Source organism: Bacillus sp. 123MFChir2, from assembly GCF_000383235.1.
Classification (GTDB): domain Bacteria; phylum Bacillota; class Bacilli; order Bacillales; family Bacillaceae_G; genus Bacillus_A.
Genome location: NZ_KB910929.1, coordinates 73,963 through 126,779 on the forward strand (window position 1 = coordinate 73,963; position 52,817 = coordinate 126,779).

At 35.4% G+C, this 52,817-nt stretch carries 42 protein-coding genes, 4 pseudogenes, 1 riboswitch and 1 other annotated feature; of the genes and pseudogenes, 19 read left to right on the forward strand and 27 right to left on the reverse strand.

The window, feature by feature from the left end; genetic code table 11:
- Nucleotides 1-281: 281 nt before the first annotated feature.
- The gene (gene mprF / locus H280_RS0105720; RefSeq protein ID WP_020060161.1) at nt 282-2,855 is read left to right on the forward strand and encodes a bifunctional lysylphosphatidylglycerol flippase/synthetase MprF; all 2,574 of its coding nucleotides are present in this window, start codon (nt 282-284) and stop codon (nt 2,853-2,855) included.
- A gap of 3 nt (nt 2,856-2,858) precedes the next feature.
- On the opposite strand, the gene H280_RS0105725 is transcribed toward mprF, so the two are convergent.
- Complete coding sequence (locus H280_RS0105725; RefSeq protein WP_020060162.1) at nt 2,859-3,632, reverse strand: hypothetical protein; 774 nt, start codon at nt 3,630-3,632, stop codon at nt 2,859-2,861.
- A 388-nt stretch (nt 3,633-4,020) separates the two neighbouring features.
- Here H280_RS0105725 and deoD point away from each other — a divergent pair, with 388 nt between their 5' ends.
- From deoD to H280_RS0105750, 4 genes are all read left to right on the forward strand, one after another.
- Nucleotides 4,021-4,728: a purine-nucleoside phosphorylase gene (gene deoD, locus H280_RS0105735; RefSeq protein WP_020060164.1), complete on the forward strand. Its 708-nt coding sequence runs from the start codon at nt 4,021-4,023 to the stop codon at nt 4,726-4,728.
- Nucleotides 4,729-5,086: 358 nt separating this feature from the next.
- On the forward strand, nt 5,087-6,904 hold the full coding sequence (locus H280_RS0105740; protein WP_020060165.1) for a sensor histidine kinase: 1,818 nt from the start codon (nt 5,087-5,089) through the stop codon (nt 6,902-6,904).
- A 105-nt stretch (nt 6,905-7,009) separates the two neighbouring features.
- Nucleotides 7,010-7,540: a tyrosine-type recombinase/integrase gene (locus H280_RS0105745; protein WP_020060166.1), complete on the forward strand. Its 531-nt coding sequence runs from the start codon at nt 7,010-7,012 to the stop codon at nt 7,538-7,540.
- A gap of 349 nt (nt 7,541-7,889) precedes the next feature.
- Nucleotides 7,890-8,084, forward strand: a complete 195-nt coding sequence (locus H280_RS0105750; protein ID WP_020060167.1) for a DUF3924 family protein — start codon at nt 7,890-7,892, stop codon at nt 8,082-8,084.
- A gap of 125 nt (nt 8,085-8,209) precedes the next feature.
- Here the strand turns inward: H280_RS0105750 and H280_RS0105755 are convergent, their stop codons facing one another.
- The 3 genes from H280_RS0105755 to H280_RS0105765 all read right to left on the reverse strand — a co-directional run bounded on the left by H280_RS0105755 (nt 8,210) and on the right by H280_RS0105765 (nt 13,506).
- A complete protein-coding gene (locus H280_RS0105755) occupies nt 8,210-10,168 on the reverse strand; it encodes a beta-propeller fold lactonase family protein (protein ID WP_020060168.1) in 1,959 nt (652 codons plus the stop codon).
- 141 nt (nt 10,169-10,309) lie between these two features.
- The gene (locus H280_RS0105760) at nt 10,310-12,370 is read right to left on the reverse strand and encodes a hypothetical protein (RefSeq protein WP_020060169.1); all 2,061 of its coding nucleotides are present in this window, start codon (nt 12,368-12,370) and stop codon (nt 10,310-10,312) included.
- Between the two features lie 290 nt (nt 12,371-12,660).
- Nucleotides 12,661-13,506, reverse strand: coding sequence for a DUF72 domain-containing protein (locus H280_RS0105765; protein ID WP_020060170.1), 846 nt, complete (start codon nt 13,504-13,506; stop codon nt 12,661-12,663).
- 524 nt (nt 13,507-14,030) lie between these two features.
- Between H280_RS0105765 and H280_RS0105770 the strand changes: the two genes are divergently transcribed.
- Together H280_RS0105770 and H280_RS0105775 are read left to right on the forward strand one after the other, a co-directional pair.
- The gene (locus H280_RS0105770) at nt 14,031-14,483 is read left to right on the forward strand and encodes a hypothetical protein (protein ID WP_020060171.1); all 453 of its coding nucleotides are present in this window, start codon (nt 14,031-14,033) and stop codon (nt 14,481-14,483) included.
- A 142-nt stretch (nt 14,484-14,625) separates the two neighbouring features.
- Nucleotides 14,626-15,255 carry a hypothetical protein gene (locus H280_RS0105775; protein ID WP_020060172.1) on the forward strand — a complete coding sequence of 210 codons (630 nt, stop codon included), beginning with the start codon at nt 14,626-14,628 and terminating at the stop codon, nt 15,253-15,255.
- 67 nt (nt 15,256-15,322) lie between these two features.
- Here H280_RS0105775 and H280_RS0105780 read toward each other — a convergent pair whose 3' ends face one another.
- Nucleotides 15,323-17,356, reverse strand: coding sequence for a transglycosylase domain-containing protein (locus tag H280_RS0105780; RefSeq protein WP_020060173.1), 2,034 nt, complete (start codon nt 17,354-17,356; stop codon nt 15,323-15,325).
- 304 nt (nt 17,357-17,660) lie between these two features.
- Here H280_RS0105780 and H280_RS0105785 point away from each other — a divergent pair, with 304 nt between their 5' ends.
- From H280_RS0105785 to H280_RS0105795, 3 genes are all read left to right on the forward strand, one after another.
- A complete protein-coding gene (locus tag H280_RS0105785; RefSeq protein ID WP_020060174.1) occupies nt 17,661-18,281 on the forward strand; it encodes a DUF47 domain-containing protein in 621 nt (206 codons plus the stop codon).
- A gap of 11 nt (nt 18,282-18,292) precedes the next feature.
- Nucleotides 18,293-19,291 (forward strand): inorganic phosphate transporter, encoded by a 999-nt coding sequence (locus H280_RS0105790; RefSeq protein WP_020060175.1) that lies wholly within the window; start codon nt 18,293-18,295, stop codon nt 19,289-19,291.
- A gap of 111 nt (nt 19,292-19,402) precedes the next feature.
- Nucleotides 19,403-20,203, forward strand: coding sequence for a sulfite exporter TauE/SafE family protein (locus H280_RS0105795; RefSeq protein ID WP_020060176.1), 801 nt, complete (start codon nt 19,403-19,405; stop codon nt 20,201-20,203).
- An 837-nt stretch (nt 20,204-21,040) separates the two neighbouring features.
- On the opposite strand, the gene H280_RS0105800 is transcribed toward H280_RS0105795, so the two are convergent.
- Nucleotides 21,041-21,265: a hypothetical protein gene (locus H280_RS0105800; protein WP_020060177.1), complete on the reverse strand. Its 225-nt coding sequence runs from the start codon at nt 21,263-21,265 to the stop codon at nt 21,041-21,043.
- Nucleotides 21,266-21,421: 156 nt separating this feature from the next.
- Between H280_RS0105800 and H280_RS0105805 the strand changes: the two genes are divergently transcribed.
- A complete protein-coding gene (locus H280_RS0105805; RefSeq protein ID WP_020060178.1) occupies nt 21,422-21,934 on the forward strand; it encodes a Crp/Fnr family transcriptional regulator in 513 nt (170 codons plus the stop codon).
- 17 nt (nt 21,935-21,951) lie between these two features.
- On the opposite strand, the gene hmpA is transcribed toward H280_RS0105805, so the two are convergent.
- From hmpA to H280_RS0105820, 3 genes are all read right to left on the reverse strand, one after another.
- Complete coding sequence (gene hmpA / locus H280_RS0105810) at nt 21,952-23,160, reverse strand: NO-inducible flavohemoprotein (RefSeq protein WP_020060179.1); 1,209 nt, start codon at nt 23,158-23,160, stop codon at nt 21,952-21,954.
- Between the two features lie 119 nt (nt 23,161-23,279).
- The gene (locus H280_RS0105815) at nt 23,280-23,795 is read right to left on the reverse strand and encodes a hypothetical protein (RefSeq protein WP_020060180.1); all 516 of its coding nucleotides are present in this window, start codon (nt 23,793-23,795) and stop codon (nt 23,280-23,282) included.
- Between the two features lie 124 nt (nt 23,796-23,919).
- Nucleotides 23,920-25,017, reverse strand: coding sequence for a site-2 protease family protein (locus H280_RS0105820; RefSeq protein ID WP_020060181.1), 1,098 nt, complete (start codon nt 25,015-25,017; stop codon nt 23,920-23,922).
- Between the two features lie 121 nt (nt 25,018-25,138).
- Between H280_RS0105820 and H280_RS0105825 the strand changes: the two genes are divergently transcribed.
- A complete protein-coding gene (locus tag H280_RS0105825; protein ID WP_020060182.1) occupies nt 25,139-25,336 on the forward strand; it encodes a hypothetical protein in 198 nt (65 codons plus the stop codon).
- 49 nt (nt 25,337-25,385) lie between these two features.
- Here the strand turns inward: H280_RS0105825 and H280_RS0105830 are convergent, their stop codons facing one another.
- Nucleotides 25,386-26,252 carry a hypothetical protein gene (locus H280_RS0105830; protein ID WP_020060183.1) on the reverse strand — a complete coding sequence of 289 codons (867 nt, stop codon included), beginning with the start codon at nt 26,250-26,252 and terminating at the stop codon, nt 25,386-25,388.
- A 111-nt stretch (nt 26,253-26,363) separates the two neighbouring features.
- Between H280_RS0105830 and H280_RS0105835 the strand changes: the two genes are divergently transcribed.
- Complete coding sequence (locus H280_RS0105835; RefSeq protein ID WP_020060184.1) at nt 26,364-27,137, forward strand: class I SAM-dependent methyltransferase; 774 nt, start codon at nt 26,364-26,366, stop codon at nt 27,135-27,137.
- Between the two features lie 33 nt (nt 27,138-27,170).
- Here H280_RS0105835 and H280_RS24750 read toward each other — a convergent pair whose 3' ends face one another.
- Nucleotides 27,171-27,380 (reverse strand): hypothetical protein, encoded by a 210-nt coding sequence (locus H280_RS24750; protein WP_081625617.1) that lies wholly within the window; start codon nt 27,378-27,380, stop codon nt 27,171-27,173.
- A 244-nt stretch (nt 27,381-27,624) separates the two neighbouring features.
- On the opposite strand from H280_RS24750, the gene H280_RS0105840 reads away from it, so the two are divergent.
- A complete protein-coding gene (locus H280_RS0105840; RefSeq protein WP_020060185.1) occupies nt 27,625-29,166 on the forward strand; it encodes a bifunctional metallophosphatase/5'-nucleotidase in 1,542 nt (513 codons plus the stop codon).
- A gap of 84 nt (nt 29,167-29,250) precedes the next feature.
- Here the strand turns inward: H280_RS0105840 and H280_RS0105845 are convergent, their stop codons facing one another.
- From H280_RS0105845 to gltP, 7 genes are all read right to left on the reverse strand, one after another.
- Nucleotides 29,251-29,883 (reverse strand): response regulator, encoded by a 633-nt coding sequence (locus H280_RS0105845; protein ID WP_020060186.1) that lies wholly within the window; start codon nt 29,881-29,883, stop codon nt 29,251-29,253.
- Entirely contained in the window at nt 29,876-30,937 is a 1,062-nt protein-coding gene (locus tag H280_RS0105850; RefSeq protein ID WP_020060187.1) for a sensor histidine kinase, read from the reverse strand. The genes H280_RS0105845 and H280_RS0105850 overlap by 8 nt, the downstream gene beginning before the upstream one ends.
- A complete protein-coding gene (gene liaF, locus H280_RS0105855) occupies nt 30,937-31,677 on the reverse strand; it encodes a cell wall-active antibiotics response protein LiaF (RefSeq protein ID WP_020060188.1) in 741 nt (246 codons plus the stop codon). Before liaF ends, H280_RS0105850 begins: the two co-directional genes overlap by 1 nt.
- A 321-nt stretch (nt 31,678-31,998) precedes the next feature.
- Nucleotides 31,999-32,649, reverse strand: a complete 651-nt coding sequence (locus H280_RS0105860; RefSeq protein ID WP_020060189.1) for a PspA/IM30 family protein — start codon at nt 32,647-32,649, stop codon at nt 31,999-32,001.
- Nucleotides 32,650-32,694: 45 nt separating this feature from the next.
- Entirely contained in the window at nt 32,695-33,051 is a 357-nt protein-coding gene (locus H280_RS0105865) for a lmo0954 family membrane protein (protein ID WP_020060190.1), read from the reverse strand.
- A gap of 320 nt (nt 33,052-33,371) precedes the next feature.
- Complete coding sequence (locus H280_RS0105870) at nt 33,372-34,688, reverse strand: Na+/H+ antiporter NhaC family protein (RefSeq protein WP_020060191.1); 1,317 nt, start codon at nt 34,686-34,688, stop codon at nt 33,372-33,374.
- A 100-nt stretch (nt 34,689-34,788) separates the two neighbouring features.
- Nucleotides 34,789-34,894, reverse strand: a riboswitch (SAM riboswitch).
- A gap of 175 nt (nt 34,895-35,069) precedes the next feature.
- The gene (gene gltP / locus H280_RS0105875; RefSeq protein ID WP_020060192.1) at nt 35,070-36,341 is read right to left on the reverse strand and encodes a glutamate/aspartate:proton symporter GltP; all 1,272 of its coding nucleotides are present in this window, start codon (nt 36,339-36,341) and stop codon (nt 35,070-35,072) included.
- A 431-nt stretch (nt 36,342-36,772) separates the two neighbouring features.
- Here gltP and H280_RS0105885 point away from each other — a divergent pair, with 431 nt between their 5' ends.
- Nucleotides 36,773-38,029, forward strand: coding sequence for a murein hydrolase activator EnvC family protein (locus tag H280_RS0105885; protein WP_020060194.1), 1,257 nt, complete (start codon nt 36,773-36,775; stop codon nt 38,027-38,029).
- A 57-nt stretch (nt 38,030-38,086) separates the two neighbouring features.
- On the opposite strand, the gene H280_RS24360 is transcribed toward H280_RS0105885, so the two are convergent.
- Both H280_RS24360 and H280_RS26805 read right to left on the reverse strand, forming a co-directional pair.
- Nucleotides 38,087-39,390 (reverse strand): IS1182 family transposase gene (locus tag H280_RS24360; protein WP_231401764.1). Its coding sequence is split into 2 segments (ribosomal slippage): nt 38,087-38,832 and nt 38,832-39,390, totalling 1,305 coding nucleotides; the frame shifts between segments, so codons are not numbered across the junction.
- A gap of 270 nt (nt 39,391-39,660) precedes the next feature.
- Nucleotides 39,661-39,774, reverse strand: a pseudogene (locus tag H280_RS26805) (transposase); the annotation flags it as partial.
- A gap of 489 nt (nt 39,775-40,263) precedes the next feature.
- Here H280_RS26805 and H280_RS26340 point away from each other — a divergent pair.
- Both H280_RS26340 and H280_RS24365 read left to right on the forward strand, forming a co-directional pair.
- Nucleotides 40,264-40,741: pseudogene (locus H280_RS26340) on the forward strand (transposase); the annotation flags it as partial.
- 154 nt (nt 40,742-40,895) lie between these two features.
- Nucleotides 40,896-43,850, forward strand: a complete 2,955-nt coding sequence (locus H280_RS24365; protein ID WP_020060197.1) for a PA14 domain-containing protein — start codon at nt 40,896-40,898, stop codon at nt 43,848-43,850.
- A gap of 223 nt (nt 43,851-44,073) precedes the next feature.
- Here H280_RS24365 and H280_RS26810 read toward each other — a convergent pair.
- The 4 genes and pseudogenes from H280_RS26810 to H280_RS24380 form a co-directional block, all read right to left on the reverse strand.
- Nucleotides 44,074-44,250: pseudogene (locus H280_RS26810) on the reverse strand (IS3 family transposase); the annotation flags it as partial.
- 660 nt (nt 44,251-44,910) lie between these two features.
- Entirely contained in the window at nt 44,911-47,382 is a 2,472-nt protein-coding gene (locus H280_RS0105910; RefSeq protein WP_020060199.1) for a M4 family metallopeptidase, read from the reverse strand.
- Between the two features lie 93 nt (nt 47,383-47,475).
- Nucleotides 47,476-48,231: pseudogene (locus H280_RS26345) on the reverse strand (ISL3 family transposase).
- A gap of 47 nt (nt 48,232-48,278) precedes the next feature.
- Nucleotides 48,279-48,569, reverse strand: coding sequence for a hypothetical protein (locus H280_RS24380; RefSeq protein ID WP_028411116.1), 291 nt, complete (start codon nt 48,567-48,569; stop codon nt 48,279-48,281).
- Between the two features lie 504 nt (nt 48,570-49,073).
- Here H280_RS24380 and H280_RS26940 point away from each other — a divergent pair.
- Nucleotides 49,074-49,247 carry a helix-turn-helix domain-containing protein gene (locus tag H280_RS26940; protein WP_020060200.1) on the forward strand — a complete coding sequence of 58 codons (174 nt, stop codon included), beginning with the start codon at nt 49,074-49,076 and terminating at the stop codon, nt 49,245-49,247.
- 81 nt (nt 49,248-49,328) lie between these two features.
- Nucleotides 49,329-49,496: a hypothetical protein gene (locus H280_RS26035; RefSeq protein WP_020060201.1), complete on the forward strand. Its 168-nt coding sequence runs from the start codon at nt 49,329-49,331 to the stop codon at nt 49,494-49,496.
- Between the two features lie 31 nt (nt 49,497-49,527).
- Here the strand turns inward: H280_RS26035 and H280_RS0105940 are convergent, their stop codons facing one another.
- The 3 genes from H280_RS0105940 to lysA all read right to left on the reverse strand — a co-directional run.
- Complete coding sequence (locus H280_RS0105940) at nt 49,528-50,871, reverse strand: sodium-dependent transporter (protein ID WP_020060202.1); 1,344 nt, start codon at nt 50,869-50,871, stop codon at nt 49,528-49,530.
- Nucleotides 50,872-50,982: 111 nt separating this feature from the next.
- Nucleotides 50,983-51,221: a binding site (T-box leader), on the reverse strand.
- 54 nt (nt 51,222-51,275) lie between these two features.
- On the reverse strand, nt 51,276-51,740 hold the full coding sequence (locus H280_RS0105945) for an NUDIX domain-containing protein (protein ID WP_020060203.1): 465 nt from the start codon (nt 51,738-51,740) through the stop codon (nt 51,276-51,278).
- A gap of 236 nt (nt 51,741-51,976) precedes the next feature.
- On the reverse strand, nt 51,977-52,817 hold an 841-nt coding region (gene lysA / locus H280_RS0105950), incomplete at its 5' end, for a diaminopimelate decarboxylase (RefSeq protein WP_020060204.1).

Below are 52,817 nucleotides of genomic sequence, written 5' to 3' on the forward strand. Positions count from 1 at the left end.
AGAAGTTAGGTGGGAGATAAACTGCCCGTAAAAGCCCGATTGGTGAGAGCTGATAATCAGTGGGGGATGAAGAAAACCCCCACTGATTAAAGTTTCACTTTATAGCTACTGTAACCCACAGCTCTTATCTGTTCTCCATTGTATTCAATTTATCAATAGAAAATATTTATAAATATAGAGATTACAACTAAAATTTCAATGAATTTTTCTTTTTATTTTTATTGAAGTTTGTCATAATAAAACTATTGCCTCAGTTTTCTTATACAAGGAGAGTTGTCTTTATGTCGTTTTCATGGAAACGTATATTACAAATTGGAAAATTTATCTTTCCCTTTGTAGTACTAACAATTGTGTTTTTTCAAGCACGAAAAGAACTATCTGGTATTTCATTTCGAGAAGCAGTTGAAACGATTAAGCATATTCCACCTGGTGGGTTTTTCTTAGCTGTTACGCTCGGTGCATTAGCTGTTGCTACAATGTTTTTTTATGATTTTGTTATGTTGCGGCATTTACAAGCTGATATCCCAGTTAAAAAGATTTTCCGTATTTCTTGGACCGCTAATACATTCAATGGATTTATAGGATTTGGTGGTCTTGTTGGGGCAGGTATACGGACTATGTTATATCGCCCTTATGTAGAGGGAAATGGTAAACTCATTCGAAGTATCGCCTGGATGACAACGGCCTTTATTAACGGACTAGCATTATTATCTTTTCTCGGTCTGATTGGGGTATTAGATACAAGATTTATTTTACATGAAAAACCTTGGCTATGGCCTGTTTTCATCTTTTTCGCTCTTTTTGTTCCATTATACATAGGTATTTCCAAAATAAAAAATCGCAAACAAAAAAAAGAAGAACAACAAGTAGAAAAAAATCCAACCGTCCTCTATTCATTAGTTTCATTAGTAGAGTGGATATCAGCAGGAATAGTAATGTATGTCATCTTACTTCTATTCGGAATTGAAATAGAGTTCCATAAATTTCTTGGGGTATATGTCATTGCAGCTCTCGCTGGCGTTGTGAGTCTTGTACCAGGGGGGCTTGGTTCCTTTGATCTTGTTTTCTTAACAGGGATTGGACAATTCGGCGTAGATACAGGTGTATTACTCCCTGCTATGTTACTATACCGCCTTGTATATTATATTTTACCTTTTGGTCTCGGTTTGATTTTTGCAGCATTTGAAATGACAGGAGCTGCTTTAAAGAAATTTGAAGATAAACCGTTCATTGCACCTGCCCTCGAAACAACTGGAGTCATTTGGTCGCTGCAACGTGATTTTCTAGGAAAACTAGGTTCTTGGGCATCTGCAGCATTAACAATTTTCGCGGGACTTATGGTGATTTTTTCCACAATTTTTCCAACAAGTATTGAACGGGCTCATGCACTTCATATTTTAGTTCCTAAACACCTTATACAAATTTCCTTTAGTTTATCACTAACATTTGGTATCTTACTCGTTATTTTATCACGCGGTATTTATCACGGAACAAAACGTTCCTATTATATGACGATGATATCTCTAATTGGTGCCGCGATTTTCAATACACTAAAAGGAATTGACCTAGAAGAAACCTTCATCTTACTCATCGTACTCACTGTACTATATATGATTCGCAAACGGTTTGTTCGGGAAAAAATGACGGTTTCATTCTCAGATGTAATAAAAGTTTGTCTCTTTATACTTATTATATTATATCTTTACAAAAATCTTGGGGTACAATTTGCACAAGCCAAAGAAGTATTTAAACCTGATTTTGTTGTTCGGAATATTAAACAAGTACAACGCAGTGCCATTGCAGCAGCCTTTTTTGTACCAAGTTTTCTGCTAATTGGTTCTTTGATTGCCAATCGTTTCAAAAATAAATTTCCCGGGCAACCAGCCAATATGGCACGACTACAGCACTTTTTAGATGAACACGGTGGAAACGTGCTAAGTCACCTTGGTTTTTTAGGAGATAAACAATTCTTTTTCAGCAGCGACGGAAAAGCAATGATTCAGTTTTCCCCTGCAGGTAAACGTCTTATTGTACTCGGTGATCCAATTGGACATTCCTCTTCTTTTCGTAAAGTTTTAGAAGAATTTCTAACAGATGCGGATCGTTTCGGATATATTTGTGTATTTTATCAAATTGAAAGTAAATGGATGAGTTTATATCATGATTTTGGTTATAACTTCTTCAAGCTTGGTGAAGAAGCAGTTGTCAATTTGAATGATTTCACAATTACAGGAAAAAAACGAGCTGGATTGCGGGCAACTTTCAATCGTTTCGAACGAGAAGGTTATACTTTTGCAATTCATGAACCGCCATTTTCAGATGAATTGTTTGATGATCTAAAAATCGTATCAGATGCATGGCTTGGGGGAAAAAAAGAAAAAAGCTTCTCTCTTGGCTATTTTGATCGTGATTATATAAACCGTGCGCCCATCGCAACTCTCTCTGATACTGATGGGAAAATTATTGCCTTTACAACATTTATGCCTGTATACCAAGATGGTGAATTATCTGTTGATTTAATGCGTTATTACCCTGACGCACCAGGTGGAATTATGGATGCCATGTTCATTCATTTATTCCAATGGGCAAAAGAACATAACTATCACTTCTTTAATATCGGAATGGCTCCGCTATCTAATGTCGGATTATCAGCGCAATCATTTTGGTCTGAGCGCGTCGCAGCAGCTATTTTTAATAACGTTCGTTATACATATAGCTTTAGCGGCCTGCGACATTTCAAAGAAAAATATAAACCAACATGGAGCGGGAAGTATTTAGCCTTTCGGAAAAATCATTCCTTACCTATTACGATGCTCGCTGTAACAAAATTAATCGGGAAACGAAAAGACAGCTAAGTTTTAGCTGTCTTTTCGTTTCTGAACTTGTAATGTAAACTGTTCTTCATATTTCTTTCCGTCTATATAAAAAGTACCCCATATTTTATAAATCCCTTCACTCGGAAACGTAACGCGAAATTGTAATTGTTCCGCATCATTATTAGAAACAACATATAGAAAATGTTGTCGCCCTCCATCCACTATACGTAATTCAGCACGTTCTCCTGTATTTGAGCGAAACTTTATCTTTTGCCCTTTTCCTATTTGAAATTGAAACGTTAATGTTTCTTCTTCATTCGGATGTAGCGTACGAAATAATAACGATGTTTTGTAAGGACCAATATTTTTTGTTAATACCGTATCCACAGCAATTGGATTTTGCTTCTTTTCTACCACTTTATTTCCTACCACTATATTTTTTTCAGCAAACTGTTTTGCTGTATCTCCTGTTTCTTCATATAGAAAAATTGTATATTCTCCTTCTTTTTTAAACTGATAGGGAGCTTTGTAAGAACCATCCCCAACAAAAGTTGGTCTTACTTGATACGATTGTTTTAACTGCTTGTCCACAATAAACATACGAATGTGGTCGTTTACACCACGAATTTCAGCTCCTTTTTTATTTTGCAATTGAAATATAATATTCGCGATTTCATTTACATCCATATCATGCAGTTGCCACTTCACTTGCTGTATCTGTCCTGTTGTTTCTTCACTGCTTTTATATTTTTTCATATAAAATCCCCCAAGAACAATAAGAAGCAAAGCGATAACTCCAATAGTAACATTTTTCATGAAATCACCCATTTATTTTTTAATAAATTGTAACACAATTCAGATTATTACATAAACAAAAACATCTATTAATGCACAATTAATTTATTCTGTCTGAAGTATGTAATAATTACGCTCTGCGAATAGAAGGTATCAGCGCTTTTCCTGTCGCGTGCAATGGTAAAACCGATGTAAGAAAGCGTGTACAATGAATTCTAAAATGAAATTTCCATCAGAAGAGTTTTCTTCCCCCATTTCCTTTGCTTCTCCCTAAATTTTGAGGTGTGATCTTATTCTCCTGAGTAACTAAATAGATAGAAATACACTATTGTAAACGCTCTACTTCGTGTATACTACAAGATGAAGTAATATTAAGTAATACCGATTTACATAACAAGGAGGATTTTATATGAGCATACACATTGGAGCAAAAGAAGGCGAAATTGCAGAATCAATTTTATTACCCGGAGATCCTTTACGTGCAAAGTATATTGCAGAAAATTTTTTAGAAGATGTAACATGCTACAACAATGTGCGTGGTATGCTAGGATTTACAGGAACATATAAAGGAAAGCGTGTCTCTGTTCAAGGTACAGGTATGGGAGTTCCTTCTATTTCTATTTACGTAAACGAGCTAATTCAAAGCTATGGGGTAAAGAATTTAATTCGTGTTGGAACGTGCGGTGCAATTCAAAAAGACGTAAAAGTACGTGATGTTATTATTGCAATGACTGCTTGTACAGACTCAAATATAAATCGCTTAACATTCCCTGGATTTGATTTTGCACCTTGTGCAAACTTTGATCTATTGAAGAAAGCATACGATGCTGGTATCGAAAAAGGGTTACACATTCGCGTTGGTAACGTCCTAACAGCCGATGTATTTTACCGCGAAAGCATGGATATGGTTAAAAAGCTTGGCGACTACGGTGTACTAGCAGTTGAAATGGAAACAACTGCACTATATACAATAGCTGCAAAATACGGTGTAAATGCATTATCTGTCTTAACAGTGAGTGACCATATCTTTACTGGTGAAGAAACAACTGCCGAAGAACGCCAAACAACATTTAACGAAATGATTGAAATTGCGTTAGATGCAGCGATTCAATCATAAATCCGATAAGAACTTGTCATACGTCTGGCAAGTTCTTTTTTATCCCTCTACTAATATCCCATTTTATCCTGCTATTCGTGGACAGTAATACTCTCACCTCAAAATTCAGCGAAAGCATTGTCCAGTTCCACTTTTCTTAAGAAGTTAGGTGGGAGATAAACTGTCCGTAAAAGCCCGATTGGTGAGGGCTAATAATCAGTGGGGGATGAAGAAAACCCCCACTGATTAAAAGTTTCACTTTATATGACTTTTTAAAATAAACTCTCTCAACATGCGACAGATTTTCTCTCCTACTGTGTTTATTCGTTTGTTATAATAAAGTGACGATTATGGAATTTACAACTTATGAGGTGAAAAAGTGAAAAAAAGAAGTATTGTGTTTAAGCTTTTCTTATTAACATCAGCGTTATTTACTGCTACATTTTTACTCTTTTTCCTTGGACAATCACTATTTTTAGAGAAATTTTACATTAATAAAAAAGTTCATACGGTCCAGACTAATTTCGAGAAATTTGTAAACAAATATGAAAAAAGCAACGGATCCTTCGAAGAGCTCTCAAAGTTAAAACAAGAATTTTTTGAAAAAACAAGCGCTGAACTCGTGCTATTAGACCGCAATGGCATTATTAAAGATGATAAAAATTATCATATTGAAATTGTAGATAAATCCAATAAAACATTTTTCATTCCATTGAATAATACATTCACAATTTCCGAATATTCTTCGTTTATCAACTTAGGATTAAAAATTTCTGACCCAATCCGTATACAAGGAATCTTAAAAAACGATATGATTATTCCGGTTGCGATTACTACTGCTGATAATAGAACATGGCAAAATGATAATATCATTTCAGATTTAAAGCTATTTGGCATCCAACTTACAGATGTCAAAAGAAACTTGTATACTAAAGATTTTAGTAATAATGTAAACACATTTGATGGCACCATATCAAAATTACACACTCCTTCCACTAACGATATTCGCCTTGCAAATAAGGATACATTAATGCAAGGCATTCAACATTGGGAGGTTTCGGTCGCATTAGGGAAAACAAATACGAGTGAAATGACAACATATACACTAGGCGGAGAAAACGAAATTAAAAGTCAGATTTTTGTTAAACCTGTTATCACAAATGGGGAAATAAAAGAATTTGCATTTGCAATGACATCATTGCAGCCTGTTAATGAGGCTATGCTTGTTTTGAAAGATTATTATGTCTATGCGTTAATTATCGTCTTTATTGTCATTATTTTATTATCGTTCTATTACTCAAAAATCATTGCAAATCCGCTTATCAAAATGAATCGTGTTACAAAAAAAATGGCTAACTTTGATTTTTCTGAAAAACTCCCTATATCAACAGAGGATGAAATAGGAAGTCTATCAAGCAGCATTAATTCTCTTTCTGTAAATTTAAAAGACCGAATCGATAAATTACATGTAGCAAATACAAAACTACAGCTAGATATTGAAAAAGAGCGGCAATTAGAAAAAACACGAAGAGAATTCATCTCTGGTGTATCACATGAATTAAAAACACCATTAAGCGTAATCCGAAGTTTCGCTGAAGGTATTAAAGATGGCGTAAGTAAAGACACTTCGTATTATACTGATGTTATTTTAGAAGAAACTGATAACATGAACCGCCTTATTGTTGAAATGCTAGAACTCGCAAAACTTGAATCTGGCACATATAAATTAGAATTAGAACCATTTTCGATAGGAGAATTGATTCAACAAGTATATACAAAGCTATTATTTAGCATCGAAGAAAAGAATTTACAAGTAGAGCTTGCATTTGATTCCACTATTTACGTACAAGCAAACCGAAATCGTATTGAACAAGTCGTCGTCAATTTATTAAGCAATGCAATTCGCTATACACCAGCTGGAGAACAAGTCAAAGTAACTGTCAGTGAGTATGAAGAAACAATACAAGTTGAAATTGAAAATAACGGTGCGCCGATTCCCGAAGAAAGTTTAGATAAAATATGGGATCGCTTCTATCGAATAGATGCATCACGTAGCCGTCATACGGGCGGAACTGGTCTTGGACTATCCATTGTAAAAAATATCTTAGAATTGCATCATGCTAATTACGGCGTTTATAATAAAGAAAACGGTGTTGTCTTTTACTTTCATTTGCCAAAAGTGAAAGTAATCAAATAATTTGTCCTAATTTCACGAAAAGTTCACATGAAATTCACACACTTCCTTTACAGTAATAACTAGTTAATCCTTTCCTTAACACATATAAAGAGGAGAGTGCGTGAAATGAAACAAGTTGGACAACCAATTCAAAACGAAAAACAATTAGAAAAAATCAAAGATATACTAATACTATCATCAAAACGTGATGCTTTATTATTCGTATTAGCTGTAAATTCCGGATTAAAAGTAAGTGAAATATTGCAGTTAAAAGTTGGCGATGTTATCGATGAAAATGAGCATGTTCGTCATTCTATCTTGTTCTATAATGACAAAATGAAAAAGCATAAATGGTTCGCTGTAAATGAAGAATTGCAACATACAATTGAACAATATATGAAAGAACGAAAAGTATGGAAGCGCAATGAACCATTATTAAAATCACAAAAAGGAACAAAATCTATCACAAGACAACATGCTTGGTACATTTTAAACAAAGCGGCAAAAGAAGTTGGTTTAGAAGGGATTAGCTCGCATACACTTCGTAAAACATGGGGATATTGTGCTTATAAATCTGGCGTAGATATTGCTTTTTTACAACACTTTTTTGATCATAGTACTCCATCCAAAACTTTAAAATACATCGGTATTGCTTAACAATACTTACTGTAGAAATTATAAAAAGAAGATAACTATTTCGAAAATAGTTATCTTCTTTTTATATACCTTCTGTAACACCCTATATATAAATACAAATTGAAAAACTAACATAAAAACCACTTTTTTTAGGGAAGGAGACCAGAGCATCTGGCCATGCATAGAAGCGGTCCGGGCCTTTTCCTGCCACGTGCCAAGTTTTAAACAAAGGTAGAAAGCAAGTGTAGATTATGTTGTATTTTTCATAGCAGGGATTTGTATGTTAGTAAATCAAAATGAATGTATATATCTTCCTCTTTTCTTGTTTCTCTCCTCTTCTAGTGATACTCTAATAGTAGGGGGGAGAAATATGAACACATTAACAATTGAATTACCGAAAGAAACATTAGAAAAGCTAAGTTTATTGCAGCAAGCTTACAAAAAGAAAACCGGTACTGTCGTTACTGAAAGTACCCTTATTCAATCTCTTATTTCCAGAGAATTTATTCAAGAAGTTACACCATTTGATTTACAAGAATACGTACAACAAAAAGAACAGCGCTAACATTTAACTTTTGTTGGTAAGCGCTTTCTAAATTGATTATTAACTTGCCATTATAGGCAATAAGACTCCCTCTTCTTGTGGGAGTCTTATTATTCGCAAATAGCAGGACAAACACTGCTATTTTTCTATTGAATTGATTTTACATATTCCGCAATTGCATGTACTTCCTGCTTTGATAGCTGTGGCTTTTCTTCATATTGATGTTTGTCTACTGCCTCTTCAACGGTTTTCGCACTACCATCATGTAAATACGGTGCTGTCGCCCACACACCACGAAGTGTCGGGGGATCAAAGTACCCTTTTTGCCTTTTATTTTGGAAAGCACCACGTGCATCCCCATCATAACCTGTATCCGTTTCATTGGCCGTTCCGATGTTATAAAGAAAGTTTGTATTGTTCGTCGTTAATTTACTATTTTCATCAACAGCTTTTGTGCTATTTGTGAAATTATCACCGCCATGACACGTTAAACAATTTGCCTTTCCTTTAAATAATTGCTCTCCGTCTTTCGCAGTAGATGTTAATTCTCCATTTCCATGACGATACGGACTTTCTGGAACAGGGAACGAATTCGGATTATCTAAAAAAGCTTGCAAAGCATCATACATATGTTGCACGTCTTTTGGAAGTTCTTTCCCAGGATCTAGTTCCATCATACCGCCCATTTCACCTTGTACGGTATGGATATAGTCTGTAAAATCATCTCGTGATCCATCCCACATAAACAAACCAGTTTTTGTCGTTAAGACGTTACTTGGTACATTTCGTTTCCCTTTCGGTGTCAATAGTGATAAACCATTTATTTCTCCATCACTATGACATGTCGCACAGCTCATCCAGTTGTTTCCTGTAATTGTTGTTGCATATTTGTCGCTATTTGCACTGTAGAAAATTTCTTTTCCTTCACGTACAAGTTTTGATAAGGAATCTTTTTCAATTAATTTAACTGTCTTCTTATCAGCTTTCACTTTTGCATATGAATCATCTCCCCCTGTTTCTAGGAAAGCAAGATCATGACTCATCGCATTATGAACTACTAATGTGTTTTCTTTTGGAAGCAACGTAATACCGCGTGGATTACTTCCTGGAATGCGCCTTACAATTTGTGTTGCATTTCCTCCACGTGTTAAATCAAAAATCATAAGATCTTCACTACCAGACATAACTACAAATGCCTTCGTTCCTTTTTCATTAAAAACTACGTCATATGGATTTGATACAATCATCGTTTCATTTTTTGTATCTTTCACATTCATCGCTTCGAATAATTGTTTCCGTTGCTTTATAATTTCCTCATCTTTTTCTAAATCAATAATCGACACAGTTGGGAAAACTGTTTCTTCAAACTGAATGGGTGTATCTACATTTGTAAGCATATGTGGAACCCAAGCTGTTTTTCCATCTGGTGCAATAACAAATTGCTCTAATGTATTTGGAATTCCTTGACTCTTTTTACGGTCTTCTTTGTCCGGTGAAGATGCAAGTGTAATCACTTTCTTCACTTTATTACTCTCTGTATCTACAACACTAATTTTCCCCTCTAAATAGTGCGGTACATACAATTTCTTTCCGTCTTTTGTCATCGCAAGCGTACGTGGGCGATCACCAATTTTGATCTTTTGCACTGTTTTCTGCTTCTCAAGATCAATAACTGATACGTTACTGGAGCGAAAATTCGATACATATAACTTCGTTCCGTCTAGATTTGTAACGACACCAAATGGTTCAATTTCAGTTGGAATTCGTTCAATCACTTTCTTCTTATCAAGTGAAACAACATCAACTTTATTATCGTACATACAAGAAACATATAATTTCGTTCCATCTGGACTGATTGTTAATTGTCTCGGTTCTTTTCCAACTGGAATCTCTGACACTACTTTTCTACTTTTTGTATCCATAACTGTTACTGTATTAATATCAATATTTGCTGTATAAATCCATTTTCCATCAGCACTCGTTACAATGTTATTACTATGAACAGCAGTGCTTCGCTTTTCTTCTTTTCCTGATGTTTTCATCCCACAACTTGCAAAAATCGCTATACATAGGAGTAATACAACCGCCATAAACAATCGCTTCATTATCTAACCCTTCTTTCTCACTCTACCGAGCATTCCCTATTATCTATATCTCCTACCGATGGAAAGTTCACCTTGTTACATCCTTTTTTCATAAAAACCGAACAAGTTTATCAACTTGTTCGGTTTAGTAATATCATAAACTTATTTTGCTTTCTTCACTTCAACATTAACGAGAACTGGGGCAATACCATACTTACCGTGCCCTGATTGAATTTGCGGTACATTGTCCTTATCAGCATTCCCAAGCTTCCCTTTTATATAAACATCGCCTGTATCCCAGAACTCACTTGTTTGCATTCCTTCTTTTAATGAAGGTCCATTGATTACTTGTTCATAAAAATCAACATAACGAGAAGTAATCGTTTTTTGTTCTAATGAATCATATTTCGTTTTATCCGTATCTGTATTACTTAAATTTTGCAATGCAACACGCAGCATTGCTGATACACTTCCAGCTGTATAAGGCGTATATTTCATTTCGCCTTTTTTCGTTTCATATGTATGTGCTTCTTTATTCCACATTTTACGATCTACTAAATCATATAGTTTACGCGCTTCTTCGCGATACGTTTCATCTTTGATCGCTAAAAAGGCCGCTGTTAATCCTCGGATTGCTCCAAGCTGCGCTTCTAATGTAACAGGTTCACTATCTTGTCCTTTTCCAATCGTATAACTATTTGCCATAAAACCATCTTTTGTTTTCATATTCTTTAATAGAAAATCTGCTTGCGTCTTAATCATATTAAGGGCACTTTTTCCTTCTTCTGTTTGTAAGCCTTGTGCCTCTGCCCCGCTTGCATATCCAACTGGCATACCATCAATGGCACGCTGGAATATACGAAGTGCTTCTACCATATAACCTACGTCAAACGTATCAATACGTTTTCCTTGTTCTGTTCCGCTATGTTCTGTAACAAACGCACCTGTTTCCTTATTATAGTGCATTGCTTCAATATTTTTAAAGACTTGTAACATGACATCACGATTCAATGAATAAGGATCATCTGCTTTCACATCATTCGCTACATCAAGATCTGTATTTTCTGTTGCCGCTTTGGCAAAAGGCGTACCATCAAATGCTGCTTGGAACGCTCGGTTTACATTTTTATTGTCCGGACGCTGATCTGCCATTCCGAAAAATTCGGCAGTTGGCCATAACATCATCCATTGATCGCGAAGCATACTACGTGCGTCTTTCACTTCTAATTGACCAGCTTTCGCAATGCCATTCTTTTCATCTTCATTTACTTTAATCTCATGAGGTAAGTAAACAAAGCCACTCTCAGGGCTATATTTACTTCCTGCTCCGTTTGTTAATTGCTTTGCATTCGCATCATAGAATAGACCATCGCGAATATATGCAAGTTTATTCCAAATTTCTTCTGTCAAAATAACACCTTGCATACCATCAGCACTACTTTTTCCAAGGCGAATATTTGGATCTTGATCTTGCGTATTTGATGTAGCATCTAATTCTTCGTCCTTATCTACCGTATGAAAACCACCTAAAAAATCCCCTGCCCATAATGCTTGCTTTAAAAATGTTGAACCGTACGCTGCTGGTGTTAACGTTTTATTCATTTTCGAACGGTCCCAGCGCAATGTTTTAAAATCCATTTGGAAAGCTGGTACATATGTATTATCATCATTTTCTGCATATACGGACGTATTTACTTTTTGCATATAATGAGGGTCACCACCAGCATATTCCATAAATGTCGGATACATATTTGCAAAAATTTCTTTACGTGGATATCCTACACTATCTGCTAGTGTATAAAAACGCTCTTCTAGCCAAGACGGAGCTTCTTTATTTGTTTCTTTTGTCATCTTCTGTACAATTGGTGCATTAAGTAAATGGAAGCCAAGTCCTGATTTTTCTACTACCTCATACATCCCTTCTTCTGAGTATTCATAAGACTCAATGCCAGCTATATAATCAAATTTCGTTGGTTTATTTCGTTTTTTCGCATCTAAAATATCTAAATCCAGCCCTAAACCTTCTGCTAACGGTTCACCAGCTAATTCGAATTCTGCATATGCAAACATATTTGCTGCCGTATCAAATGTATAATCCGTTACTGGTACACTATATGTACTTTTTCCTTTTGCCGTTTCTTCTTTCTTACCTGCACACCCTACCGAAAGTAACAGTGAGGAAACAACAGCAACTGTTGTCATCACTTTCCATGGATTTTTCATCTATTCCCGCCCCTTTGAATGATACTGATAATTATTATCACATAAACGTTGTTATTATATTATTAAATCAGTTTTTTGTAAACTTTAAATTTTTTAAGAAAAAGATACAAAAAGCATTGACAATGATAATGATAACCATTATCATTTATTATGAAGCCAACAATTGTTAAATCAACCAAACGCTCAGTAACATTGTTACCCCTCTTTTTTCATAAAGAAAAACACTGTACATTCCCCCTGTTTGTACAGTGTTTTTCTTTTTTTTGACTAGTAATGAATGATATTTCACTTCACTCAAATAAATTTAGTTGTTCGGGCTTAGGTTCTCCGTACGTCATACCTAGCATATCCATGAGTTGTTTCGCGTTATCTGCTGCATCTCCGCCAGAATTATTATTAAATAGAAGATAAACTTCTTTTGTTTTTGTTTTCAATTCTTCTATCCGTTCTATCCATTCTTTTAATTCTTGTTTATTATAGCGATATAAGCAGCGAACAGCCCGCCAGTTCTCTCCCTTATCGAGCCACCCGTGTACATTGCGTCCGTGAAACCGAACTAAGGTCATTTGTTCATGCGTTGCTTCTAATACAATTGGAATAGAGCCTATTCCCGCTTGTGGCTCATCACAAATTGTATGAATCCAACCTTCTTGTTTCATAAATTCCAACGTTCGATTACGAAATTGTGGATAAAACCAAGTCTGATTCCGAAACTCTAATGAACATGGGATATCTTTCATTTTCTCTTTTGTATAACGTAATAAATCTACATTTTTCTTTTGACAATCAAACCAAGGTGGATACTGGAATAATACCATTTTCAGCTTATTGGCTTTTTGAAGAGGAGCAATTGACTCTTTAAATGCGTGAAACATATCATCAATATTTGCAAACGGAATTTCTCCGCGCATATGGCCTGTCATTCCTTGATAAGCCTTTACAATAAATGCAAAGTTTGACGGTGTTTCTATAGCCCATTTCTCATAATTTCTCACAGGCTGCATAGCATAAAAAGAACTATCTATTTCCACAATGGGAAAATTCTCACAGTATGTTTGCAGTTTATGCTTTGTTTCATATGCATCTTTATATAAAGAATCGTGGTCCCCCCAGCCCGTTAACCCAATAGAAATCATTTGAATACCACCTCCAATCTCCAATCCATTTTAATTTTTCAACATATAGATTGCGGCTATGCAGAAGAGTCTGCACTTGCTTTCTCCCTTTGTTTTAAATCTAGCACGTGGCAGAAAAAAGCCCGGACCGCTTCTATGTATAGCCAGGTGCACTCGCCCACCGATAACGAATGCTTTTATGCCGGGTTTTCTATTTGGATTTATATACATCTAAAAACATCTTATACTATATAAATAACATATAGATTGCGTCTATGCCTAACAAAACATGACCTACTCTCGCTTTCTCCCTTTATTTTAAATCTAGCACGTGGCAAGAAAAAGTCTGGACCGCTTCTATGCATGGCCAGGTGCACTCGCCCACCGAAAAAGAAAAAGGTTTTAATGTCATTTTTTCGATTTGTATTTACACATACACAAAAAAGTCCATCTTTACTTTTCTTTACCTCAGCTTAACGTTAATTTAATGCTCATTTTGTATAATTCATAATGAAAGAACTTATACGAAACGAGAGTGAATATGGATGAAAGTATTATCATCTATCCGCTTTTGGATTCTTCTCATGTCATGTATAACATTATGTTTTACACTCTTTTTAATTGGAGAATACAATAAACCAAAAGCTGAATTAAATGACGATACCATTCCTTATCACATCCTATATATAAAAGAAAACCACATACCACTAACGCAAACTAGACAAAAAGAAAAAATTGTTCTAAAGGGAATGGTGATTACTGATGCCACTTCCTATAAGCAACTAGAAACAATTGCAAAACAAATCAAAGAAAAGTATGCACATGCAAACCTTGATTCTATCGAACTAACTGTCCATAACAAAAGTACTGGCCAATACGATGATCTTGCTTATGAACCAATTGCAAAAGGAAATATTATCATCTCTTATACAACGTTAGCTAACACCGACCGCAATATGCATACAAATATAAATATTCAACTCAACAAGCACTCTTAATCTAGCAGAGTGCTTGTTTTTTTATGCATACGCCCATTTTTTATAAATTAGTCAAGTATCCTAGGTCTTGTCCTGTAAAGATGAATATCATATAACGACAAATGATTTAAATAGAAAAAACCCCATTAAGGAGGAACTATGTATGATGTATCCATACAATAATTCGTTTTATTCTCAAAATTCGATGAGAAATTTTAAAAATTTAATTGGCACAAACGTAAGTGTTAATTTAGGAGGTCCAGAAAAAGGAGAGGGCACATTATTAAAAATTCAAAATGATTTTTGTGTAGTACAAACTGACGATGGTGTTGTTTACTACCCATCACATCATATTAATGGCTTTGCTGAGCAATATGAAGATGAATCTGAAGAATCAGATGATAATGAACAAAATAACAACCAAAATAACCAAAATGAAGACCCTATCATTGTAAGCGGAACCCGTTTTGGAAGTGTTATTAACCGTCTAAAAGGGGAAACAATTCAATTGAATCAAGGTCCGAAAAAAATAGAAGGGATTGTTGTCGGCCGTACTAGAGATCATATCCTTCTAGAAGTTGATGGTCAAATTACGTATGTACCAACGTTCCATGTTCAAAGCATGCGTTGGAACTATAATAATAATAATAATGATGATAACAATAATGATAACAATAACGAAAATAATAACGATGCTAATAACAACGATGATAATGAAACACGTAACCAAGATTGTGCGAGAGAGAAGTGCAAAAGAAAGAAATGTAAACGACGCGAAAGACGTTGTGACTAAAGTAATATCGCTCCCAGTGCTAACTATATATAGATCCCAGATTATTTAATAATCTGGGATCTACTTCTTAAAAAGATGAAAACCATTCCTTTATTTTATCCATCAAGCTCCCTTTTTGTTCGTTTCCTTGTTTTTTTTCCTGTTTTTTTTTTTCTTCTTTTCGCTTCATTTCTTTTTCAATTGTTTGTAACTGTTTTGTATACTCTGCTTCTGATATAAGAGACAAATCAAAGTTTTTTTGAATTGGCTTTCCAATTGCTTTATTCATAATATCGCGAAACATTGTTGTCGTTATTGGACTACCAGCTGGCACAAAATGTTCATTATCTGTTTTATCGTAACCAACCCAAATGGATGCAAGCAATTCTGGTGTATAGCCAACAAACCATGAATCTTTTGAGCCTTTCTTTGATTCATCTGCTAATTGTGTTGTGCCTGTTTTTCCAGCAGTCTCTACGTTTTTAAGTTTCGCTTTTTTCCCGGTTCCTTTCTCTACAACCCCTTTTAATAAGTATGTCATCTTTTGTGCTGTTTTTTCATCTGTAACATGAACTTCTTTTTTTAACCATCTTCCTACTGTATTCCCTTCACCATCTTGAATTTCCTGAATTGCATGTGCTTCCATTTGTACACCATCATTTGCAAATGTCGCATACGCTTGCGCCATAACAAGAGGAGAGGTGCCTTCACTCATCCCTCCTAGCGCTAACGCATACGATCGGTCTTTTTCTTGCAGTGGAATACCAAAACGTTCTAAAGACTTCAAACCTTTTTCTAAACCAATTTGTTCTAATAGCCAAACAGCAGGTACATTATATGAATTAGCCATTGCCTCATACATCGTCACATTACCATGATATACATTCCCGCTATTTTTTGGTTTATATTCATTAATTTCAAGCGGTTTATCTTTTAAGACATCGTATACCTCATATCCTTGCTCTAATGCTGGTGTATATACTGCTAGGGGTTTTAATGTGGAACCTGGCTGACGTTTAAGTTGGACCGCATGATTAAACTGTAAAAATTGATATGTCCCTCTCCCACCTACAAGGGCTGGAATACCGCCCGTTTTGGGATTCATAAGCACAACACCTGTTTGCATAATCTGATCAGAAGTAGTTTTTGGAAAATAATTATCATTATTTACAACCTCTTCTGCAGCTTCTTGCATTTTTGGATTCAATTCTGTGTAAATATGATAACCGCCTGATAAAATTTCATTTTGTGTCAATTTATATTTATTCATTGCCTCTCGAACAATGTAATCAACATATTGAGAGTACTTTCCTTTATATTTATCTTCGACACCGCGATGAAGTGAAAGTCCTTCATCCTGTGCTATTTGAAATTGTTTCTCTGTAATATACCCTTGTTCCTTCATTAACGAGAGAACAACATTTCTTCTTGTAATCGACTTATTAAAGTCTTTAAAAGGTGAGTACATAGAAGGTGCTTTAATTAATCCAGCTAAAGTAGCAGCTTCTGGAATCGTCAATTCCTTTACTTCTTTGTCAAAATACGTTTTTGCCGCCTTTTTAATCCCCCAAGCTCCTTCACCAAAATAAATTTGATTCAAGTACATCTCTACGATTTCATCTTTTGTATATGTGCGTTCAATTTTCTTTGCAATAAAATATTCTTTAAATTTTCGTGAAAACGTTCGATCTTGTGTTAAAAATACGTTTTTAGCCAGCTGTTGTGTAATTGTACTTCCTCCAGCAACAACTTCTCCTGCTGTTATATTTTTAACAATCGCATGAAAAATTCCGCTATAATAAACACCGCGATGCTCATAAAATTTTTTATCTTCTACTGCGACAACCGCTTCCACCATAACATCTGGAATGTCTTTTCGCTTAATTCCATCCGTTTTTGAAGAGGATAACGTTGCCGCTACTTCCTTATTTGCATCATAAATAACTGTTGGCTGAGGTACTGCTTGTTTTAATGCCGAAATATCTTGGATTGTAATCATTATATTCACAAAGATAAACAAGGATAAGAAAACAAAACCTATTGTTAACAATGCGATTCGCAACCTTTTTCTTTTTTTGAACCACTCCCGTATCTTTTGTAAACAAGTGCTGCTGAACTTCATTCATTCACTTCCTCTATCTTACTTTCAAATGTATATATGTACGTTATACCTTTACAAATTTTCCATGATACCACTATAATTCGTCAAGTGTAAGCTCTCTTTACTAGTCATACTTTTTATAAGAAAAGGACATTCTATAGACGAGTACATTAATATTTTTTTATTAATATTGCTAATTTTTCAATATGTCTAATGTTAAGTTTTTGTAAACTTTTCGATAAAATGTTTTAAAAAACGACAGCTTTTTGATAGAATGAACTAGCCAATATGCTTTACATAACTATTTTTTGGTGGGGGTAACAATATGGTTTTCAAATCGAAAAAAGATAAATTTTCAGAAATGTTAACGAATATTTCCGAAAATTTAAAAGAAGGCGCGCAATTTTTTATGGAGTACAAAATTAAAAACGCAAGTGATTTAAAAGAGTTCTCCATGCGCATGAAAGAATATGAGTCAAAAGGCGACTCATATATTCACGAAATCATTATGGAATTAAACAAAGCGTTTATTACTCCAATTGAACGTGAAGACATCTTGCAACTTGCAATGAGTATGGATGATGTATTGGACGGATTAGATCATAGTGCTGGTCTATTTGAGATGTACTCTATTACAGAAGCTGACGAGTACATGATTAAATTCGTTGATGCAATTAATCAATGTGCGATTGAAATTGCTTCTTCTATTGAATTGATGTCAAATAAAAAACTGCTCGATATTCGTACAAATGCAATCAAAATTAAAGATTACGAATCCAAATGTGATGATATTCGTAGACATGCGATTAAACATTTGTTCTCTCGTGAAAAGGATCCAATTAAGATTATTCAATACAAAGAAATTTACGAAGAACTAGAAGAAGTTGCTGATAGCTGTCAAAGCGTAGCAAATGTTTTAGAAACAATTATTATGAAGAACGCATAAGGAGTTTGATCATGGATACACTCTTGATTTTAACCGTTTTAGTTGTCATTTGTGCTTTAGCTTTCGACTTTATTAACGGATTCCATGATACAGCAAATGCAATCGCAACAGCTGTTTCAACAAAGGCTTTAAAGCCACGACAAGCCATTCTTATGGCATCTATTATGAACTTTTTAGGCGCAATGACATTTACGGGTGTAGCAAAGACGATTACAAAGGATATTGTTGATCCATTTACATTACCAAATGGTAGCCTTGTTATTTTAGCAGCGCTTCTTGCTGCCATCGCATGGAACTTAATTACTTGGTACTATGGAATTCCAAGTAGTTCATCTCATGCAATTATCGGTGCTATTGCTGGGGCAGCTATCGCTGCCGCTGGTGTACATTCATTAAACTATAAAGGTTTCATTAAAATTATTGAAGCTTTAGTTACTTCACCAATTATTGCTTTCGTCATTGGTTACATCGTGTATAGCATTTTTAAAGTTTTCTTTAAAAACTTTAACCTGACGAAAACGAATAAAAATTTCCGTATATTCCAGGTGTTCACAGCCGCAATGCAAGCTTACACACATGGCACAAACGATGCTCAAAAAGCGATGGGTATTATTACAATGGCACTTATTGCAAATAATTATCACACTTCAACAGATATCCCTTTTTGGGTCCAACTCGCGTGTGCGACTGCAATGGGTCTTGGTACTTCTATTGGAGGATGGAAAATTATTAAAACTGTCGGTGGACAAATTATGAAAATCCGCCCTGTAAATGGTGTAGCTGCTGATTTATCATCATCACTTGTTATTTTCGGCGCAACTTTCATTCATTTACCAGTAAGTACAACACACGTTATTTCATCTTCTATTTTAGGTGTTGGTGCTTCACATCGCGTAAAGGGTGTAAAATGGGGAACAGCAAAACGCATGTTAATTACATGGGTTATCACACTTCCTATTTCAGCTTCATTGGCTGCTTTATGCTATTACGTATTAAATCTTATTTTCTAAAAAAAGTCGTCTTCTACATACGAAGACGACTTTTTTGTAAACAAACATCATTCTCATTCAAAACATTGTATAATGAATGATGTATTTGCTATAAAAGAGGAGATGTTACAGTTGGAATATATTATGCTACTACTTGTTGGATTATTAGCAGGTACGATTGGAAGTCTAGTTGGCCTTGGTGGTGGAATTATTATCGTTCCTTTACTGATTGGCTTACATAGCATTTCCCCGCAATTAGCCGTTGGTACTTCAATTATTACTGTCGTATTTACAGGTTTGGCTTCTACCCTTACTTATATGAAGCATAAACGAATAGATTACAAAAGTGGTCTTATTTTATTTATCGGGAGTGGCCCTGGAGGAATCATCGGATCATGGGCAAATAAATTTTTAAATCAAGAATCTTTTTCTTTATATTTTGGTGTCTTTCTTATTCTCGTATCGATTTTACTAATGCTACGAGATAAACTGAAACCCATCTCCCTTTCAAACAGTTCTACTATTAAACGTTCCTTTACAACTTCAGAAGGAGAAACCATCACCTATCAGTTTCCGCCTTTTCTTGCTATCATTATTTCATTTGGTATAGGTTTTATTTCTGGGTTATTCGGGATTGGCGGAGGTGCCTTATTAGTTCCAGCAATGATGCTTCTTTTTGCTTTTCCGGCACAAATCGCCGTTGCTACATCCATGTTTATTGTTCTTTTATCTTCAATTGTAAATTCAGCAACTCACATTTACCTCGGTAATGTTAGCTGGCTCTATGCTCTTTTTTTAATCCCCGGGGCATGGATTGGCGGAAAATTAGGAGCCTATATTAATACAAAATTAAGTGGTAATGCCATTATCAATTTATTACGTATCACCTTAATTATTCTCGGCACACGCCTCATTATTAGTTCTATTTTATAACGCATTCTTTTTTAGAATGCGTTTCTTTATATACATGTATAAAAAAACACTCCTAAAATAATACATAATACTGAGCAGACACATAATAAAATAAAGTTAGAAACATGTAAATTTCCCAAAACAATCACTCCTATGTTTATTGCATCTTTTTTCTTGATCCCGCTCTAACGTACTATATAAATACAAGTTGACCTTTTAACATCTAAGCCGCTGCTATGCAAAACACGGCCGCTACTTGCTGTCTATCTTTGTTTTAAACTTTGCACGTGGCAGGAAAAGGAACTGACCGCCTCTATGAACTGCTAGTTGCTCTGGTCTCCTCCCCTAAAAAATTGGTTTTTATGTCATTTTTTCAATTTGTATTCATATATAAGACTCCTACGGAAATGGGTGAAAATGAAACTTCCATAAGAGCTTGATTGGTTCAACTAATGAAAAATTCTTATTTACTTTATCATACCGAAAAAACACAACATATACATTTACAATGCCCTAACAATATAGAAATGAGTATTACAAATCCTATGTAATTATTACATTATATATACAATCTCATTGTTTTATCTTTATAAATATATGAATCCATTTTGATTTTCCGACACATAGATTGCTGCTATGCAGAAAAAAAGGAGCTTCCACTCGCTTTCTGACTTTGTTTAAACTTTGCATGTGGCAGTAAAAAGACCCTGACCGTTTCTATGCGCAGCAAATTGCTCTCGTCCATCTAAAAAGTGAAGATACTTTATGTCCGTTTTTTAACATATAAATATAAAACAATCCAATACATGCTTCTTTCATAAATGAAAAGCAGCATGTATTGGATTGTTAACATTACCATTAGTGTACAAGTGACCATCCCATAAAATCTTCATGAACTTGTCTTGCCCGTTTATCATTTCGATCGTATAACTCTGCATAACTATCAGTTTCTTCATCATATGCCATCGTATAAATAATTTGTCCATCTATTTCGACTGATAGAACAACTCCGCCCTTCATTTCTTCTACATGTATCACTGCATCAGCTGAAATTCTCACATCAGTCATTTTTCCATCTAACATGGTATGCCCCCTAAAAAATATTCCTTTCTAGTACCGTTCTTACACATACACACTAAACAGTATACTACTTTAATACGGTATCTTTATCAAGTATAGTTTTATATAAACAATTCCTCTATAATGAAATTAACAGCAAAATATAAAGAGGTGCTTACAGTGATTTTACATAAAGGAGAAATATTATTTCGCCAAGGAGAGGAAGGCCCTCTATATTTTATAAAAAGCGGTCTATTAAAAGTCGTTCGTGTCCAAGAAGATGGCACACCTTTTTTATTTAACATTATTGTCCCAGGTGAAACAATTCCTCATCACTCTTTAATCTCACCGAAAGAATATCATGGTACTGCAATCGCTTTAATTAAAACAGAAGTAACACCGATTACATGCAACTCATGGTATGAACAATTACAAACAACCCCTGAATCTTATGCAAAAATCGCCCTCCAACTGCAAACAAAGTTACGCATGATGCAGCAACGTATCGATCAACTTACAACCGTCTCACCAAAAGAACGTCTTTATCGTTTACAAGAATGGCTTACAACCTATTTGGGAGATATCCCTATTTATGAAATCTTAACTCAAGCTGAAATTGGGCAATTAATTGGCATTCGCCGTGAAACCGTAAATCGTCTCCTTCGAGAACAAACAAAAAACGAGGTGAACTAACACCTCGTTCTTTCTAATTACTGTAAGCTTGCTGCTGGTCCAAAAAATTCAAAGTGAATATGTTCTGATGAAACGCCCCATTCTGTCAAAGCTGCATGAATATGCTTCATAAATTGTACCGGTCCACAGAAATAGAAATCTGCTTCATTGGAAGGAATAATAGTTTGTAACCACGCTAAATCAACGAATCCTTCTCTATCATAATTTTTTACATTCTTATCTTGCTCAGTTGGTGCAGAGTAGCAAGTATATGCTTTTACTTGTTCATGCTCTTGCGCTATATTTGCAACATAATCTTTCATTGCGTGTACATCGCTGTTTAACGCACCGTGAATAAAGTATACATTACGGTTTGGTGATTGCTGAATTAATGTATTTAACATACTCATCATTGGTGTAATTCCTACTCCACCGCTAATTAACACAACTGGTAATTGTGAATCCATATTAAGTACAAAATCTCCTGCCGGTGCACTTAGGGGTAAAATATCTCCTTCTTTTACATGATCATGTAAATAATTAGATATCACTCCCTCTGGACCTTCCATACTTTTCTCACGTTTTACACTAATACGGTAAGAATCTTTTCCAGGAGCATCGGATAAACTATACTGACGATTATGTGTATATGTTTCTCCTTCAATGTTTATCTGTACACTTACATATTGTCCTGGTAAGAATGAGGATAGCGCCCCTCCATCTTCCGGTTTTAAATAAAAGGATGTAATCACATCGCTCTCTTTTTCTTTCTTCACGACAATAAAGTTACGGAAATCTCTCCAACCACCTGTTTTTTCTGCTGCTTCTTCATACATCTCTGCTTCTATACTAATAAACGCATCAGCAATTACACCATAAGCTTCACCCCAAGCATCTAAAACTTCTTGCGGTGCATGAGCTACTTCTTTAATCGCTTGCAATAAACACGTTCCAACAATCGGATAGTGTTCTGCTTTAATGCCTAAGCTGCGATGTTTATGCCCAATTTGTTTTACAACTGGAATGATTACTGCTAAGTTATCAATATAATTAGCTGCTGCATATACTGCATTTGCTAATGCTTGTTGTTGTCTCCCTTTTTTTTGATTTGTATGGTTAAAAATATTTAATAGTTCTGGATGCTCAGAAAACATAATTTGATAAAAACGTGTTGTAATCTCTACACCTTTTTCTTGTAATAACGGTACAGTTGATTTTACAATTTCAATTGTTTTTGCACTTAACATACTATTCACTCCTCTATTTCTTTATCTATTTCCATTGTATAGTATACCCAAAATAGAGGTTGTGATTTTAATCACTATAAACATGGTGATTTTGTGAAAAACTCATAAAGTAAAGATTACTATTGTTGCAGTGCCTGTTCAATTAATTTTACATCTTTTCCATTTCCAAACTCTGTATAGCCCCAAATATTTGTTTCACCTGTATATTCGTTTACAATAATATCAAGATCATGATATACACGATGTGCATAAACAACATATTCGATATTTCGAGTAGTTACTCCCTTTTTCAAAATTTCATAACTTCGTTTCACATCCCGTTTTATTTGTTTGTTTTTTACTTTCTTCTCAAAATCTTTTAAAGCATTCTCCTGTTCTTGAAACCATTTCGTTAATTGGTCCCAATCTCCGTCTGCATACTTTTCTGCTTTTCCGTAATTTAAAAAGTTATTGTAGCTTTCATGTGTTGTTCCTATAAATTGTAGTACTTCTTTCGACTCATTCACATCTTCTACTTTTGTCATTGATGCTACACCAACTGGCTTACTCGCATAGTGTATAAAAAATTTACTTAAGCCGTAACTAGCGATTCCCATGATAAGAAGAATTCCAAGTATACTCCACATTTTTTTCATACACCCTACCTCTTTTCTTTATATGAATGTTACATTTATTTCTAAAAAGAGTAATATTTGTAATATTCTATAAAAAAATGAGGATTCCTGTATAAATTGTTCTTCCCTTTTCGACAACGTTTTTTTACAAATTACGTGTCGGAAGTTGATCTTGCAAAATAATATTTGCTTGATAGGAAGCATATCCAAGAACTGCAAGTAATAACATGTACAAAATGAACATAGTTATACGTGTTTTCAGATTTGCAGAATAGTACTTTTCATGCTGTTCTTTTTCTTCTTCCCACTTATGTAATTTCCGCTCTGACACCGCTACTGCATCTTGCATCAATAAAAGATGCTGTTCTCTTTCCTCTTCATACGGGACGTAATCAAGTGGTTCAAATTTAGGATGTAAGTAATCTAAAGCTATTTTTCTTTGACGCTCTTCTTTTGTTACTGTTTTATCTCGTTCTTTTTGACTAAGCATCATCACTTCATGATGCATCATATAAATGGTACGATGAAGCGCACCTGTTTCTCGCATTTCTTCTTTCAAACGTATCATATATTCTTTTACAGTATTTATTTTCCACCCAAGCTCTTGGATTGGTTGATTTCGCTTTGAAACTCTGTGCCATTCTAGACAACCTAATATAAAAATAAATCCAAGAAAAATACTTTTTTGCACAATTGCATAACCGAGCAATATAACAAGGCCAAGCGCCCAAATTTTCGTACTAACAACAGAAACAATTCGTCCACCATCAAGCGGTGATACGGGAATTAAATTAAAAAAATTAATTATACTGCCAAGTACAATAACAAGTGCCCAAAACGGCTCTTTTGTTATCATATACAGCGGAATCGCTGGTAAAAAAGAGAGTAAACCAAACAACGGCCCCATATATGCGATGTAAGCCTCGTCTTTTGCATTTTTCGGTAATTCTTTCATCCCTATAACCGCTCCCATAAATGGGATAAAAATAGCCGGTGATGTTGCAATCCCTTTTCGTCTTGCGGCCCACAAATGCCCCATTTCATGAATCAGTAATAAGTATATAAGCGCAACGCCAAATTTCCATCCGTATATTGCTGCATAAGCGCCAAGAGATAGCAACATACTAAATACAGTAGAAAACTTTGCTAATTTCACAATAGCAAATACCCATTTTAATTTAGACAACAGAAAAACACCAACTGCTGCAATAATTCCCCATAATCCTTTTGTATTTTGTTTCATATTCCTCTCCTTACCAATAATCTTTTTCTTCTTATTATGTCATATTTTTTAAGTTTATTGGAAACTATCGTTTATTTCCTCCATTTTTAGCCAATACTATTAATGCAAGGAGGTGAAAACGGTGACATTACAATCTGTTATGATCGGTGCCTTATCTTTTCTAGCTTCTATGCTAATTTTTTATACTGTTGGACATGTATTACTTTTAGATTGGTTACCTGACAATATTTTTATTAGTTCCATTATCCTTTCTGCACTTATTATCGCTTATTTTATTACGCGAAAATCCATGAGTGAGCCTTCCACAAAAACAAAATAAAAGAGTGATGATATTTTATCACTCTTTTTCTCATTTCTTATAACAACCATTATCTTTCTAACTGCATCTTCTCTCCATATTCTTTCACTATTTCAATAATGTTTTGAAACGCACCTTTCTCTTCTTTTTTATAATTAAATACGTTTAGATTGTATTGATCATAATACGCTTCTAACGCTTTTAATTGAGATGATGATATACCGCTAGCAGGAACAACAAAGTTCACCTCATATTGTTTATATCCTTCTTTCACAAATTCACCTTGTACTTGTTCACTGTTTTCTTTATTTAGTATCTTTTGTACTTTCGAAGGAAATTGTAATTGAAAATAATAGTTTTTTTCTTTTTCCAGCTTTTTATATAATGCATCTGAAATCGTATAATATACTGTATAATACACTGTATTTTCCTTTGTTTTAATGTGAAAACGAGTAATTTGTAAATCTTTTTTCGTAATTTTAGTTATAGCTGATTGTTGTTCGTCATCATTTTGTATTAAAGGTGCTGATGGGAATAAAGAAAGCAGTTTTTCTGTATCCACTTTTGATAGGAGATAAAAACTTTTTGTATCTGTTTCTTTTTGTAACCACCCTGTTCTCGCTTCTGTACGAAGCCAAGCTTTATATTTCTCTTCTTGCCCATTTTTCTTAATTGTAATTACATATTCGGGTTCACCTAATTCACCGATTACGTTTTGTTTCTCTGCTTTACTAATTATATTAGCCGCTATTTTGGCTTCTTCATCCTTCAATGTTGTTTCTGGTTTCCCTGCTAGAGATACAATTACTTGTACATCCTCTTCCATCATACGCCCCGCTTCTTTTGTTATTTTTTCACCTTGTTCTATTTTCTTATCTACTTGATTACATGCCACTAATAAAAAAAGAAAGAACATGAATAACCACTTTTTTCGCATAGCTCTCATCCTCATTCCTCAAAATAAGAAAAACTTATTGTACTCGAAAGAAAACAAAATCAGCCTAACAAATGAAATTCGATATAATATACATGAAAAGGAGGTTACAACATGCCGATAAATTTTCATAGTTCAGACAACAAATATACGTATACCAATCGTCAAGCCACAGATTCATGGACACATATGATACAAAATATTGTAGATGTCAAAGAAAAAAGAGTAATTGATATCGGATGCGGTGGTGGTATTTATACGAAACAACTCGCTTTGATGGGAGCTGAAGTAATTGGTGTTGATTTTTCAAATCAGATGATTCAAGCTGCCAAAGAAAACTGTACTCATATTTCAAATGCTTCCTTTACACAAGGTGACGCTTATAACATTCCTTTCGCAGATGAAACCTTTGATATTGTTCTATCACGAGCGGTCATTCATCATCTAGATCATATTCCGAAATTTTTTCAAGAAGCATATCGCATTTTAAAGCGAAACGGTATCCTTATTCTCCAAGACCGGACAATTGAAGACTGTACGATTCCAGGAAGTCCAGAACATATTCGTGGCTATTTCTTTTCTTGCTATCCAAAATTAATTCATATAGAAGCAAAACGAAGACCGGAAACAAATCAAATCCTACATTTGTTACGTGATATCGGCTTTTATACAAATCCAATTCAAAATTTTTGGGAAGTTCGTAAAATCCACTCTTCAATTAAAGATTTACTTCAAGACTTATCACCGCGTACAGGTCGCTCTATTCTCCATGAATTATCAGACAATGAGCTTTCTGAGTTATTACAACATATTCACTCTAAGCTTTACGAGAACTCTCCTATTATAGAACAAGATCGTTGGACAATTTGGACAGCTGTGAAAGAGTAACAAGCCTCACATCACGTGAGGCTTGTTACTCTTTCATAACCTTGTTCGGCAACACTCTTGATATCCACCATTTCTTGCCTGTGCACTGCCACACTTCGAACATACTAAAAATCTGGATTGATTTGCAAACAAACTACCTTTATCAAAAAGTAACACTCCTGCCTGCTTAAGCGAACGAGAATAATATAACCATATAAAACCACAAATTGCAGTAATACACAACAATACACCCATTACAAGCATTTTCGTCACCTCTGCTTCGTTTGTTCTTTCCAGCAAGTGGATAATTACATTATTCTCTATAATAAATAATAAATCCTCCTTTTCCTCATAAAATAAAGTGACACTTCACTTAGAGAAAATTAAAGTAAATGTATGAGAAACAAAAATTTTATAATTCCCATAAAAGATTTACGATTTTTTAATAAAATAAAAAGTTGTCCTTTTAATACAATAAAAATACCAGTATATGTAAAGGAGTGACAACATGTTTATCTTTCTTATGTATATTCCTTTTCTTATTTCTTTCACTCTTTCTTCTGTTTTTTCCCCTCAAGAGTCTCCTGAAATACCCGTACAAATAATTGGATTAAACGATTTACACGGACAAATTAACACAACTACACCACTGCACGGAAAACCTGCCGGTCGCGCTGACTACATAGCCTCTTATATCAACGCCTATAAACAACAATTTTCAAATACCTTACTTGTTCATACTGGTGATATGATTGGCGGCAGCCCCCCCATTTCGGCTCTCTTTCAAGATGAGCCAACGATAGAATTTTTAAACATGCTACAATTTGACGTTGGAACAATTGGTAATCATGAGTTTGACGAAGGTGTAGAAGAGCTAAAACGACTAATTGACGGCGGGTTTCATCCAAAAACCGGTATGTTTTCAGGTAGTTCTTTCCCTTATGTTTGTGCAAATGTACTAAATGCTAACACAAATCAACCTCTATTCCCACCATATGCAATTAAGTGGATTGATGGGATTCCTATTGCTTTTATTGGTATCGTTACAAAAGAAACACCCTTTCTTACGATGCATAGCGATATGTCGGCAGTCACTTTTATAGATGAAGCTACTGCTGTTCAAACATACGTACGAGAATTACAACAAAAAGGCATCCATGCTATTATCGTTCTTGCTCACTTAGATGGTAAGACAACAGACGGACGTACCTACGGGCCACTTGCTGATTTAGCCAGCAAACTTGATGATGATGTAGATATACTATTTGGCGGACACAATCATTCTTATATGAATGGATATGTGAATGGAAAACTACTTGTTGAAGCGTACTCTTACGGAAGAGCTTTGGCAAATGTACAAATTACAATTAATCGCAAAACAAAAGACATCACCAAAAAAACAGCAAAGATTCTTCCTACTTATCCCGACGAAATGCAACCTAATCCGATTATCCAATCATGGATTCAAAGCTATCAAGCAAAAATAGCTCCAATAACCGAGCGAGTACTAGGAAAAAGTGTACACGAGCTGACGCGAGATCAAAATAATGACGGAGAATCAGATCTTGGTGCTCTTCTTGCTGCATCCCAGCGTCAAGCTATGCAAGCTGACATTGCATTTGTTAACCCTGGCACAATACGCCATAATTTACCAGAAGGTTTCATTACATGGAAACATACATTTCTCATCCAGCCTTTTGAAAATAAACTCATTAAAATGGATTTAACCGGTAAAGAAATTCGAAATGTCCTGCACGAACAATGGGATGATGCAATAAGAATGTTACAAGTATCTGGAATTCGTTACACATGGGGGAAAAATGGGGTAGAATCAATTACACTAGAAAACGGTGAGCCGCTCCAAGATTATACAACATACTCTGTCGTAGCAAATGCCTTTCTAGCAAATGGCGGAGATAAGTTTACCATATTTCAAAAAGGGCGAAATCGCGTTGAAGGCCCAACAGATCAAGAAGCATTCGCCAATTTCATCCGTTCTAATCCATCTTTAGAAAATATTCAGAGGAATCATATTCAAAAAATATATTGAACACATACAGAATAAAAAGCACCTCCAATTGTTAGAGTGTGTCTAGCAATTGAGGTGCACTCCTGAAACGATAGGCGGGGTAATTCAATTTGTAATCTGATGACGAAACGCATAAATAACTGCTTGTGTTCGATCACTTACATGTAATTTATTTAAAATATTACTGACATGCGTTTTCACTGTTTTTAAAGCAATAAATAGTTCATCAGCAATTTCTTGATTACTCTTTCCCTCGGCAATCAATAATAAAATTTCAAACTCTCGTTCTGTTAACTCTTCATGCAGTGGCTGTTCCTTCTTTTGACGCATACGTGACATCATTTTTCCGGTAACTTTCGGTTCGAGTACTGTTTCTCCATCGTATGTCGCTCGAACTGCATCTGCTATATCACTTGCTCTAGATGTTTTCAACAAATAACTAGTTGCACCAGCTTCAATAACCGGATATAACTTCTCATCGTCTAAGAAGCTTGTCACAACAACAATTTTTGCTTCTGGCCATTCTTGAATAATCGCTCTCGTTGCTTCAACTCCGTCCATTTCATCCATAACAAGATCCATCAAAATAATATCTGGTTTTAGTAATAGTGCTAATTCTGAACCTTTTCTTCCATTTTCCGCTTCTCCTACAACTTCAATGTCTGGCTGAGTCGATAAATAGGCCGATACACCCATACGAACCATTTCATGATCGTCAACAAGCAATACTTTAATCATCTTGTTCCTCCCCTCTTTCTAAAAGAATCGGCACTTTCACCTCAATTTGCGTTCCTTTATTCGGAAAACTTAATACCTTTAAAGTTCCGCCAATTTCATGAACGCGCTCTTGCATAGAGCGAAGACCATATGATCCTGCTTTGTTCACTCCTACTTCAAAGCCTACGCCATCATCAATTATTTTTAAAATTGCATATTCATCAATTTGACGCAGTCTTACTTCTGTTTTCTTTGCTTTTGCATGCCGTAATGTATTGGATAGTGCTTCTTGTACAATACGGAATAAGTGATCTTCTACACCTTTTTTCAATTGAATTGGCTCAATCAACCATTCAATCTTCATATGCTGCTTTCTTGAAAGCTCTGTCAATAACTCTTCAATGCCTTCGGTTAACTTTTTACCTTCTAATTGGACGGGGCGTAAATGAAGAAGAAGCGCTCTCATTTCTGATTGAGCATTTACAACCATATTTTCAACAAGTTTTAATTGTTTTTGCGTACCCTCTGGTATATGAGTGGTTTGCTCATTAATTGCTGACATCATCATCGACATCGCAAAGAGCTGTTGACTAACAGAATCATGAAGCTCTCTCGCTAAACGATGTCGCTCCTCTGAAATGGCCTGTTGCCTCATTTCTTCATTCCACTGCGCTCGTTCATTCGTTACTTTTTGAAATAATCCTGCTTGCTCTTCTAAACGTCTAGCAAGCGCAATTACTTTCCGTTCTACTTCTTGAAATTCATCTTCCCCTGTAAACGAAGCATCTCTTGGAAAATTCCCTCTTTCTACTTCAAATAAAAAAGTCGTTAACCCTTGAATACGCTGCTGCATATAATAGCCAATTGCATAGCCAACAATTCCACCAATGAGAAGACTCGTACCTAAAATAAACAAACTAACAGGAACAGAAGCAATAGATTCTTTCCACAATAAATCATACATATTTTGCTGGCTTTTCCATATAAAAACGATAGTACAAATAAGTGCAATACTCATAGAAGACAATATCGAGTAGCGAATATACATCCATGAAATGTTCTTCTGTTTTTTCATTATATTTTCCTCACTTCCGTATCGCCTACGATAAGCGAAGAAATAATTTTAATACGTCGAGGAGCTTCTTTATACTGTTCCGTTCTAAACTTCACATTACGATTAAAGCCTGTTTCTTCATGCGATGGAAGCAATATTCTCCCAACAATAACAGAATGATTCAAAGATAATTCGATGTCGTATGGAACATACAAACGAATATTACCAATCACACCACGAATGACAATGACCGTTTCGCCTTCTGGAATCATAGCTGTTGTTAAATCAATTTCAACATCACCGACTCCATATTGAATATTAACATCTTCTAACTCATATATATGGTCCATTATTCGCACGTTACCAACCATTATATTCTTTATATACGGTTCTGTTCGATAGATTGGTTTTTCTTCATTTATATATTCTTTTTCCTTAATTTCTACCTGTACCGCTTTTGTCTTCTGCTGACCTTGCATCAGTTGGTAACCAATGAAAGCTAAACAAGCAAATAAAACGAGAACGAAAGCTGCTGATGAAAATAGGAAAAATAAGAAAACAAGTCCCCCAACAAATAGACACACATTCCCTCTCACATATCGATTCTTTTTTCGATAATGTCTTCCAAACATGATCATAATAAAGGCAAAAATAAGAGCACCAGGCTCAAAGTGTCCAAGAATCATATCGAGAAAAAGACCGAATGCAAATATGACGAGGAGCATCCCTAATAATTGTGTTTTCGAAAATTGTTTCTTCATTGCAGCTCCCCCCTTCTTTATTGTATATACATAGAAGAAAAAGGCATTGTATTCCAACACCTTTTCTTCTATCACTATATCATAAGCTTGTTTTATATATAAATACAAGATGATTTTTCAACATATAAATGGCTGCTATGCAGAACAAAACATGGCCGCTACTTGCTTTCTACCTTTGTTTTAAACTTTGCACGTGGCAGGAAAAGGCCCTGACCGCTTCTATGCATGGCCAGTTGCTCTGGCCTCCTTCCTTAAAAAAAGTGGTTTTTATGTCCTTTTTTCAACTTATATTTATATAATATACTACAATTATTTTGTTACTTATTTGTCTAAAGATACTTCTTTTTTCTCCTTCATTTCGCGTTCAAGCTTTGCAATCTTCATATCAAATGTGTCACGTGTATGATCTTCATTGATACGAAGCTCTAAATCACGAATGTGAGTTTCAATCTCTTCAAAGCGTAAAAATGGGTTGTTTTCATCCATTTTATGAAGAGCTGTATTCATGCGACGGTTCGCATGTGCCATATTTTCACGTGCCATTAATTCCATACGTTTTGCATTCATTTCTTTTAATTTATTTTTCATTTCACGAAGACGACGCTCTAACTCATCAATTTGTTCTAAAACACCTGCATACATTTCTTCTAAGCGAGCGACTTGCCCTTCGTAGTATGCCAATTCTTCTAATGCACGCTCATGCAGTTGCATTTCTCCTGCTTCTTTTGCAATTACAGCTTGCTTGGATCTCTTATTTACGAAATATCGCGCCTGCTCAAGTTCTTGAGCAAAATTAGATTTTAATGTTTTATGACGCTCAATTAACTTTTCAATTTTTGTTACTTCACGCTCGCTATCACGTAAATATTGATTTAACATCGCAACTGGATTTTTTCTTTCTTTCTCGTCTAACGTATTATGAAGATCTGCAAGTATTGCATTACGTACACGTCCAAATAATGATTGTTTCATTTTTAATCTTCCTCTCTTCTACTCTATTATTTTTTTCATTTCATATTAGTTATTTTTCATCAATCTGTTCCACTCATCTTCAAAATTGCTATATGGCTTCGAACTATCAGAAGAAGTATCTACTACATTTTTCTCTTTTTTCCATTCACGGTATCCGTAATATAGAACGACTAATGCCGCAATACCGATTAACGCTGGAGAATGAGATAGGGCAATTGACAAGCCAATTAAACCAACGATCCCCCAAGCTAACTTTCCAAAAAATGATTGTGCTCGCACAAATGATTTATAGCTCCAATACACAATCCCTGCTCCAATTGCTAATCCTACAATACCAGCAAGACTTCCAAGAGCAATTAAAGCCAAAATACCGGCTGCCATAAACGCTAAAAATTGTTTCATCTTGTGCTTGCCTCCCTTCGTTTTGATACTCTTATCTTACCTATCTTTTCATGTTTCTATAACGAGCTTAAGAACCGTTTTTCTCTCGGACTTAAGTCCTATTTATTATCAGACCTGGAATAATAGAAAAACATGTTAAAAACCGACATATATATACGCAAATTGAAGAACTAATATAAAAACCCTTTTCTTTTTCGGTGGGCGAGAGCAACTGGCCATGCATAGCAGCGACTTATATTTGTATAAATAAAAATGGAGTTCTATTGTTGTAATATAAAAAACAAAAAGGATGCCTTCTATAAGACATCCTCTTTTGTTCATTATGCTGTTTTTTGATATTCCTTTTTCTCAGCTTTAGGCGAGAGACGCGGGAAATTAATAATAATTGAGATAATACCGCAAACCGCAACTAACATTGGATAAAATGAGTACGGTAATAATTCAATTGGTGAAAGTGAAGCAAATCCTGCCGCCGTTAGCATTTGCGCACCGTATGGGATTAATCCTTGTACGCTACAAGAGAATAAATCTAATAAGCTCGCAGATTTTTTCGGATCAATATTATATTTGTCTGCAACATTCTTTGCTAGTGGACCTGTGAAAATAATAGAAATCGTATTATTTGCAGTGCACATATTTGTCATACTTACAAGACCAGCAATTCCAAACTCTGCACCTTTTTTCGAACGAATATTACGCGTTAGTACATTCATTAAATAATGAATACCACCGTTATATTGAATAATTTCAACCATTCCACCGATTAAGATTGCTAATAATACAAGCTCCATCATCCCATTAATTCCTACTGTAACACTTTTAAAGAAGCTTGCTAGTGTATAGCTTCCGTCTACCATACCAATAATACCCGCTAGCACTGTTCCCCCAGTTAATACAACTAGTACGTTGCATCCAAGCAGCGCTGCAATTAATACTCCAGCATACGGCAAAATTTTTACCCAGTTAAATGCATGTGCCGTCATATTTGAATGAGTACCTAACGTAAGAACGACTAACAGTACACACGTAACAATAGCAGCTGGTAATACAATTAAGAAATTTGTTTTAAATTTATCTTTCATTTCCGTTCCTTGTGTACGTACAGCGGCAATTGTCGTATCTGAAATAAAAGATAAGTTATCGCCAAACATCGCACCACCAACAACTGTTGCCATAGCAAGTGCCATAGAAATATCCGTGTTTCCACTAATCCCTACTGCAATTGGAGCCAATGCAGCAATCGTCCCCATTGACGTTCCCATTGCTAATGAAATAAAAGCACCGATAACAAATAAACCAACTACTAAAAATCCTTGCGGCAAAATAGAAAGAGCTAAGTTTACAGTTGCCGCAACGCCGCCCATACCTTTTGCCGTTTCAGAAAATGCACCTGCTAATACAAAGATCAATACCATGATCATGATATCCGGATTGCCAGCCCCTTTAGCAAAACGTTCAACCTTTGTCGTAAAGTTTTCTTTCCTATTTATTACTAATGCAGCAGCAACTGCAATTATAATCGCAACCAAAATGGGTAACTTATAAAAGTCCCCTGTAATTACACCAGAACCAATAAATAATGCTAAAAATATGCCAAGTGGTAATAATGCCCACCCATTTCCTTTTGTTTGTTCCAACGTTATAACCTCTCCTCTTTCTAAACCTATCCTTCACAAGAGCGAAAAAAGACCTCTTCTGAAGAGAAGAGGTCTTATATATCATATATAAGAAACACTCTTCTCATCTATCAAGCATATCGCTTGCTGGATTTGGCACAGCACTCTATTATAAGTCCGCTGCCGAGGCATCGTAGGGCCAGTCCCTCCGCCTCTCTTGATAAGAAGGTTTCATATTATATTTTGTGTAAATTAATCTTTCCTTACTTTACTCGCTACAAGAGAAAATGTCAAACATTATTTCCATCAAAATAGTTGGTATTTTTTTGATATATGAGGTTTTTTAACGTGTATTTAAATAGTAAAAAGCCTTCACGTGCACCGTGAAGGCCTTTCCATCAATTAAGCTACTTGCTTCTCTGAAATTTCTTTCAAATAAGCTTGTCCTTTTTCTGCGTCATATTGTCCTTCCCATTTAGACATAACAACCGCAGCTAAAGAGTTCCCTACTACGTTTACTGCAGTACGTGCCATATCTAAAATACGGTCAATACCAGCGATAAACGCTAAACCTTCAGATGGAATACCTACTGTATGAAGCGTTGCTAATAATACAACGAATGATACGCCCGGTACACCAGCAATCCCTTTTGAAGTAACCATTAATACAAGAAGTAAAGTAACTTGTTGTGAAATAGATAAATCAATACCATACATTTGCGCTAAGAAAATCGCTGCAATTGCTTGATATAACGTTGAACCATCTAAGTTAAATGAATAACCAGTTGGAATAACGAAAGATGTAATTGCTTTCGGGCATCCGAAACGCTCCATCTTTTCCATAATCTTTGGTAGAACCGTCTCTGAGCTTGCTGTAGAATATGCTAAAATAAGCTCGTCTTTTAAAATCTTAAAGAATTGGAAAATATTAATTCCAAATAACTTTGCCGTAAGACCTAATACAACAACAACGAAGAAAATCATTGAGCCATAAACTACAATAACTAATTTACCTAATGGAACTAATGACGCTACACCAAACCTAGAAACCGTTACGCCAATTAACGCAAACACACCAAACGGCGCAAACTTCATTACTTGGTTTGTTACATAAAACATCGCATCGGCTACACCTTGGAAGAAATTTAGAACTGGTTTTCCTCTTTCTCCAATTGCCGCTACACCTAAACCAAATAATACAGAGAAGAAAATAATTGCAAGCATATCACCATCTGCTAACGACTTCATAATATTCGTTGGAACAATATTTACAAACGTATCTGCAAATGAATGACTCTGTACTTGCTCTGTTGTAGCTGTATACTTAGAAATATCTGATTTCTGTAAGTTTGACATATCCACGCCTTTTCCCGGCTGGAATATGTTTGCTACTAATAAACCAACAACAATCGCAATCGTTGTAATAATCTCAAAATAAATAATTGTTTTTCCGCCTAAACGTCCAAGCTTTTTCACATCGCCAACGCCGGCAACACCAACAACAATACTTGCTACTACAATTGGTACAACAATCATTTTGATTAAACGAATAAAAATATCACCAATCGGTTGTAGAAACTTTGCAACCTCTGGATTCCCATAAAAAATCGCCCCTACGAGGATACCGAGAGCAAGACCTATTAAAATTTGCCATGCAAGTCCAATTCTTTTCATACTTGCTGCAACCCCCTTCTTAGATGTTTTTTATTTTCATATTTTATTTTTCTATAAAATATGAAAATAAAAGTATTAAATATTGTTCGACTATTCAATACTTTCTTCCCCTCCTAAAATGATAAGACAAAAATAGAAATCTGACAACTAAATAAGTTTACCAGCATGCAAATATTTTTGTTGACAAAAATAAAACAATGTTAGGAAACCTCACATGAGAACGATTCCTTATTTCTTATTTATTGCAATAAATCTATTAACTATGATAAATTAATATACGTCATAGAAACGAACAATTAAGACGTAAAATTCTTCTAATTTTCGCCATTTAATAACAATTCCTTAAATATTTTTTTACATTATCATTACAACAATAGACATTTTTCGCCTTTCTATGATTAGATAGAAACATAGGGAAAGGAGATAGGCAGATGAACAAAAAAATAACAGCGTTTAGTTTATTGACAGCCGGTACTATTCTCGTTTCTCCCGTGCTTTCACCAGTGTATGCGGAGACGAGTCAAGATAAATTATCTAATATTCAATCACAACTAGACGGTAAACAACAAGAGTTACATATGAAATCAGAAGAAAAACAAAAAATAGAAAAAGAAATTCAAGACTTACAGAAAAAAATCGATGAATTAACTGCTTCTATTAATAAAAATGAGACAGATTTAAAAGCAACAAAAACAGAAATTGAAAAAACACAAGCAAGTATTACAGAGAAAAAAAAGCATATCGAAGAATTACAAAAGCAAATCAATACGCGCCAAGAATTAATTAAGCAAAGATTACAATCTATGCAAGAAAAACCACGTACAAATTTAATTACAGAGGTATTAATTAATACGAACAATATCGCTGAACTATTAGAAAATGTGTATTCTGTTAGTTTAATTTTAAATAGCGATACAGACATGGTTAAACAACAAACGCACGACCAAGATACCGTTAAAAAAGAAAAAGAAGCGGTTGAGAAAAAAGAACAGCAACTAAAAGAAGCAGAGCAAACGTTACAGAAGCAACAGCAAGAGCTTCAAGCAAATCAACAGCAACAACAAACTTTGATTGCTGATTTACACGCAAAAGCTTCAAAAATAGATTCCGAGATGGAAAGCTTAGAAGAATCAAAAGGTATTTTAGAAAATCAGCGGAAAGCTGTCCAAAATGCAATTGAAGAAGAAAAGCGAGCAGAAGACGCTAAAAAAGCAAATGAATCGAAAAAAGCTGAAGGGCAACAGCAAACAGCTCCTTCATCTCAAACTGCCCCTGCACCTCAAGGAGAAAGTACTGGCGGTTTCATTAAACCAGCAGCTGGTAGATTTTCTTCTGGTTTTAATGATCCAACACGTGATCGTCATAAAGGCCTAGATATCGCAGCTTCTGGTACGGTACCAATTTTTGCTGCAGCTGACGGCGTTGTTATTCGCTCTGATTTCTCTACTAGTTACGGGAATGTTGTATACTTATCGCACCGTATAAACGGCCAAACATACACAACAGTTTATGCTCATATGAATAGCCGTTCTGTTTCGGTTGGACAAACTGTAAAACAAGGGCAACAGCTCGGAATCATGGGAAATACAGGGGATTCACAAGGACAACACTTGCACTTCGAACTGCACTTCGGCGAATGGAATCAAAGTAAATCAAACGCTGTAGATCCAGCTCCTTATATTAAATAAAAAATAGCCCTTCAACTGACCCTTTCTGGTCAGATGAAGGGCTATTTTTTTCATGTTTTAGCAGGCTGCTGTGAGATATGCCTGTATTTGGACAGACTTCAGCCCTCGGAACCGAGCGTATCGATAGCCATGTAGTTCTTTCGCATCGGCAAAACTCCGCTCAATTGTAGAACAGCGCACTTTATATAATTGTTTTCCTGTTTTCGTTCGCTTGTATGCTCGTGCAATATCTTTATAATCTTCCCAAATATGACGTGTAATCTCTCGACGTTTTTGAGTCGCTGAAAAACAATCTGAACGCAAAGGACATACGGCACAATCCTTTTTGTCCGCTTTATAATGACGATATCCTTCTCGATCCGTCGTCGCATACTTCAAAATACATCCCATTGGACATGCAAATACATCACTTTCAGAAACATAACGAAATGATCGTCTTGGCACTTCCTTATTTTGATTGCCAAATCGGCGATATCCCATCACCATGAAAATATTTTGCTCTAATAATTTCTTACAGATATGTCCTGTAAAATACCCTGCATCCAGTGCCACCGCTTCTACTTGAAATTGAAACTTTTGAACTTGAGCTTGAAGGCGTGCCAAATACACCTCGGAATCTGCCACATTTCCAGGTATAATACATGTATCCGTGATAATATTATATTTCGCATCAACTGTTCGATGATCTAAATAGTGAAATCCATTTGGTTTTCCATCTCTCATTAAAAAACCACTGTCTGGATCTGTTGTACTTTCACGGATTTTATCTTTGTTGGCAACACCTTCCTTTTTGGGCTTTAAAGCTTTTTTCCATGATCCTCACGATTTTGTGTGACAGCCTCTTCTAATTCTTCTATACAAGATTTAGGTTTTTCTTTATGAATAAACTTATTTTTATTGGCGTTCGCTTTGATGTGAGTAGAATCTGTCATTAATGCACGACCACCTACCATTCGATGTTCCGTGGCTTGGCGTACAATTTCATCAAAGATTTCTTCAAAAATATTCGTATGAATAAAACGAGTCCGACGATTCCAGCTTATTGTGGAATGATCTGGTACAGTATCAGATAAAGAAAATCCTAAAAACCAACGATAGGCAACATTCATTTTAATTTCTTTTTCTAATTGGCGTTCAGATCGAATTCCGTAAAAATAACCGATAAACATCATCTTGAATAAAACAATTGGATGAATCGAAGGCCTTCCATTGTTTTCGCAATAATAAGGACGTAATTTTTCTTCAATGAAATGAAAATCAATTGTTGCCTCAATGGCACAAAGGAAATGGTATTGTGGAACTAGCTCTTCTACAGAAATTGTTACACGCTCATCACGATGATTTTTCAGTGCTCCCATCATAGGGCATTATTCCTTTGCATCTTTTTTATCAATGTTGACAGATAAAAAGATGTTCAGACAAAAAAACAGGCTGTGGAGAAGGGTTTCTGCACAGCCTGAAAAAATGATCATCTCGTACAATTAATGCTTTTACTGAGTTTCTATTTTTCACAACTCTTCACCATTTTCTGTGGTTTACACATAATCCTAGAAATAAGTTAACGAGAGTGCGTAACCGAACAGGTGATGTCCTTCTTCAACTACCATTGTTGTAGCTGAACAAATAGAAACTTACGCTATAGTATTTTTATAAGTATTACCTGTACATTCTAAAAATACACGCAGTCTAAATCGTTCTAAATTGCGGTGTCCGTAAGCTCTTCTTTTGATGTTCTTTATTTGGTTCATCACTAGATTTTGTGATTTAAACATAAAAAAAGAAAATATTTATGAATCACTAGATTTTCCAAATTTTGAAGTTATTAAAATTTGGAAAAGTTATAAATTGCAACTATTTTCCTAGTTTCTGAGTCACAAGGATAGACACACCTTCAGTATAGGAAAAGGATGAATGTTCCCTCCGATAACTTATCGTGCCTGTACGTAACATACTAAATGGAGATTGCCTAAGTTGGAGAGCCAAAGAAGGCTATGTGCAAAGGTACTGAATATCCAATATGGTAACGGAGTTCTCGTAGTAGTCCGAGCTAGGGAAAGCCTAGTACATGGCGAAAGGAGCGAAAGGCTCTATACAAGACTCAGAAATTGTATTATACAGCCCATGTAAGTGGAAAGCCGTATACTCGGAGACGAGTACGTACGGTCGAGGGGAGTTCAAGGAAACCTACTATAGTAACATAGTAAAGCGACGAATTCTTACTCTACTACACATAACTTCACCGCATGAAAATAAAAGCAATCATTGCTTATAACAAAAAAACGAAGGGAAACTCCTTAGTTTTGATGAATATTTCGCTCCTACTTGCGTGCGTGAACACTCTTATCGCTAGGATAGTTTTGATGATAAATATCAAACATTGCCGTACACAAGACCAAATAAGTGTAAGACTTGCCAATTAGCGATGGATTCTCTTTGCCAAAAGGCTACAAAATCAAAATGGAGACCGATATTCGGAAATATAGCGCTCCAGGTCGTGGAACAGAAGCATGAAAAAAGCTTTACAATCAAAGAAGTGCTGTCGAACGAGTGAACGCATATCTAAAAGAATCCTTTCAGTTAAAAAATGTCCGATATTGATCTGGAAAACGAGCAAAAGTACATTTCAATCTTGTGACGCTTGTTTATAATGCTTCAAAGCTAGCTGTAGATCAAATCAATCAGAAAATGAAAGAAATGAATCAAGCCGCTTAGTATTTTCAAAAAAACCACCTCTAAAATTCTGCCCATCCCACTCAAGAAAAGAAACAATTATAAAATTGATTCTTTTATACAAATACATATAGTAATTTTTTATTATTGTGATATACTCTAATTTGATTAATATTTCATTTAATAGGGGGATATAATGAAAAATGTAAGATTGATAACAAGTTTTATAGGAGTAACTTTTGCAGGACTATTTACTGTAACTTCGATTGGAAATGCAGAAAGTGCCACTTATACACAAACAGGAGGTACAGTTCATTATAATTGGGGATATGGAGCTCCTTCTGGTGTACAAAATGATCATTTCACAGCTCAATTTAATCAATCACAGAACATGAATGCGGGAGATTATTTTGTTCATACCTTGGCAGATGATCGTGTTCGAGTAACTTTTGATGGAAAGAAAGTTATTGATCGTTGGTATGATGTTGGTGGACAAATCGATCGTGCTCTTATAACAAATGTGAAGCAAGGTGATCATAAAATTCAAACTGATTTTTATGAAAATGGTGGTCAAGCAGCTATTTTTTCCGATATTGTACCTTTTGATCATTGGTTAGCTTATTATTATCCAAATAGGAATTTAGAAGGTTATCCAGTTGATGCAAAAATCATTGCACCGCAAGGTATTGAGAAAGCACTAGTTGAAAATAGCGGAGAAGGCTCACCGTCACCTAAAATTCCTGCAGATAATTTTTCTGCTCGGTATACTACAGTAAAACGATTACCGGCAGGAGAATATATTGTTCGTGGAAAAGCGGATGATGGTATGCGTTTATTTATCGATGGTAAACTTATCATAGATGAATGGGATACTGGAAAATGGGATAAAGAACATGCTAGAAAGATTACGATTCAAGATAACACAGCTAGTGGGGCATTTGGGTCTACAAATGAAAAGGATACTCATCTTGTAGAAGTTCAATATATGGAAGCAGTCCGTTCTAGTGATGTAAAATTTAGTATTCAACCATATAAGGATGTTGTACAGCATGATACATGGACAGCAGAATACTATAACAATACAGAATTTAAAGGTGACGCAGTTGTTGTAGCTGGTAAAAATTCTAAAGATAGAATAGATACAATTAATTTTGATTGGAAAGATGGTTCTCCACATCCAAATGTAAAAAGTGACAATTTCACAGCACGTTTTACCAAAGTGCAAGATTTTAAATCTGGTGATTATTACTTTGGTGGCATAGTAGATGATGGTATGCGAGTATATTTAGATGATAAACTCATTATTGATAATTGGGGGGGCGGATACGATAAAATATCTGCGAAGAAAGTCCCAGTTACTGAGGGGAAACATAAAGTCACCGTTGAATATTTAGAATTAACTGGTGGAGCCAACTTGAAATTTGATATTGAACCATATAGTCAAGCTATTCAACAAAATACATGGACAGCAGAATACTTTAATAACACAGAATTTAAAGGCAATCCAGTCCACATAGCAGGAAAGACTAACAAAGACAAAATAGATAAAATCCAATTTGATTGGAAAAATGGTTCCCCACATCCAAGTGTACCTGCCGATAATTTCTCAATAAGATACACAAAAATCGCCAACTTTGATGAGGGTGAATATTATTTCGATGGTGTTACAGATGATGGTGTCCGAGTATACTTAGATGATAAACTTGTTATTGATAACTGGGGTGGCGGAGATAATAAATTATATGGATTAAATAGAGCAGTTACTGGTGGAAAACACAAGATTACTGTGGAGTATTTAGAACTAACTGGTGGGGCTAAATTTACATTTAACTATTCTAAAAATGAGGATAAAATGTGCAAAAGACTAAATAGAACAGGCCTTCGTTCTTTACAAAGTACAGTAAAAAAGAATCCAATGGAAGAATTAAATGTAAAATCAGAATCTACTACTAATACTGTATCATTAAAATGGAATGGTATAGCTGATAAGTACAAAGTTTACTTAAAAAATAAATTAGTATATACAGGAACAGAAGCAAGCTATACTCATAAGAATTTAAGCGATAATACACGTTACTCCTTTAAAGTTGTTGCTTTTGATAAAGATAACAAGCCTGTTGATGTAAATATTGTACAGATAATGACTAAAGAGAACGCTAAAATGGCATTAGCACGTTCAGCAGCACCTACTAAGACTACAGTTTTAGATAATGTAACACTAGCTGCTAATATCACCAAGGATACAATTGAACAAAAATGGGATGGAAAAATTCCAGATGACGATGGCACGTATGAAGTTTATCGTAATGATGATAAACTTGGAGAAACACAATCTTCTTGCTTCATAGATACTGCAGTAACTCCTGGTGAACACTATTATTACAAAGTTCTAGGGAAAACAAAAATAACTGATTCAAAGATGTTACAAGAAGCGAAAGATAAAGGTGTCAAGGAAGATAGCGATGGTAATTATTATTTATATTATGAAATTGGAAATGAAGCAAAAATTCCAAAGATAGAAGAGGAATATTTTTATGCTTCTCCTAAAAGAGGGGTTGCTTCTTCTGGCTATGATTATCAATATGAATTTAAGTACAAAACCTTTATACCAAAGGATAAGGTTAGTATGGTTGGTTTTGGAGAGGGAGCAGAGTTTCATGGGGATGACAGAAAGTTCAGCTATAGTGATAACAGGTACCGTACACAAACAGTAGTTTTAGCACGATTTACCAATGGAACTTCAAGTGCTAAATTAACAGATGAAACGGATGTTGCTGAAAGTATCCTTTACAAGCCTGGACACAGCCCAGAATATGCTAGAGCTTCAAAGGATGGAATCTCATTGGAAACTATTTATTCCACAAGGAATTCTTTGGTATTTACTGTAAATCACTCGGTTGGAATTCCATTTAAAGCATTCTATTATATTTCTCCACCTACAATTGATTACTGGTATGTAGCTAGCTTAAGTATGGAAGGTGATAACTCTGTTACGGGTCGTCATGATCGCGCACCGTCTCATGAGCTATATTTAACTCGTCCATATACAGACCGTCCAAGAGTAACATTGGTAAGAGATAGACATGAAGGATTTCACAATTTATTTGGTATCGGTAAAAGCTTTAAATATTATTGGGAAGGAACTTCTTAATCCTCTTATATGATAAAAAACGTCGTTTTCACGACGTTCCAGACTGTAGAGAAGATCGATTTTCATCGAATTTGTCTACAGTCTTTTTTATTTGAGTGCCCAGCTAAGCTGGGCACTGCTTACCGATGAAAATCCGGTCTAGATAAGAACTGATACTAACACAGATTTCTACCGCGCTTTCTCTTGGTGGCCTTCATAAAAAATTTCCATACATACGTTCAAATTAGTTCAGTGTATGATAACCAAAAATCGAATGGATTCGTTTGGAATTGTAGAAGAACTCGATGTACGCAAATAACTATTCTTCCTCTTTTTCTCTCGTTTTATACTTCGTTTGATATACTAGCTCGCGTTTAAGAATACCGTAAAAGGATTCGATGTAAGCGTTGTTGTAACAGTTTCTCTTTCCGTTCATACACTTCACCTCCTGTTTTCTTTATTTCCAGTGTGAACAAGAAGCTGCGGAGGTAAACCCCAAAACCTAAATATCAAACTATTAAAACTTTAGGATAACTGAGTAGTTACAAACATTTTTAAGTTGATGGGCATGTGATCCCCCCCTCGCTATCAAGCTAAGAAAAGCAAATACCCCAAAACGAAAATTTCGTATCTCTATAGTCAATTACAGGCTGGTGATTTAGATATTCAGTAGTGTATTCATTTCCTAAAGGTATTTTATAATTGATGATTTAGTCGACTGTTCGTAATGCTGGAATTTTAAAATATATATAAGGTAAATACTATTAAAAATAAGGCACCAACCATAATAATAAATTCTATATTTATCTCAAGTCACTAGCGTCGCATAAACATATTTAGAATCTTCCGTTTCTTTTCTTCTTTTAAAAGAAAAAATGAAAACAGAAAATTCAAAACAAACTTGCGCGACACTAGTGAACACGGAACAATTTCAAGAAAAACTAAATCACCTGAGTCCGATAGAATATCGAAATCAGGTGATAGAAAAGACATAACAATATAGGTCTTTTCTCTATTGTCTACTTGACAGAGGTATATTCACAATTCGAAGATGTTTTTTATTCACTGCACTGAGTTGCAATTATTTTAGTACCTTTCTAAATTTGCGCCCAAAAGTAAGTACCATACCTGCAAGAACCATTAATATACCCATTGCTACACTGTTATTTGTACTTGCACCCGTTTTTGGAAGCTCTTTATATGCATCTTCTTTTTTATCAAAAGTACTATTGTTTGCGCTATTACTGTTATCAGTATCAGGGCCATTGCTGTTGATAATACCAGTACTGCCATTATCAGTGCTATTACCGTTATTGGTATTGTTATTTCCGTTACCATTGTCCTTATCTTTCACAACCACTTTTTGTGTCATAGTTGATTCATTACCGTCTGAGTCACGAACAAGGAATTTTACTTCATAAGTACCAGTTTTAGATGTATCTACTTCACCAAAATGCATTACTTTATCAGTAATATCGCCATCTTCTTTATCAATAGCTTTAACCCCAGACATTGGATAGAATTTGTCTCCTACATTCATATTCACTTCAGCAGGTACAGTTAATGCTGGTGCTTCATCTTTTGTTTCTTCTTTCTCTTTAACCGTTACCGTTTGTATCGCAATTACTTTATGACCTTTAGAGTCTTTAACTGTGTAAGTTAAAACATATGTATCCGGTTTAGTAGTATCTACTTTACCGTCAACTGTTACTTTATCAGTAAGGTCGCCGTCTTCTTTATCCGTAGCGGATACTCCTACCATTGGATCGAATGAATCACCTACATTAATTATTGCTTCAACAGGTACTGTTAACTTCGGTTCCATATCTGGAGTTTCTCTGTTTTCTTCTACCTTAATTTTTACTGCATTAAAAGCCTTTTGAACTGCTTGAACTGCAGCTGAGTTCGCTTCATATTTATTTGTTGCAACTCGAAGGCATGCCGATCTCAATTCAGAGAAATCAGAAGTCATGTTTAATTCGTCAGTGTTTGCATAGTGGAAAATATCAAACATTTTATCCTCACCAATACCTTCTACAGTTACACCGTTATGAGTGCCCCCTTTTGCAATTAAATAAGCAACTTTATTAATAATACTTGAGTTAAAATGAACGCCTCCTTGGTCCCTTCCATTAAAATCGTTAAATTTACTATAATCATCTGGATAAGGTACTCCATCTGAAGAATTAATTGAAGATGGATTTTCCATATCACGGAAAGCTGATCCAGTTTGTTCTCCTATTGTCCAGTTAAATCTCCCATTATTGATGTATTTCTCAATAGCTGTTCCCATAATATCAGACAATGCCTCATTAATTGCACCAGATTCTCCGTAATATTCAAGATTGGATTCGCTAGATGTAACCGCATGTGTAAACTCATGTCCCGCTATGTCAAATGCCTTTACAAGAGGATCGCCATATACAAGCATACTACCATTATCAGCACTTAATGCATTCTGCCAATCTTTCGCATCATTTGTCTCTTCAGAATCCCAGGCATGTACAACTGATACTATTTTTTGTCCCTTATTATCAAAACTATTACGCTTGTATTTATTTTTATAAAAATCATATACTTTTGTTGCTAAGAAATGAGCACTTACCGCCTTTGGATCATTAAATGTTGTTGAAGTGCTAGTTGCTAGTGTACCAGGGTAATAGTTTTTTTCTGTTTTAATATCTCTGTAATTTACATCATATGTTTCAATTCCTTGCCCTCTAGTGTAATCAGCAAGTGCATATTTTCCATTACTTTGTTCAGAAATACCAAATGTACGAGAGATACCTAAATCATCTTTTCCTGTTCCAGTTAGTGATGTAAGAGTGCTTTTTCTACTTTCCTTTAAGACTCCAACAAGCTTTTCACTTGCTTTTAAGTTGGATTCTTGTACCATATTTTTTAACATATCTCCATTATGTGCATTTACTAAATAGGTTCCAGATACATAGTTTGGTGTGGCAGCAGCAAATGTAACTTGATATGCATTGCTGGCTTGTCCATTATTCTCATCAACAAAAATAATTTCCTTTACTTCTGGCTCAGAAATAAACTTGATTTCATTTCTATATTTTGTATAAATGTATTGTTTCGCTTCTTCTTGTGATAGATTAATAGGTTTCTTTAAATCTTCTTGTTTTAAATTTTGCGCGCTATCTCCTAAAACACTTTTAATAACACCCTTTTTATCTACGTGTGCAGTCAATTGATGTCCATATACTTCTTTTCCTTCATATGTTTGTTGCATACGCAAAAGCGTTGTCCCATCATAAGAACCACGCTTTTGAAGAACCTTATAATCTACTCCTGATTCTCCATTAACTTGTTTTGAGGACAAAGCTTGTTCTGTCTTCTCCTTAAGAGCATCTTTTACTACATTCTCTGGTGCCTTTTGTGATGGTTGTGTAAGTTCACCTGTACGGAACGAGTCCTCCTGAATTTGAACTTGTAGTTGATCTGTCTCCTTTGCATGGCCTACTCCATATGGTGTTACAGCTGTTAAAGCTAATTGTGTTGTTAATGCAACTGTAGCTAATGTTTTTTTATTTTTCATGTTTTTCCCCTCGCATAATTTGCTAAAGTAGTAAACTCATAAGAGATATACTGTATATTTTTGGCTCATCACCAAAAGTCGTGGGTGACAAAATCAGCGACCTGTTTCTAAACGTAAACGAAGGAATAAAGGGTCTTCATTTCGATAGCCAAAACTACGTCTTTTGATGAGTTTAATTTTATTATTCGTGCCTTCCATAATGCCATTCGATAGCGGTGAAATAATGGTATCCAGCAACGCCTTTTCACGTGTTATCAATGTTTTTGTGATTTTAGAGACGGCACCACACATATGAAATTGATATCGTTTAAACCATTCTATTAATCGTCGTTTTGCTTGAGTCATCGTTGTCGCTTTCAGTACATAACGCATATGATTCAATGCTTGATAAATGTGTTTTGTATGCAAATCTTCCTGGTGCCACTGTGCAACAAATCCGCGTTCTTCTTCAGTTAATTATTCAGGTTTTCGTGCCAAACAACTGTCAATGAATCTCAATTTATGTTGCTTTTTGGCTTCTCCTAAATAACGTTGTCTTCGCTGCTGGGCATCGGTGAAAAATTGCATAAGATGAAAGCGATCCAGCACATGAATCTCATTTGGATAAACTGCTTGTATTGCGTTTGCCATCGCTGGAGCGAAATCACTTACCACCGCACGAATAGGCCCTGTTACTTTCTGTAAAACAGCGGTAATTGCGTATTGGTCTCGGTGAGGAACAATCGCCAAAATACGACCTGTGTCGGCATTTAAAACACTGGTCGCATAGTTATGTCCTTTGCACAAGGCGAACTCATCTACACAGGTATTTGTGGCAATTGCTTCAGTTAATTCTTCAGCTGCATACAAATAATACTATCGCTCAACAGTCGTATGGGGTAGTTCATATTCACACGCTACATCAGCAATGGAACGATTATGGCAATGTCGAACAAGCTCTCTACGAAACATAGCCGATGACGTGGAATCATCATCTCAATCCAAATCAATCCGAGATGCCAACCATAGCTATGACGAAAACGACGTAATGTTTGTGCATGACCAATCGTTTTCCCTTGACAAATTGGACAGGGCACTGAATAAGCACCTACTGTAACGGGGAAAACATTTGGTTCTTTATCAGATGGAAGAGAAACTTCGAAAAAAGATGGTAACGGTAATAGCATTTTGATAAACTTAGAGTACACAGCGAAAACTCCTCTCGTGGTTTGTCACGACAACAAATACGATACGTGAGTTTTCGCTTTTCTTCTATAGTAAACTATAAAATTATTGAATTAATAGAAAATCAACCACAAGTTATGGTGAAGAGCCGAAATTATGCAAAAATAGTCCTGAAAAAGTAACTCCTATAAAACTTGTTATCAATCTTTACTTACATTTTTTACTATATACCTCCATTAAATGTAACATTAACTGAATTATATTATATCATAATAACCAGAAATTAACATATATACGCATGTATGTTCCTGGAATTATAATTAAAGTTTTTGGTTTTATCTTTTTTCAAAAACACTTGAGTGATACAAATTAGTATCTTCCCTGGAAATTATGGCACTAATTCGTATCATTAAAAAGAATGTGTGCAATGGAAAATTATCAATCAGAGGAAATGGATGCTTACAGAAAAACGTGAAGTCCCTTCTCTCACAAGTTTTAACTGCTAGAAAAGCCGATGAAGAGTGGGGATGGCGGACGGGATTGTAAAGCGCGATCGTAATCGTGGCCGTTTTTACGCAGAAAAAATTAAAAAATCCAAAGGAACTTGGTTGATTGTTCGCCAGGTTTTACTCCGTGTATACGGTGATTCGAAAAGCAATAAAAATGCTTTTCGGTTGTTTTTTCATAGAGTGACTGAGTAGTTACGTATACTTTACGATTTTTAACACCTTCTAGGCATTACACATACAATAACATAAAAGCTTTTTTGAGGAGGTCCACACATGGTTCAAGAATCACAGGCAGTTGCAGTATTACAAGAAGCCAAAGAGACATTTATAGGCCGAATATTTTCAGTAGTTGGATCCGGTATCTTTTTTATCGGTTCCTTCATCGCAGCCGTTGTAGCTTTTAAAACATATACTCGTCTATTACAAACTTCTACATCATAAAAAAAAACGGAGAATATTCTCCGTTTTTTAACTAAAATACACCAATAACATTTAAAAATACAAGAATAACGGTAATCGGAATGATATAACGAAGCAAGAAAAACCATATGTTAAACAGCGTTCTTCCTCTTGTTCCTGTAACTTCCAATTCTTGCATTAACAACTCTTTCTTCATTTTATTTGGCACAAAGAGCGAAATAGCTAACACACCGAGCGGAAGTAATACGTTACTCACCATAAAGTCCACTAAATCAAAAAATGTCTTTCCGAAAAATTTCACATCACTCATAACTCCAAACGATAATGCTGCTGGAATTCCAACTACGAAAATGAGTAAACCAATGATGAGCGATGCTGATGGACGTTTCTTTTCATCCTCTTTCGCTACAGAAGCAACAACTATTTCCAGCATTGAAATTGCCGATGTAATCGTTGCGAAGAAAAACAGAATTAAGAATAAAATAAAGAAAAAGTGCCCGAAAGGAATTTCACCAAATACAGCAGGAAGAACGATAAATAATAATCCAGGTCCTTCTGTCGGACTAACGCCTAATGCAAAAATTGCTGGGAAGATCGCTAGTCCTGCAAGTACAGTAATAAAGACTGTCAAGCTTGTAATAGACGTTGCTGATTTTGCTAAATGTTCTTCTTTTTTCAAATACGAACTATAGGTGACCATAACTGAAGCTCCAACCGTAAGTGAAAAGAACGATTGTCCCATCGCATATAAAATTGTTTTTGCTGTTAACTTTGAGAAATCGGGTTTTAAGAAAAATTCGACACCTTTCCACGCTCCGTCCAACGTAAGAGAACGAAAAATAATTGCAAGAAACAGAACAAATAAAAGCGGCATCATATACTTACTTGCTTTTTCAATTCCTTTTTCTACACCTTTACTTACGATAAAAATGGTACAAAGCATAAAAGTAAATTGTGCTCCAATGGCACTGATTGGATTTGAGATTGTTTCTCCAAATAACTTTGCATAATCAGCACCATTTCCCCATAATCCACCTGTTACACTATAAAATAAATAAAGTAAAATCCATCCTCCCACAACACTATAAAATGATAAAACGCTAAAGCATGTCACTACTCCCATACGACCAATCCATGGATATAGTTTACTATTCGGTACTAACACTTTATAAGCTGTCACCGCTTCTTTTTGCGTACTGCGACCGATCACAAATTCCGCCACTAAAAGCGGCATACCAATAAATATTGTCATGAGTAAAAAGACTAGGAAAAAGGCTCCTCCGCCACTACTTCCGGCAACATACGGGAATTTCCAAATCGCACCAAGTCCTACTGCTGCCCCGGCTGCTGCGAGTACAAAACCAATTTTCGACGTCCATTGCTGTGTTTCTTTCATCTTCACTTCTCCTTGTCTTATCGTCTTTATTGTTCTTAACCGTATACTTTCATTTCATACTCGCCACCTCCTTCAGAAAACAAAAAAAGTCCTCTACATGCTATTACGCATATAGAGGACGATATTATAATACCGTGGTACCACCTCAGTTGGATAAACTATCCCACTTTTCAGGTACAGGAATACTTCCGATACCTTATCCTTTTAACGGCGGAACCCGGGTTGCCTACTAATCATTCAACATACCTCTCGCAAGCCCATTCCGTATATTTTATCGTACCGGGCTCCCACCTTTCCCCAGCTCTCTGAACGTCTCAAATATACATACTCTTCTTGCTCATCGATTTCATGTATTGAAGTTAATTGTGATTATAGAGGAGAATATTTCATTTGTAAAGAATAAATTAATTGACATCTCCTAAGTATACTTCCGTTTTTTCATGATGAATATAATGTTTTTGCAGTTGTGCGCATAATGTTTGTGGATATAAGCGATACTCTGTAATGTTATGTAAAGGTAACCACTCTATCCCCACTTGATCCGTGTCTAACTGCGTTGCTCGCTTCAAATCCGGTTCACTTAGAAGTGTACAGGAAAACATATATTCAATTTGATGAACATCAAAATCAAACTCTGCATGTTCATGATTTCTCCCAATATATTCTCTAATAAACAATAACTCATTCGGCTGCACTTCAGCACCAATTTCTTCCAAACACTCACGTTTCACCGTCTCTGTAAAAGTTTCCCCCGGCTCTTGACCGCCGCCAACTAATAAATAATATTCCCCGTCTTGATCACACTTTTTAATTACTAAAAAATGATCATCTCTTACAATTAATGCTTTCACTGAATTTCTAATTTTCACAGTTCTTCCCCCTTTTTAGTCACGTATTCTTTATTTTATTAAAAAGAGGGGGATATCACAAACTATCAAATACTATATATAAATCCAACTTGATTTTTTACCACATAGATTGCCGCTATGCAGAATACAACATGCCCTCCTATGCACAGCCAGATACTCTCGCCCACCTAAAAAAAAAAAAAAGGAGCTGTTTATTTACCTTAATGACTCCTTCTTCAACTAAAACAAGAACGTATTTATACCAATTCCTTTACACGTATGCGATCGTTCCCAATAATATTTTCATACGATTCCCTCTCAACAACAACATGAGATTTTCCATTTTTCACAAACACAACTGCTGGTCGACGTATGCGATTATAATTATTTGCCATCGAATAGCCATATGCCCCTGTACAAGAGATAGCTAAGAGATCACATGAAACAACTTTCGGGAGAGCTATATCCCAAATGAGCATATCCCCACTTTCACAACACTTCCCTGCAATGGAAACGACCTCTTCAGCAGATTCATTCGCTCGGTTTGCTAGTAATGCTTCGTAACGGGCTCCGTACAGTGCCGGTCGAAGATTATCTGTCATGCCACCATCAACTGATACATATTTCCGAATACCTGGAATATCTTTAATCGCTCCCACTGTATACAAAGTTGTTCCTGCATCACCAACAATACTACGACCTGGCTCTACCCAAATTTCTGGAAGTGGATATTCACATGCTGTAAACTGCTCGCGTACCGCATCTGTTACTGCTTGCACATATTCACCAAGGGCAAGCGGTGTATCCCCTTCCGTATAACGAATTCCAAAACCACCGCCGACATTTAATACGGGAGCTACATAATCCATTTCTTTTCTCACTAATTCTAGAAATTTGCGAAGCACTTCAATTGCACGAACAAATCCTGCCGTTTCAAAAATTTGCGATCCAATATGAGAATGAATTCCTAACACATTGTAATTTGATTTTTCTAATGCACTTTTCATTGCTCGTAAGGCATGCCCTGTTGAAATACCAAAACCAAACTTAGAATCATCTTGACCCGTTGTAATATATTCATGCGTATGCGCTTCTACT

Coding starts and splice junctions, on each gene's coding strand:
- mprF (WP_020060161.1), top strand. CDS start 282: ATGTCGTTTTCATGGAAACGTATATTACAAATTGGAAAATTTATCTTT.
- H280_RS0105725 (WP_020060162.1), bottom strand. CDS start 3,632: ATGAAAAATGTTACTATTGGAGTTATCGCTTTGCTTCTTATTGTTCTT.
- deoD (WP_020060164.1), top strand. CDS start 4,021: ATGAGCATACACATTGGAGCAAAAGAAGGCGAAATTGCAGAATCAATT.
- H280_RS0105745 (WP_020060166.1), top strand. CDS start 7,010: ATGAAACAAGTTGGACAACCAATTCAAAACGAAAAACAATTAGAAAAA.
- H280_RS0105750 (WP_020060167.1), top strand. CDS start 7,890: ATGAACACATTAACAATTGAATTACCGAAAGAAACATTAGAAAAGCTA.
- H280_RS0105755 (WP_020060168.1), bottom strand. CDS start 10,168: ATGAAGCGATTGTTTATGGCGGTTGTATTACTCCTATGTATAGCGATT.
- H280_RS0105760 (WP_020060169.1), bottom strand. CDS start 12,370: ATGAAAAATCCATGGAAAGTGATGACAACAGTTGCTGTTGTTTCCTCA.
- H280_RS0105765 (WP_020060170.1), bottom strand. CDS start 13,506: ATGATTTCTATTGGGTTAACGGGCTGGGGGGACCACGATTCTTTATAT.
- H280_RS0105770 (WP_020060171.1), top strand. CDS start 14,031: ATGAAAGTATTATCATCTATCCGCTTTTGGATTCTTCTCATGTCATGT.
- H280_RS0105775 (WP_020060172.1), top strand. CDS start 14,626: ATGATGTATCCATACAATAATTCGTTTTATTCTCAAAATTCGATGAGA.
- H280_RS0105780 (WP_020060173.1), bottom strand. CDS start 17,356: ATGAAGTTCAGCAGCACTTGTTTACAAAAGATACGGGAGTGGTTCAAA.
- H280_RS0105785 (WP_020060174.1), top strand. CDS start 17,661: ATGGTTTTCAAATCGAAAAAAGATAAATTTTCAGAAATGTTAACGAAT.
- H280_RS0105790 (WP_020060175.1), top strand. CDS start 18,293: ATGGATACACTCTTGATTTTAACCGTTTTAGTTGTCATTTGTGCTTTA.
- H280_RS0105800 (WP_020060177.1), bottom strand. CDS start 21,265: ATGTTAGATGGAAAAATGACTGATGTGAGAATTTCAGCTGATGCAGTG.
- hmpA (WP_020060179.1), bottom strand. CDS start 23,160: ATGTTAAGTGCAAAAACAATTGAAATTGTAAAATCAACTGTACCGTTA.
- H280_RS0105815 (WP_020060180.1), bottom strand. CDS start 23,795: ATGAAAAAAATGTGGAGTATACTTGGAATTCTTCTTATCATGGGAATC.
- H280_RS0105820 (WP_020060181.1), bottom strand. CDS start 25,017: ATGAAACAAAATACAAAAGGATTATGGGGAATTATTGCAGCAGTTGGT.
- H280_RS0105830 (WP_020060183.1), bottom strand. CDS start 26,252: ATGCGAAAAAAGTGGTTATTCATGTTCTTTCTTTTTTTATTAGTGGCA.
- H280_RS0105835 (WP_020060184.1), top strand. CDS start 26,364: ATGCCGATAAATTTTCATAGTTCAGACAACAAATATACGTATACCAAT.
- H280_RS24750 (WP_081625617.1), bottom strand. CDS start 27,380: ATGCTTGTAATGGGTGTATTGTTGTGTATTACTGCAATTTGTGGTTTT.
- H280_RS0105840 (WP_020060185.1), top strand. CDS start 27,625: ATGTTTATCTTTCTTATGTATATTCCTTTTCTTATTTCTTTCACTCTT.
- H280_RS0105845 (WP_020060186.1), bottom strand. CDS start 29,883: ATGATTAAAGTATTGCTTGTTGACGATCATGAAATGGTTCGTATGGGT.
- H280_RS0105850 (WP_020060187.1), bottom strand. CDS start 30,937: ATGAAAAAACAGAAGAACATTTCATGGATGTATATTCGCTACTCGATA.
- liaF (WP_020060188.1), bottom strand. CDS start 31,677: ATGAAGAAACAATTTTCGAAAACACAATTATTAGGGATGCTCCTCGTC.
- H280_RS0105860 (WP_020060189.1), bottom strand. CDS start 32,649: ATGAAACAATCATTATTTGGACGTGTACGTAATGCAATACTTGCAGAT.
- H280_RS0105865 (WP_020060190.1), bottom strand. CDS start 33,051: ATGAAACAATTTTTAGCGTTTATGGCAGCCGGTATTTTGGCTTTAATT.
- gltP (WP_020060192.1), bottom strand. CDS start 36,341: ATGAAAAGAATTGGACTTGCATGGCAAATTTTAATAGGTCTTGCTCTC.
- H280_RS0105885 (WP_020060194.1), top strand. CDS start 36,773: ATGAACAAAAAAATAACAGCGTTTAGTTTATTGACAGCCGGTACTATT.
- H280_RS24365 (WP_020060197.1), top strand. CDS start 40,896: ATGAAAAATGTAAGATTGATAACAAGTTTTATAGGAGTAACTTTTGCA.
- H280_RS0105910 (WP_020060199.1), bottom strand. CDS start 47,382: ATGAAAAATAAAAAAACATTAGCTACAGTTGCATTAACAACACAATTA.
- H280_RS26940 (WP_020060200.1), top strand. CDS start 49,074: ATGGCGGACGGGATTGTAAAGCGCGATCGTAATCGTGGCCGTTTTTAC.
- H280_RS26035 (WP_020060201.1), top strand. CDS start 49,329: ATGGTTCAAGAATCACAGGCAGTTGCAGTATTACAAGAAGCCAAAGAG.
- H280_RS0105940 (WP_020060202.1), bottom strand. CDS start 50,871: ATGAAAGAAACACAGCAATGGACGTCGAAAATTGGTTTTGTACTCGCA.